A 50,526-nucleotide genomic window follows, 5' to 3' on the forward strand; every position below is an offset into this window, starting at 1 on the left:
ATCCAACATCCTGGTCGGCCCAGAGGCCGCCATCGGGGGCAAGTCGAATCGTCGCACCGCCCCTCCCACAATTGGATCACCGCAAGGCGTGATTACAGCGTAACCGGCGCTCTTTCGCAGAGGGTATTGAGCGCCGCCGCCCACTGCGGGTCATCGTTCAAGCACGGCACCAATATCAACTCCTCGCCTCCCGCCTCACGGAACTGTTCCAGCCCGCGATCACCGATTTCTTCCAGGGTCTCGATGCAATCGGCGACAAACGCGGGGCACATCACCAGCAGTTTTTTCACGCCTTGCTGCGCCAATGCCTCAAGACACGCCTCGGTGTAGGGTTCGATCCACTTGGCGCGGCCCAGGCGCGACTGGAACGCCACCGACCACTTGCCATCCGGCAGCCCCAACCGCTCGGCCACATCGCGGGCAACGCTGAAGCATTGCGCGCGATAACAGGTGGCAAGCACCTCAGGCGAGGCATTTTTGCAGCAATCGGCATCCTTGAAACAATGCTGGCCGGTCGGGTCGAGCTTGGTCAGGTGACGCTCGGGCAAGCCGTGGAAACTCAACAGCAGGTGATCGTAAGCCTGTTCCACATGCGGCCGTACACTGGCGGCCAGGGCATCGAGGTACTCAGGCTGGTCGTAGAACGGCTGCAGGATGGAGAATTGCACCTTCAGTTTCTTGTCACGCACCACGCGCCTGGCTTCTTCTATCACCGTGGTCACGGTGCTGTCGGCAAACTGCGGGTACAGCGGCGCCAACGTCACTTTCTGAATGCCCTGGGCGGCCAGGCGCGTCAGCACCGTGTCAAGGGATGGCTCGCCATAACGCATCGCCAGTTCTACCGGGCCCTGGGTCCATTGCGCGGTCATCTGCTGCTGCAGGCGACGGCTGAGGACCACCAGCGGCGAGCCTTCGTCCCACCAGATGGACGCATAGGCATGCGCCGACTGCTCGGGACGTTTGATCAGGATCAGCGACACCAGCAAGCGACGTACCGGCCACGGCAGGTCGATGACATAAGGGTCCATCAGGAACTGATTGAGGTAGCTGCGCACATCGGCCACCGAAGTGGACTTTGGCGAGCCCAGGTTGACCAGTAACAACGCGTGATCGGTCATGCAACATCCTATCTTTAGAGGCGGCTGGACAAGTCGTCCAGGGCCGCACGCAATTCAGTGAACTGGAAAGTGAAACCTGCGGCCAGCAGCCGCTCAGGCAGTGCCTTTTGCCCGCCAAGCAATAAACCCGACAACTCGCCCAATCCAACCTTCAGCGCAAAGGCCGGCATCGGCATGAACGCCGGGCGGTGCAGCACCTGGCCCAGCGTCTTGGCGAACTCGCGGTTGCGCACCGGGTGTGGCGCGCAGGCATTATAAGGACCACGGGCGTCAGCCTTGTGCAGAAGAAAATCAATCAGGGCGATTTGATCGCGGATATGCACCCATGGCATCCACTGGCGGCCATTGCCGATCGGCCCGCCCAGCGCCAGTTTGAACGGCAGCAACAGGCGCGACAAAAAGCCGCCCTCGGCCGCCAGCACCAGGCCGGTACGCACCAGCACCACGCGAATGCCCAAGGCCTCGGCACGCGCGGCGGTTTCTTCCCAGGCGATACACAACTGACTGGGAAAATCATCCTGCACCGGGCCGCTGTCTTCAGTCAGTTCGCGCTCGCCGCCGTCGCCATACCAGCCCACGGCGGAACCCGAGATCAGCACCGCCGGTTTCTGCTCCAGGCGTTCCAGCCACGCCAGCAGACTTTCGGTCAGGCTGATGCGACTGCTCCACAGCAATGCCTTGCGCTTGTGAGTCCAGGGACGGTCGGCAATCGGCGCACCGGCCAGGTTGACCACCGCGTCCACCGCGCCGATCACGTCCTGCAGGCGCCCAACGCCCAGCACCTGCGCGCCGCAAATACGCGCCACGGATTCAGGGGTACGACTCAACACGGTCAAGCGATGGCCCTGGGCAAGCCAGTGCCGGCACAGTTGACGGCCGATCAAGCCGGTACCGCCGGTCAGCAAAATATGCATGGGACTCTCCTCATGTAACGTTCGCGGCCGCTCACTGGTCTATTTTATAAGCAGGGATCGATTTGATATTCGAGCGTGACGATCGTTTAGCCTGTTGGCTTAACCATAGGTCACGCCACACAATCAGGCACGCCAAAACTTATACCAAAAAACAATATTGTACAGCTATTGGTGTCGGCGTAGTCTGTACCCAAAGGTAAACGAGGCCTCCCATGACTGTCCCCATCGCGATCATAGGTGCCGGCATTGCCGGTCTCTCCGCCGCCCGAGCGTTACGAGACGCGGGGCACGTTGTACACCTCTTCGATAAAAGCCGCGGCAGCGGCGGCCGTATGTCCAGCAAGCGCAGCGACGCCGGCGCGCTGGACATGGGCGCTCAATATTTCACCGCCCGCGACCGGCGCTTCGTCAACGAGGTGCAGCGCTGGCAAAGCCACGGCTGGGCCGAACAGTGGAAACCCCAGCTGTACAACTTCAAGGCCGGCCAGCTGACGCCCTCCCCCGATGAACAGATCCGCTGGGTGGGTACCCCGCGCATGAGCGCCATTACCCGCGCCCTGCTCGATGACCTGCCGGTGGAGTTCGGTTGCCGCATTACCGAAGTATTCCAGGGCACCCAGCACTGGAACCTGCTCGATGCCGATGGCGGCAGTCACGGCCCGTTCAGCCATGTGATCATTGCCACGCCGGCGCCCCAGGCCACCACCCTGCTGGCCGCCGCACCGAAGCTGGCGAGCGCCGTGGCCGGGGTGAAAATGGAGCCGACCTGGGCCATCGCCCTGGCCTTCGACACGCCTCTGGATACGCCGATGGAAGGCTGCTTCGTGCAAGACAGCGCCCTCGACTGGCTGGCGCGCAACCGCAGCAAACCCGGGCGTGACGTCAGCCTCGACACCTGGGTGCTGCATGCCACCAGCACCTGGAGCAAGGCGCACCTGGACCTGCCCAGGGAAGCCGTGATCGAACACCTGCACGGCGCCTTCGCCGAATTGCTGCACTGCGCCATGCCCGCGCCGTCATTCAGCCTGGCCCACCGCTGGCTCTACGCCAGGCCGTCCAGCAGTCATGAGTTCGGGGTGCTGGCCGATGCCGACCTGGGCCTGTTCGTCTGCGGCGACTGGTGCCTGTCCGGGCGCGTCGAAGGCGCCTGGCTCAGCGGCCAGGAGGCGGCGCGACGGTTGATCGAGCACCTGCAATGAACCGCTTGAATCCGGCCAAACTGCTGCTGTCGAAATGGACCGCGACCGCCCCGAAAAACAAGGAAAAACACTTCCTCGTCACCGAGCTGTTCCGTGACGAGGAAGGCACCGTGCTGGAAATCGAACTGCAAGCGGTGATGACCCGGCGCAGCGAACGCCTCCCATGGCAGGCCCTGCAGAACCCTGAACGCTGGAAAATGGGCTGGACGTAAATCCGGGCGAAAAATACCTATACAAAATTATTGACTTGTACAAGATCAAATCTATGATGAGATTTAGTTGTACAGGGATAAAAAACTGTACAGGAATTTCGCAGAGGTTTACCCATGCCCCATTCCGTGAAACCCAAAATCGGCATCAGCGCCTGCCTGCTGGGCGAAAACGTGCGTTTCAACGGCGGGCATAAGCAATCCCTCCTGTGCACCCAGACCCTGGCCGACTACTTCGACTACGTGCCGCTGTGCCCCGAAGTCGCCATCGGCCTGGGCATTCCCCGTGAAACCATTCGCCTGGTCGGCGACCCGGCCAACCCCCAGGCGGTCGGCACCGTGCACCGCGAACTCAACGTGACCCAGCCGCTGGATGAATACGGCCAGCAGATGGCGGCCGAGCACACCGACCTGTGCGGCTACATCTTTATGCAGAAGTCGCCCTCCTGTGGCCTGGAGCGGGTCAAGGTGTACCGTGAGAACGGCGCACCGGTGGATGGCGGCGGGCGCGGTATCTACGCCCAGGCGTTCTGCGCGCGCCACCCCAACCTGCCGGTGGAAGAGGACGGTCGCCTGAATGATCCGGTATTGCGTGAAAACTTCCTCACCCGCGTATTCGTCTACGCCAGCTGGCAACAATTGCTCGCCGAAGGCCTGACGCGTCACCGCCTGCTGGCCTTCCATTCGCGCTACAAATACTTGTTGATGGCCCACAGCCCGGCGCATTACAAAAGCCTCGGCCACCTGCTGGGCAGCATGACCAAGGACACCCACCTGGACGAATTGGCCAGTTGCTACTTCAGCGAACTGATGACCGGCCTGACCAAGTGCGCTACCCGTGGCACCCACACCAATGTGCTGCAACACATCAGCGGCTACCTCAAGCAGGCGATCAGCGCCGATGACAAACAGGAAATGCAAACCGTCATCAGCCAGTACCGCCAAGGCATCGTGCCGCTGGTGGTGCCGCTCACGTTGCTCAAGCATCACTTTCGTCAACACCCGGACCGCTACATTGCGCAGCAGGCCTACCTGCAACCGCACCCGGAAAACCTCAGCCTGCGCAATGCGATCTAGACCATGACAGTTGCCCTGCAAGACGAACCCGGCGAAGACATCGCCCAAGCCCTGCAAAATGGCTGGCTGCCGATCCGCGAGGTGGCGCGCCAGACCGGCGTCAATGCCGTGACCCTGCGCGCATGGGAGCGCCGTTACGGCCTGATCGTGCCCCAGCGCACGCCCAAGGGGCATCGCTTGTTCAGCGCCGACCACGTGCAACGCATCCATGCCATCCTCACCTGGCTCAATCGCGGCGTGCCGGTCAGCCAGGTAAAAGGCCTGATCGACTCCGCCCAAGCCTCCCCAGAACCGATGGAAAACGAATGGCACACCTTGCGCCAAACCTTGCTGACGGCCATCGCTGAGCTGGCCGAACGTCGGGTCGACGATGCATTCAATCAGGCCATGGCGCTCTATCCGCCACGCACCTTGTGCGAGCAATTGATGCTGCCACTGCTCGGCGAACTCGAACAGAAGTGGCAGGGTCAGTTCGGCGCACAGATGGAGCGGGTATTTTTCCTGTCCTGGTTGCGCAGCAAGTTCGGCGCGCGCATTTACCACAACAACCGGCAACTCCACGGCGCCCCGCTGCTGCTGGTCAACCACTCCGACTTGCTCCTGGAGCCGCACCTGTGGCTCAGCGCCTGGCTGGCCAGCAGCGCCGACTGCCCGGTGGAGGTGTTCGACTGGCCGCTGCCCCCCGGCGAACTGGCGCTGGCGGTGGAACACCTGCAACCGCGCGCCGTATTGCTGTATTCCAGCAAGGCGCTGCAGGTCGCGGCACTCACGAAACTGCTGGCGGGCATTGGTTGCCCGATATTGATTGCCGGACCGGCGGTCTGCATCCACCACGCCGAGTTGGCCGTACTAACCCGTGACATCCCCGAGTTGTTCGTCGCCGAAGACCCGTTGGCGGCCCACCAGATATTGATCCAGCGTGGAATCGTCTAAATGCACTTGATCTGGCTGCGCACCGACCTGCGCCTTCACGACAACACCGCCCTGACTGCCGCCAGCCAGCGAGGCCCGGTCGCGGCCATTTACCTGATCACCCCGCAACAATGGCTGGCCCACGATGATGCGCCGTGCAAGGTGGATTTCTGGCTGCGCAACCTGCAAGCGTTAGAGCAAGCGCTCGCAGACGTGAACATCCCGCTGCTGATCCGCCACGCCGACACCTGGGAGCAGGCGCCAGGCGTATTGAGCCAGCTATGCCGGGAGCTCAAGGTCGAGTCGGTGCACGTCAACGAGGAATACGGGATCCACGAGAGCCGTCGCGACAGCGCCGTGGCCCGGGCCCTGGAAGCAGACGGCGTGACCTTCCACAGCTACCTCGACCAGCTGTTCTTCCAGCCGGGCAGTGTGTTGACCAAGTCCGGCACCTACTTTCAAGTGTTCAGCCAGTTCCGCAAGGTCTGCTACACCCGTCTGCACAGCGCCTTGCCGCCTTTGGTGGCAAGCCCCAAGGCCCAGGCCGTGCTCGACCTGCAAAGCGATGCCATCCCCACCCGCGTTGAAGGTTTCGCGCCCCCCAGTGAAAGCTTGCGCGCCCTCTGGCCCGCCGGTGAAGACGAGGCGCGCCGGCGCCTCGACGCCTTCGCCGATGAGCAGATCAGTTACTACAAGGACGAGCGCGACTTTCCCGCCAAGCCCGGCACCAGCCAGCTGTCCGCCTACCTTGCCGCCGGGGTCGTGTCGCCGCGCCAGTGCCTGCACGCCGCGCTGCAGTCCAATCAGGGCGAGTTCGAAAGCGGTGACATCGGCACGATCACCTGGATCAACGAACTGCTGTGGCGCGAATTCTACAAACACATCCTCGTGGGCTACCCGCGCGTCTCCCGTCACCGTGCGTTCCGCCCCGAAACCGAGGCGGTGGCCTGGCGCGACGCCCCCGAGGACCTGGCCGCCTGGCAACAGGCACGCACCGGCTTGCCGATCATCGATGCGGCCATGCGCCAACTGCTGGAAACCGGCTGGATGCACAACCGTCTGCGCATGGTGGTGGCGATGTTCCTGACCAAGAACCTGCTGATCGACTGGCGCGAGGGCGAGCGCTTCTTCATGCGGCACTTGATCGACGGCGACCTGGCGGCCAACAACGGCGGCTGGCAGTGGAGCTCATCGACAGGCACCGACTCGGCGCCGTATTTCCGGATTTTCAGCCCACTGAGCCAGTCGGAAAAATTCGACAGCGAAGGGTTGTTCATCAAGCACTGGCTGCCGGAACTGGCCGCGCTGAATAAAAAAGAAGTACACAACCCCGAAGCCTCTGGCGGGCTGTTCGGCGTGGCCGACTACCCGCGCGCCATTGTCGACCTGAAGAAATCCCGCGAGCGCGCCCTCGCCGCCTTTCGCAGCCTGCCTTCGCGTCAGGAGATGGCCGACCATGAGTGACTTCCTGCGCCATTTCGGCCACACCTTTGCCACGCTGGACAAGCACAACCTGCACCTGCTCGACAGCCTGTACAGCGACGACATCGTGTTTGTCGACCCGCTGCATGAAGTCCACGGCCTGCCCGAGCTGCATCGCTACTTCGCGCAGCTGTACAGCAACGTCAACCAGCTGACCTTTGATTTCCACGGCTTCGACCAGACGGCCGAAGGCGAAGGCTACCTGCGCTGGACCATGAATTTCCGCCACCCGCGCCTGGCCGGCGGCGAACTGATCCAGGTGCAAGGCTGCTCCCACTTGATGTGGCGCGACAAGGTTTACCGACACCGCGACTACTTCGATGCCGGCGCGCTGCTTTACGAACACCTGCCGGTCCTCGGCGGCGTCATCAGTTGGCTGAAAAGGAGAATCGGATGAGCCTGACACCGCCCCGTCGTTATTGGTTGACCGGCGCCAGCAGTGGCATCGGTGCCGCGCTCGCCGTGGAGTTGCTCAACAGCGGCGCCCATGTGGCGCTCAGCTCGCGCACCAAGGGCCCGCTGGAGGCGCTCGCCCAGCGTTATCCGGGGCAAGTGCTGGTGGTGGCCGGCGACTTGACCAACAGCCAGACCGTACGCGAAATCGGTAAACGGATCAGCGAAGTCTGGGGCTCGCTGGATACGGTGATTCTCAACGCCGGCACCTGTGAATATGTCGACGCCCGGCAGTTCGATGCGTCGATCATCGAACACGTGGTGCGCACCAACCTGCTGGCCAGCAGTTATTGCATCGAAGCGGCACTGCCGTTGTTGCGTGCCGGGCGTACGCCGCACCTGGTGGGCGTGGCCAGCGCCGTGACCTACCTGCCCATGCCCCGCGCTGAAGCCTATGGCGCCTCCAAGGCGGGGCTGCGCTATTTGTTCGAGTCCCTGCGCATCGGCCTGTCGCCGGAGAATATCGACGTTACGGTGATCAGTCCGGGGTTTGTCGACACGCCACTGACCGAACGCAATGATTTCCCCATGCCCCTGAGCTGGCCCGCCGACAAGGCCGCCAGGCATATCTTCGCCAAGCTGGAAAAGCGCCCCCTGGAGATCGCCTTTCCGGCCTTGTTCATCGCTACCCTGTGGCCGTTGTCGAAGCTGCCTAACCGCGCACAGCTGATCATCGGCAAACGCATGTTGCGCAGCCCACCGCCGCAAAAGGACGACCTGTGAAGATCGCCATTATCGGCAGCGGCATCGCCGGGCTGACCAGCGCCTACCTGCTCAGCCGTCGTCACGACATCACGCTGTTCGAAGCCGGTGACTGCCTTGGCGGGCATACCCATACCGCCAACGTGACGGTCGACGGCAAAAGCTATGCGGTGGACACCGGTTTCATCGTGTTCAACGACTGGACCTACCCGAACTTTATCCGCCTGCTGGGGCAGATCGGGGTCACGTTCAAACCCACCGAAATGAGTTTTTCGGTGTGCGATGAAAGTACCGGATTCGAATACAACGGCAATAACCTCAACAGCCTGTTTGCCCAGCGCCGCAATATTTTGTCGCCGGGGTTCTGGGGCATGCTGCGCGATATTCTGCGCTTCAACCGCCAGGCGCCGCTGGATCTGCAAGAGCAGCGCATCAACGCCGACATGACCCTTGGCGAGTATCTCGAAGCCGGCGGCTACGGCCCGCGGTTTATCCGCCACTACATCGTGCCGATGGGCGCGGCGATCTGGTCGATGTCCCTGGCCGATATGCTCAAGTTCCCGCTGCAGTTCTTCGTGCGTTTCTTCAAGAACCACGGCCTGCTGTCGGTGAGCAACCGTCCGCAATGGTGCGTGATCGAAGGAGGCTCCAGCCGCTATATAGAGCCCTTGACCCGCAGCTTTCGCGAACAGGTACGCCTCAATTGTCCTGTGCATAAGGTGCAACGCACCGACGACGGCGTGGTTATCCACAGCCCGCTCGGCAGCGAGACATTCGACCGCGTGGTGTTCGCCTGCCACAGCGACCAGGCCCTGGCATTGCTCGCCGACCCGAGCGAGGCCGAACGACAGATCCTCGGCGCCCTGCCCTATGCCGACAACGACGTGGTGCTGCACACCGACACACGACTGCTGCCCGACCGCAAGCTGGCCTGGGCCAGTTGGAATTACCGGCTGGGCGGCAATCAACAGCAGCAGGCCGCCGTCACCTATGACATGAACATCCTGCAAGGCATCGACAGCGCCACCACCTTTTGCGTGAGTCTCAACCAGACATCGGTGATCAACCCGCTGAAGATCCTGGCGCGCTACACCTACGCCCATCCGCAATACAGCCTGGCGGCAGTGGCCGCACAGGCGCGCTGGGAAGAATTGCACGGCGCGCGCAACACGTTCTACTGCGGCGCCTATTGGGCCAATGGTTTCCATGAGGACGGCGTGGTCAGCGCCCTGCGCGTGGCCCAGGCGTTTGGGGAAACCCTGTGAACAGCGCCCTGTACAGCGGCTGGATCGCCCATCGCCGGTTTGCGCCCAAGGCCCATGCCTTTCGCTACCGCATCGGCCTGCTGTACCTGGACCTCAGCGAACAGGACGCCGTGCTCGGGCTCTCGCCCCTGGCAGGCAGCAGCCGCCTGGCGCCCTTCGGCTTTCGCCAGCAGGACTACCTGCGCGCGTTCACTCGCCACGGCATGTCCTTGAGCGATGCGGTGCGCCATGAAGTCGGCAAGGCGCTGGGACGCACGCCACAGGGTGCTATCTGTCTGCTGACCCAGGCGCGCAGCTGGGGCCTGGCATTCAATCCGGTGAGCTTCTTCTATTGCTTCGAAGCCGACGGGCAACTGGCGGCGATCCTGTGCGAAGTCACCAACACCCCGTGGCGCGAGCGCTATCACTACGTGCTGCCGGCCCAGGCACTGGGCGCCGATGAGCACCAGCACTTCGCCGTGGCCAAGGCGTTCCATGTGTCGCCGTTTCTGCCGCGCGACCTGGAATACCGCATGAGCTTCAGCCCGCCCGGCGCCAGGCTCGGCGTGCACATGGCCGATTGGCAGGGCGCGGATAAAGTCTTCGACGCCACCTTGAGCCTGCAAAAAGAAGCCCTGAACCGCGCCAGTCTGCATCGTTATCTATGGCGCTTTCCGTGGATGACCGCCAAGACCTGCCTGGCGATTTACTGGCAGGCCATGCGCCTGTTGCTCAAACGCACACCGATTTTTTCCCACCGGGCCGCCGATGGCGCCTCCAGCACCGCCGTCGGGTATACCAAGGATCGCCGCCATGAAATCCCCTAGCTTATCGGTCAAGACCCATCGCCTGAACGTCAATGGCATGACCGCTGCGCTGCTGCGCAAGGGCGTGTTGCGCCAACTCGGCCAATTGCGCCACGGCCAATTGGTGATCGTCGAGGACGGCGAGCGACACGTTTTCGGCGCACGGGAAGCGCATCTTTTGGGGGAAATCCAGATCCTCGACTCGGCGGTGTGGGGCCTGGTGGCCGCCAACGGTTCGATCGGCGCCGGCGAAGCGTTTATCCACGGCTACTGGAGCAGCCCGGACCTGACCGCCGTGGTGCGTGTGATGGTCAGCAACCTGGACGTGCTCGATGCCATGGAGGGCGGCCTGGCTCGCCTGGCGCGGCCGTTCACCCAGGGCCTGCACTGGCTCAACCGCAACACACGCAAGGGCTCGCGAAAGAACATCGAAGCCCATTACGACCTGGGCAACGACCTGTTCCAGGAGTTTCTCGACCCGACCATGATGTATTCGGCGGCGCAATTTCTCAGCGCCGACGACACCCTGGAACAGGCGCAACTGAACAAGCTGGAACGCATCTGCCAGAAACTGTCGCTCAAGCCTACCGACCATCTGCTGGAAATCGGCACCGGGTGGGGCAGCATGGCGCTGTACGCGGCGCAGCATTACGGTTGCAAGGTCACCACCACGACCCTGTCCAGGGAACAGTTCGCCTACACCGCGCAGCGCATCGAAGCGGCGGGCCTGCAAGAGCAGGTGACATTGTTGCTGCAGGACTACCGCGACCTGACCGGTAAGTACGACAAGCTGGTGTCCATCGAAATGATCGAAGCGGTGGGCCATCGCTTCCTGCCCACGTATTTCAAACAGTGCGCGCACTTGCTCAAACCCGACGGCCTGATGCTGCTGCAAGCCATCACCATCCGCGAACAACGTTATGAGCAGGCCAGGAACAGCGTCGACTTTATCCAGCGCTACATCTTTCCCGGTGGCGCCCTGCCCAGCGTGCAGAACATGCTGCAGATCGTCTGCCGCGACACCGACATGAACCTGCTGCACATGGAGGATTTCGGGCTGCACTACGCGCGCACCCTGCGCCTGTGGCATGACAACTTTCGCGGGGCCCATGGGCGCCTGGCGGAGCTTGGCTACGACGAGTACTTCCTGCGTTTGTGGGAGTTCTACCTGTGCTACTGCGAAGGCGGCTTCATGGAGCGTACGATCGGCACCGCGCAGTTGCTGCTGGCCAAGCCCGCAGCCATCAACCCGCCGTTGCTCGGGCGCTTTAATGCTTAAATCCCTGGCCAACGCCGCGCTGTTTCAATGCGGCTGGTTTGCCTGTGTGCTCGGCGGCGACAGCCCATGGTTGCTGGCAGGGTTGGCGGTGCTGCTCATCCATCTGCTGTGGATCAGCTCATTGACCGATGAAGGCGCGCTGATCATCGGCGTGACACTCGCCGGCACGTTGCTCGACACGCTGTTGCGCACCCTCGGGGTTTTCCACTTCAGCGAGCCGGGGCCGTTGATTCCCTTCTGGCTGATGCTGCTGTGGGCCTTGCTGGGCACCACCTTGCGCCATTGCCTGGCCTGGAGCGCCCGCCCCTGGTGGCGCGCCGCGCTATTGGGCGCAGTGGGCGGACCGCTGTCGTATTACGCCGGCAGCCAACTGGCTGGGGTGCAGTTCGGCTATGGCCTGGGCCCGACAATGGCCGGGCTGGCGGTGCTCTGGGCCGTGGTTTTCCCGCTGCTGGCAGCAGCAGCCACAAGCGGCGGACTTCCAACAACGCTTAAAAGATGAAGCCGGTCGGCTTCTGCTTGCAGCTTGCCGCTTAAAGCTTGAAGCTGCCGGCCTATGACCAACATCCCTCACACCCAAATCACTGAACCCGCCGTCACCTGCTCGACGTGCGCGGCCTGCTGCTGCCAGCTGGAAGTGATGCTGATCACCGACACCGGCGTGCCGCCGCGCTATATCGACACCGATGACTGGGGCGGCGAAGTGATGCTGCGCCTGGATGATGGCTGGTGTGCGGCGTTGGACCGGGACACGATGATGTGCACGATCTATGAGCTTCGGCCGTTGATATGCCGGGAATTCGAGATGGGGGCACCGGAGTGCCTTGAAGAGCGTGCAGGCATTGCCACGGTGTATCGCTGATACTCAAATGAGTACAGTAGCTGGCTGGCCAGCTCCAGATCCAAATGTGGGAGGGGGCTTGCCCCCGATTGCGGTGGGTCAGTTGTACATCTATTAGCTGACACTCTGCTATCGGGGGCAAGCCCCCTCCCACATTGGTTTTGCAGTGTGCTTTTACAACGGCATGGTGTAGTGCAGCGCGTAGCTCTCTACCCCATCGTTATTGCTGCTGATACCGGCGTTGGAATAGTGCGTGGCACGAATGCCCACTTCATGCCCGCCGGCAAACCGCAGGCCGAAACCCAGGCGGTCTTCGAACTGGAAGGACTGGCCGATGTTGTTGTCTTCCAGTTGGGTGCGGGAGAACAACGCCACCCCGATCCCGGCCTCGATGTAAGGTTTGACCGATTCCCCGGCAAACTCATACACAAACACCGGCGAGAACGACAGGCTGCTGGCGCCTGCACGATCATCACCTTCCCAATACGTATAAGCGCCGCTCCAGTAGCCCGTCAGGCGACCGACATTGCTCTGCATCCAGCTTTTGTCCCAATCGGAGGTCAGGCCCAGACGGTACGTCAGCGTTGAATCGCTGGTGCTGCCCAGGCCGAACTCCAGGCCGGCGGCCTGGGTGGTAATAGAGTGTCCCACCATCACAGCCGCAATAGCAGCCATACAGAACAAGCGCTTCATAGAAACTACCTTTGCGAACGAAGTTATTGATTATTTACAGGCCATCTCGCAATAGAAGCCAGCGTAGAGCCAGAAGTTCAGCGAGATTTCACGAAATTTTCACGAGGCGAAGCTTCGCACAACTCCAGGATATTTCCAAAGTGTCGGTAGGATATTTCTAAGGTGACTGACATCACCGCTGGTCCAGAACTGCGCAGGGCGAGGTGCACAGCCGGCCAGCAAGTCCCGCTCACCCAGTAGACGCTTGAGCTGGCGCGCGACGGCGGCGCCGGTGTCGATCAGGATGATGCTTGCGGGCAGCATCTGCGCCAGCAGTGGCTTGAGGAAGGGATAGTGGGTGCAGCCGAGGATGATGGTGTCGCAACCCGCGCTGAGCAGCGGTTCGACGTAGACCTGCAATAACTGGCGCAGGGCCGGGCTGTTCAGGTCGCCGGTTTCAATCAACTCCACCAAGCCCGGGCAGGGTTGGGTAATCACCCGCACGTCAGTGGCGAAGCGGTCGAGCAAGGCGGCGAACTTGGCGCTTTGCAGGGTGCCGGTGGTGGCCAGCACGCCGACCACGCCACTGCGCGTCGCGGCAGCCGCCGGTTTTACCGCAGGCTCCATGCCGACCAACGGCCAATCGGGGTAGTCCTGGCGCAAATCGGCAACGGCGGCAACCGTCGCAGTGTTACAGGCAATCACGAACGCCTTGGCGCCGTGCCCGCGAAAAAACTCGGCGACCCGCCGCGAACGCTCGCGGATGAAGGCCGGGGTTTTCTCGCCATAGGGGATATGCCCGCAATCGGCCACGTACAACAGTGACTCATGGGGCAATAACTGTTGGATTTCGTCCAGTACCGACAGGCCGCCGACCCCGGAATCGAACACACCGACGGGCGCGTCCTTAAGCATGGTGCGTCCCGCACACGCTGCAAGCCGGGTCGCGTTTGACCCGCAACTCACGAAACCGCGTGGTCAGCGCATCGATCAGCAACAAGCGCCCTACCAGCGGCTCACCAAAGCCGGCCAGCAGCTTCAAGGCTTCCAACGCTTGCAGGCTGCCGACCAGCCCCACCAGCGGGCCGACGACGCCGGCTTCGCTGCAGGTCAGTTCGGTGTCGCTGCCGTGCCCGTACAAGCAGTGGTAGCAGGGGCTTTCGGGGCGCCGTGGGTCGAAGACCGACAACTGCCCTTCAAGGCGAATCGCCGCGCCACTGACCAACGGTTTGCCGGCAATAACACAGGCAGCGTTGACCGCTTCGCGGGTGGAAAAATTGTCGCTGCAATCGAGTACCACATCCACCGCTGCAACGGCCGCGGTCAATGAGTCGGCATCCAGCGCGGCGCGATGGGCGACCAGTGTGACTTCGGGGTTGATCGCGCTCAGCCGACGCAGGGCCGAATCGACCTTGGTCTGCCCGACGCTGTCGGTGTCATGGATGATCTGGCGTTGCAGGTTGGTCAGGTCGACCGTGTCGAAATCCGCCAGATGCAGCTCGCCGACCCCGGCGGCGGCCAGGTACAGCGCGACCGGCGCACCCAGCCCTCCCAGGCCGACGATCAACGCGCGGCTGTTTTTCAGGCGCAACTGGCCGTCGATGTCGACCTGCTGCAACAGAATCTGCCGACTGTAGCGCAACAGCTCGTGGTCGCTCAGCACGGGCGGCGTCCCAGGGTGATGCGTTCATGGCCGCCGAGGTCGATACGGCTGTGCACCTGTTCAAAGCCTTCACTGAGCAACAGGTCACGCACGGCAGCGGCCTGGTCGTAGCCATGTTCCAGCAACAGACGGCCGCCGGCATTCAAGTGGGCCGGGGCCTGCTGGATGATCAGGCGCAGGTCGTCCAGCCCGTCATGGCCGGCCACCAGTGCGCTGGCCGGCTCGAAGCGCACGTCGCCTGCGGCCAGGTGCGGGTCGTTGGCGGCGATATACGGCGGGTTGCTGATGATCAGGTCATAGGTATGGCCTTGCAGCGCGTCGAACCAATGGCTGTTGAGCACCACCGCATTATTGAGGTGCAGCCGCTGGCGGTTGCGCTCGGCCAGGGCCACGGCTTCCAGCACGCGGTCGACCGCCGTGACCTGCCACATTGCACGCTCACTGGCCAGGGCCAGGGCGATGGCACCGCTGCCGGTGCCCAAGTCCAGGACCTTGGCGGGCAGGGCCGGCAATAATTCCAGGGCGGTTTCCACCAGCAGCTCGGTGTCCGGACGCGGGATCAGCGTGTGGGGCGCGACCTCCAGGTCCAGCTTCCAGAAGCCTTGCTGGCCGAGGATATAGGCCACCGGCTCACCGCCGCGACGGCGTTGCAGATAGTCGGCAAACGTCAGGGCGTGCTCGCTGCTGACGATCTTTTCCGGCCAGGTGTGCAAATAGCTGCGGGACTTGCCCAGGGCAGCGGCCAGCAACAGCTCGGCATCCAGGCGCGCGGAGGGCGAGTCGGGCAGGTCGGCGGCGCGCAACAGGCTGGCAATGATGGTCATTTATTCACCTATCGCCGCCAATTGATCGGCCTGGTATTCGGCGAGCAGCGGCTCGATCACCGCATCCACGCCACCGGCCAGGATTTCATCCAGGGAATACAGGGTGAGGTTGACCCGATGGTCGGTGACCCGGCCCTGGGCAAAGTTGTAGGTGCGGATGCGTTCGGAGCGATCGCCCGAGCCCACCAGCAGCTTGCGCTCGCTGGCAATCGCGTTGGCGGCGGCGCTGGTCTGCTGGTCATTCAACTTGGCCGACAGCCAGGACATCGCCCGCGCACGGTTCTTGTGCTGGGAACGTTCTTCCTGGCATTCCACCACAATGCCCGACGGCAAGTGGGTGATCCGAATCGCCGAGTCGGTCTTGTTGACGTGCTGGCCGCCTGCGCCCGACGAGCGGTAGGTATCGACGCGCAAGTCCGCCGGGTTGATCTCGATCGCTTCCTGCTCGTCCGGCTCGGGCAACACCGCCACGGTACAGGCCGACGTGTGGATACGGCCCTGGGACTCCGTCGCCGGGACGCGTTGCACACGGTGCGCGCCGGACTCGAACTTGAGCTTGCCGTAGACGTTATCGCCTTCAACCCGTGCGATGACTTCTTTATAGCCGCCGTGCTCACCTTCGTTCTCGGACAGGATTTCCACACGCCAGCCGCGACGCTCGGCGTAACGCGAGTACATGCGAAACAGGTCGCCGGAGAAAATCGCCGCCTCGTCGCCGCCGGTGCCGGCGCGGATTTCGAGGTACACGTTGCGTCCATCGTTAGGGTCTTTGGGCAGCAACATGCGTTGCAGGTCGCCTTCCAGTTCGGCGAGTTTTTCCTTGGCCTCGCGCACTTCTTCCACGGCCATTTCGCGCATGTCCGGGTCGTTGTCCTTGAGCAGCGCCTGGGCGCCCTCGAGGTCTGCCTGCACTTTCAGCAGGTCTTTGTAGGTGGTCACGACCGGTTCAACTTCGGCGTATTCCTTGGAATAAGCGCGAAATTTGCTTTGATCGGAGATGACCTCGCCATCGCCGAGCAAGGCGGTCAGTTCTTCGAAACGGTCCTGGAGCACGTCCAGTTTATTGAGCAGTGACGCTTTCATTGCGGTTTTTTATCCGAAGAGCTATCTGACGCGCCCTCACCGAGGGCAAAGAGTTCCTGGGCCATGGCCAGCGCATCGAGGCGGCCTTCGGCGGTAAGCTTTTTCAACTGTACGCTGGGCGCGTGGAGCAGCTTATTGGTCAGGCCACGGGCCAACTGCATCAGCACCTCCTCGGCGCTGCTGCCATTGGCCAACAGCCGCTGAGCCTTGATCAGTTCCTCATCGCGCAGGCGTTCGCCCTGCTGACGATACGCCTTGAGCACATCCACCGCCGCCAGCTCGCGCAGGCGCACCATGAAATCATCAGCGCCGATGCTGACCATTTCCTCGGCGGCCTGGGCAGCACCCTGGCGACTCTTGAGGTTTTCGGCGACCACTTCATGCAAATCATCGACGCTATAGAGGTAAACGTCGTCCAACTCGCCGACTTCAGGCTCGATATCCCGGGGAACGGCAATATCCACCATAAAGATCGGCTTGTGCTTGCGCAGCTTCAACGCGCTCTCGACCGCGCCTTTGCCCAGGATCGGCAACTGGCTGGCGGTGGAACTGATGACGATGTCGCTGCGCACCAGTTCGGCCGGGATGTCCGACAGCAACACGGCATGCGCGCCGAACTGCTCGGCGAGGATGCTCGCGCGCTCAAGCGTGCGGTTGGCCACCACGATACGCTTCACGCCCAGCTCATGCAGGTGGCGGGCGACCAGGGTAATGGTTTCGCCGGCACCAATCAGCAGCGCCTGGCTGCGCTGCAAGTCGCTGAAAATCTGCTTGGCCAGGCTGACGGCGGCAAACGCCACGGACACCGGGTTCTCGCCGATGGCCGTGTCGGTGCGCACTTGCTTGGCGGAATTGAAGGTGGCCTGGAACAGACGCCCCAGCAGCGGGCCGACGGTGCCGGCCTCGCGGGCCACGGCATAGGCTGACTTCATCTGGCCCAGAATCTGCGGCTCACCCAACACCAGCGAGTCGAGACCGGCCGCCACGCGCATCATGTGACGAACGGCCGCATCCTCTTCATGCACATAAGCGCTGGCGCGCAGGTCGTCGAGGTCCAAATGGTGATAATCGGCCAGCCAGCGCAGCACGACATCCGCCGAGAGATGCTCCTGCTCTATATAAAGCTCGCTGCGATTGCAGGTCGAAAGGATCGCAGCTTCGCGACTGTCGGTGAGCCGGCAGAGCTGCTGCAAGGCCTCAACCAACTGCTCCGGCGTAAACGCCACGCGCTCGCGCACGTCTACTGAGGCAGTCTTGTGGTTAATACCGAGTGCGAGGAAGGCCATTCAATATCGCTGATGATGTCGGGAAGCCGACAATTGTCCTACTTCGAAAGATCCAGAACAACCACCGTCGTCTATTGTCCCTATACCTTATGCCTATCAATGCCACTTTGCAGGAGCGAGCTTGCTCGCGAAAATCGTCAACGATAACGCGGGAAGCCTGGAGCTCAGCGGCGCTCTCAGGTTTTTCGCGAGCAAGCTCGCTCCTACAAAGGAAAGGCAAAAGGCAGCAATAGTCGTATTCCGAGTGCCCCGGTTATGTTTGGCCGAAGGCTTGTGTCATGATGATCCGACCGCAGGTTAGTCGTCCTCTTCCTATATGAATAGATCTTCCGCGTTGCTCCTTGCTTTTGTCTTCCTCAGCGGCTGCCAGGCCATGGCACCCGTGCCGCCGGACGCTGCACAGCCGGTGGAAGACAGCACCCCCGTCCCTGAAAAGCCCAAGGTTTATTCCTCGTTCAGCGAAGAAACGGTCTACAGCCTGCTGACCGCAGAACTGGCCGGCCAGCGTAATCGCTTCGATATTGCGCTGGACAACTACGTCACCCAGGCCATCAATACTCAGGACCCCGGTATCTCGGAGCGCGCGTTTCGCATCGCCGAGTACCTGGGGGCCGACCAGGCCGCGCTGGACGCCTCGTTGATCTGGGCGAAAAACGCCCAGGACGACTTGGAGGCTCAACGTGCAGCCGCCGTGCAGTTGGCACGCGCCGGGCGCTATGACGACTCCATGGTCTACATGGAAAAAGTCTTGCAGGGCAAGGGCGACACGCATTTCGACTTCCTGGCACTGTCGGCTGCCGATACCGACCCGGATACGCGCAATGGCCTGATGAAGAGTTTCGACCGCCTGCTGCAAAAGCATCCGAAGAACAGCCAGCTGATTTTCGGCAAAGCCCTGTTGCTGCAACAGGACGATGAAGCCGACGCCGCCCTCAAGCTGCTCGAGCAGAACCCGCCGGAAGACGGTGAAATCGCACCGATCCTGCTGCGTGCGCGCCTGCTGCAGAACCTCAACCGCGGCAAGGAAGCGATTCCGCTGCTGGAAAAAAGTATCAAGAAGTACCCGGACGACAAGCGCCTGCGCCTGACTTATGCGCGGATGCTGGTAGAGCAGGACCGCATGGAAGACGCCAAAGTGCAGTTCGCCAACCTGGTCCAGCAGTACCCGGACGACGACGAACTGCGCTACTCCCTCGCACTGGTGTGCCTGGAAGCCAAGGCCTGGGACGAGGCCAAGGGCTACCTGGAAGAGCTGGTCGCACGCGAAAGCCATGTGGATTCGGCGCACCTGAACCTGGGCCGCATCGCTGAAGAGCGCAACGACCCACAAGCGGCTCTGCTTGAGTACGCCCAGGTCGGCCCGGGCAATGACTACCTGCCGGCCCAGTTGCGCCAGGCCGATATCCTGATCAGCAACGGTCGTACGGATGAAGCGGAGAAACGCCTGGCCGCCGCCCGCGATGCCGAACCGGACTACGCGATCCAGCTGTACCTGATCCAGGCCGAAACCTTGTCGGCCAACAAACAGGGCGAACGCGCCTGGAAATTGCTGCAACAGGCGTTGCTGCAATACCCCGACGACCTGAACCTGCTCTACACCCGCGCCATGCAGGCGGAAAAACGCAATGACCTGGCGCAGATGGAAAAAGACCTGCGCCTGATCATCAAGCGCGACCCGGACAACGCCATGGCCCTCAACGCCCTGGGGTACACCTTGTCCGACCGCACCACGCGCTACGCCGAAGCCAAGGTGCTGATCGAACAGGCCCACAAGCTCAACCCGGAAGACCCGGCCGTGCTCGACAGCCTGGGCTGGGTCAATTATCGCCTGGGCAACCTCGACGAGGCCGAGCGCTTGCTGCGCCAGGCCCTGGAGCGCTTCCCCGACCATGAAGTCGCCGCTCACCTGGGCGAAGTGTTGTGGGCCAACGGCAAGCAACGCGAAGCGCGACAGATCTGGGAAAAATTCCTCAAGGAACAACCCGAAAGCCCTATCCTGCGCAGCACCATCAAGCGCCTGACCGGATCCGAGACCCTATAAGCTTATGTTTTTGCGCCACGTTATCGTTTTCAGTTTCATCGCCCTGCTCGCCGGTTGCGCGGGTTTTGGTTCCCGCGAATCCGTTGAAGGCCAGGGCAACCCGGCACAATGGCAACAGCACAAGGACCAGCTCAGCAGCATCGACGGCTGGCAGATCGAAGGCAAGGTCGGGGTACGCGCGCCGAAAGATTCCGGCAGCGGCACCTTGTTCTGGCTGCAGCGCCAGGATTACTACGATATTCGCCTCTCCGGCCCGCTGGGTCGCGGTGCGGCCCGCTTGACCGGACGCCCCGGGCAAGTGAGCCTTGAAGTGGCTAACCAGGGCCGCTACGAAGCGACCTCCCCGGAAGAACTGCTGGAGCAGCAGATCGGTTGGAAACTGCCGGTCTCGCACCTGGTGTGGTGGGTGCGCGGACTCCCGGCGCCGGACAGCAAAAGTCGCTTGAGCCTCAATGGCGACAGTCGCCTGGCCTCCCTGGAACAGGATGGCTGGCAGGTCGAGTACCTGAGCTACGTGCAACAGAACGGTTACTGGCTGCCCGAGCGCATCAAACTGCACGGCACCGACCTTGACGTCACGCTGGTGATCAAGGACTGGCAACCGCGCAAGCTGGGGCAATAACGTGACAGTCGCAAAACTCACGCTGCCCTCCCCCGCCAAACTCAATCTGATGCTGCACATCCTTGGTCGCCGTGAAGACGGCTACCACGAGTTGCAGACGCTGTTTCAATTTCTCGACTACGGCGATGAACTGACGTTCGCCGTGCGTGACGATGGCGTGATCAAGCTGCACACCGAATTTGCAGGCGTGCCCCACGACAGCAACCTGATCGTGAAAGCGGCGAAAAATCTTCAGCAGCAATCGGGCTGCCCACTCGGCATTGATATCTGGATCGATAAAATCCTGCCCATGGGCGGCGGCATCGGCGGCGGCAGCTCAAATGCCGCCACGACATTGCTCGGGCTCAACCACGTGTGGCAGCTGGGCTGGGACCAGGATCGCCTGGCCGCGCTGGGCCTGACGCTCGGTGCCGACGTCCCGGTTTTCGTGCGTGGGCATGCCGCATTTGCCGAGGGTGTAGGGGAGAAACTGACCCCTGTAGACCCCGAAGAGCCGTGGTATCTCGTGCTTGTGCCGCAAGTATCTGTAAGTACAGCAGAAATTTTTTCAGATCCGTTGTTGACACGTAACTCTTCTCCCATTAAAGTGCGCCCCGTTCCCAAGGGAAACAGTCGAAATGACTGCTTACCGGTTGTAGCAAGGCGTTATCCAGAGGTACGTAACGCTTTGAATTTGTTAGGTAAATTCACCGAAGCAAAATTAACCGGAACTGGAAGTTGTGTGTTTGGGGGCTTCCCAAGCAAAGCTGAAGCTGATAAAGTCTCGGCCCTTCTTACAGAGACCCTTACAGGGTTTGTAGCAAAGGGAAGCAACGTTTCGATGTTGCATCGCAAGCTGCAAAATCTGCTCTAAAAGGAATCGAGTGTTAGGCACTCGTTGCAACAGATACAGGGGCGTCGCCAAGCGGTAAGGCAGCAGGTTTTGATCCTGCCATGCGTTGGTTCGAATCCAGCCGCCCCTGCCATTTTCTAATACTCATCCAGGTTACCCTCAGCCTCTAGGTACTGCGCGTGTCCAAGATGATGGTCTTTACGGGGAATGCCAACCCCGATCTGGCTCGACGTGTCGTACGTCAGCTGCATATCCCTCTCGGTGACATCTCTGTCGGTAAATTCTCCGACGGCGAAATTACAGCCGAGATCAATGAAAATGTCCGCGGTAAAGACGTCTTCATTATCCAGCCGACCTGCGCTCCGACCAACGATAACCTGATGGAACTCGTCGTGATGGCTGATGCCTTCCGCCGCTCCTCAGCGACTCGAATCACAGCTGTAATCCCTTACTTTGGTTATGCCCGTCAGGATCGCCGTCCGCGTTCCGCACGTGTGGCCATCAGCGCGAAAGTCGTTGCTGACATGCTGACCGTGGTAGGTATCGACCGTGTGCTCACGGTTGACCTGCACGCTGACCAGATCCAGGGATTCTTCGATATTCCAGTAGATAACATCTACGGCTCCCCCGTTCTGGTGGATGACATCGAAGACCAGCGCTTTGAAAACCTGATGATCGTGTCCCCGGACATTGGTGGCGTCGTGCGTGCACGAGCAGTTGCCAAATCCCTGGGCGTGGACCTCGGTATCATCGACAAACGCCGTGAGAAAGCCAATCACTCTGAAGTGATGCATATCATCGGTGATGTCGAAGGGCGTACCTGTATTCTGGTTGATGACATGGTCGACACCGCCGGCACCCTGTGCCACGCGGCGAAAGCCTTGAAAGAGCACGGTGCCGCAAAAGTCTTCGCCTACTGCACACACCCTGTGCTGTCGGGCCGAGCGATCGAAAACATCGAGAACTCCATGCTGGACGAACTGGTGGTGACTAACACCATCCCGCTGTCCGCTGCAGCTCAAGCCTGTTCGCGTATCCGTCAACTGGATATCGCACCGGTAGTTGCCGAAGCGGTTCGCCGCATCAGTAACGAAGAATCGATCAGCGCGATGTTCCGATAAGGGTCAGACCTGCGGACCATCCACTGACGAAAAGCGCCCCGCCCCAGCATTCCGCTGGGGCGGGGCTTTTTTGCCCATATCGAGTTCGGCGCTGGTCGCAAACGCCCCTCGATGATGGCTATTTTGGAGATACAACATGAACGATTTTACTCTGAACGCCCAAGCGCGTACTGACCTGGGGAAAGGTGCGAGCCGCCGCCTGCGTCACGCCGCCAACATCCCAGCCGTTGTCTACGGTGGTAACAAGCCTGCTGAATCCGTGACCATTCTGGCCAAGGAAATCGCCAAGCTGTTCGAAAACGAAGCGGCCTACAGCCACGTTATCGAACTGAACGTCGATGGCGCCAAGCAGAACGTGATCGTTAAAGCGATGCAGCGTCACCCTTCCAAGCAGTTCATCATGCACGCTGACTTCGTTCGCGTTGTAGCTGGCCAGAAACTGACCGCTATCGTGCCTGTGCACTTTGTGGGTGAAGAAGCTCCGGTCAAGAAAGGCGGTGTTGTTTCCCACACCACCACCGAGATCGAAGTCAGCTGCCTGCCGAAAGACCTGCCTGAGTTCATCGAAGTCGACCTGTCGAACGCTGAAATCGGCACCATCATTCACCTCTCCGACCTCAAGGCGCCTAAAGGCGTTGAGTTCGTTGCACTGGCTCACAACGACGACAAGGCTGTTGCCAACGTCCACGCGCCACGTGTTGTAGCTGAAGATGAAGCTGAAGAACCCGCTGCAGAGTAATACGCTCTGTAACGAAGGAGCTTGAGGAAACATCGCGGACCGAAACGTAGCGAGAAAGCGGGCGATAACGCGGCGTTTACTCTTGAGTAAATGATGTAATGTTGTCCACTTTCGCCGCACGCTGGTCTGGCGATGTTATCCACAACTCCAAAGGAAGGGCCCCTGTCGTGACTGCCATTAAACTGATCGTTGGCCTGGGAAATCCAGGCGCCGAATACGAACAGACCCGGCATAACGCGGGGGCCCTTTTTGTTGAGCGTATCGCCCACGCCCAAGGCATCAATCTTGTGGCCGATCGCAAATATTTTGGCCTGACCGGGCGCTTTTCGCACCAGGGTCAGGATGTTCGTCTGCTGATTCCCACCACGTACATGAACCGCAGCGGCCAGGCCGTCGCGGCACTTGCGGGATTTTTCCGGATCAAGCCTGAGGAAATCCTGGTGGCCCATGACGAACTGGACCTGCCACCCGGCGTTGCCAAGCTCAAGTTGGGCGGCGGGCATGGCGGGCACAATGGTCTGCGCGACATCATCGCGCAGCTGGGTAATCAGAATAATTTCTACCGTCTGCGGCTCGGCATCGGCCACCCAGGCGTTGCCAGTATGGTTTCAAATTTCGTCCTGGGTCGTGCGCCACGCGCCGAACAGGAAAAACTCGATGCCAGCATCGATTTTGCCCTCGGCGTGCTGCCGGATATCTTCGCCGGTGAATGGAACCGTGCGATGAAAAACCTGCACAGCCAGAAGGCCTGACTTTTACCGAGGGGAAACACCATGGGATTCAATTGCGGCATCGTCGGCCTGCCCAACGTCGGCAAATCCACCCTGTTCAACGCCCTGACCAAGTCCGGTATTGCGGCGGAAAACTTTCCCTTCTGCACCATCGAGCCCAACAGCGGTATCGTGCCGATGCCGGACCCACGCCTGGACGCGCTGGCAGCGATCGTCAACCCAAAGCGCATCCTGCCGACCACCATGGAATTCGTCGACATCGCCGGCCTGGTCGCCGGCGCGTCGAAAGGTGAAGGCCTGGGCAACAAGTTTTTGGCCAACATTCGCGAAACCGATGCCATCGCCCATGTGGTCCGCTGCTTTGAAGACGAGAACGTGATTCACGTTTCCAACAGCGTCGACCCGAAACGCGACATCGAAATCATCGACCTGGAACTGATCTTCGCCGACCTCGACAGCTGCGAGAAGCAACTACAGAAAGTTGCGCGCAACGCCAAGGGCGGCGACAAGGATGCAGTGGTTCAGAAAGGCCTGCTGGAACAGCTGATCGCTCACTTCACCGAAGGCAAGCCTGCGCGCAGCCTGATGAAGAGCATGGGCACCGACGAGAAGGCCGTGATCAAGGGTTTCCACCTGCTGACCACCAAACCTGTGATGTACATCGCCAACGTCGCTGAAGACGGCTTCGAGAACAACCCGCTGCTCGACGTGGTCAAGGCCATCGCCGACGAAGAAGGTGCCATCGTGGTCCCGGTGTGCAACAAGATCGAAGCGGAAATCGCCGAACTCGATGACGGCGAAGAAAAGGACATGTTCCTTGAGGCCCTGGGCCTGGAAGAGCCTGGCCTGAACCGCGTGATCCGTGCCGGCTACGAGATGCTCAATCTGCAGACCTACTTCACTGCCGGTGTTGAAGAAGTCCGCGCCTGGACCGTCAAGGTCGGTGCCACGGCGCCACAGGCCGCCGGCGTGATTCACACCGATTTTGAGAAAGGCTTTATCCGTGCTGAAGTGATCGCTTACAACGACTTCATCCAGTACAAGGGCGAAGCAGGCGCCAAGGAAGCGGGTAAGTGGCGCTTGGAAGGCAAGGAATACATCGTTAAAGATGGCGATGTGATGCATTTCCGCTTCAACGTGTAAATGTTACCTGCGGTTTATACCGCACCTACAGCCGATGCATTGCATCGGCTTTTTTGTGGGCGACTGAATTTCGCTAACGATAAGATTAAAAATTCCATGAATGAGAAATTTGCTCATAAATTTTAAAAATCCAATTGAAACTATCCGATCACAAATCTTAGTGCAAAAACGCTTCTTTAAAATAATTCCCTGCAACGTTAAGCCTCGCCCTACACTTAAAGCGGCCAAACTCGCCCAGTAAGACTTGAACTTTTTTTATTACCTGCAACGTAGATCCCGCGCGCTATTCAACGTCCTAACTAGCTCATGACACTCCAAAAAAATCCTGTTTAACTGAGTTCATATGGAAAGAGCCCTCATTCTGCGGCCACCGCGTTGGAGAAAATCAATATGTCGACGCTCAATCAGAATAGTCTTATAGCAGACATCAACTTCTCTGATTACCCGAGCATCGAAACGACTGTAAGCAACACAGCCGCTCTCGATATAGATATTCTGCTGCTGGGAGAAACAGGGACTGGTAAAGATACGCTGGCGCAACATATTCATCACTTGTCCCATCGTAAGGGGAACTTCATTGCCGTTAACTGCGCCGCCATTCCGGAAAGCCTTGCCGAAAGCCAGTTGTTCGGCGTAAACAGCGGCGCTTATACGGGGGCCATGCAATCCCGGGCTGGATTCGTTGAAGCGGCCCATCTGGGCACCTTGTATCTCGATGAAATCGACAGCATGCCGCTGACGCTGCAAGCCAAGCTGTTACGCGTGTTGGAATCTCGTGGAGTCGAGCGTTTGGGCTCGACCCGGTTCATCCCAGTGGATATGCGCGTCATAGCATCTGCCCAACGCGCCCTGCATGAGATGGTCGAGCAAGGCACCTTTAGGCGCGACCTCTACTTTCGCTTGAATGTCGTCAGCATCCACCTCCCGTCCTTACGGGATCGGCGAGAGAGAATCATCCCTATGTTCCTCGACATGATTGAGCAAGAAGCTGATCACTTCAAACTCGTCTACCCTCCCTCTCCCAGCAGCCACTTGTTACAACAGTTGCTGTGTCACCCCTGGAACGGCAATGTCCGCGAGCTGCGATCTACGGCGAAGCGTTTTGTATTGGGCCTGCCGCCACTCTCAACGAACGTGACCAGCCGGCAGACAATAGAAATGAGCCTGAAAGCCCGCCTGCACCAGATGGAGAAGTCGCTGATCGAGCAGTCCCTTCGTCAAAACAGCCATTGTGTCGACAGTGTGGCGACAGAGTTGGGGGTGGCGAAAAGAACGCTCTATCACCGGATGAAACATTTGGGTGTATCGCTGAGCTGAGAGCACCCGTCGTGCGCCCGGTATAAAAAAGTTACATATTAAAAATCCACCGCTAAATGTGCATGGAACGTATAAATTTTTTGAACCACATAAATTATGGAACGGCTTTGGCGGGGTTCCGGACTACCCAGGCATCGCCGAGTTCAGTGAAACTAACGTTATGTACGGAGAAAAATATGACTTCCCCAATTAACCCCTATGGTTCCTCCTCGTTCGGCGGCTACGGCGGCGGACTATCTGACGCGGACGCACAAGCGGCCTTTAAGCAAATTGACGCTAAAAAGCGGAGGGATGGCATAGAAACCGCGATGGAAAAAGCAGAAGCGGAAAAGACCAACGGTAAAAAAGGCGTCACCGATACTATCCGACTGTCATAAAGTAATGCCTATACACTGTCCCGGCGCGCAGCATCGGGACAGTCACTTCAAACGCAATAACGTCATTGCCAACGACGAATAAGTTTACTCATAGCTTGGAGTAAGGGGAGTTGTATGATCGTAGAAAGCATACGCGACAAGGGTCTCGGTACACTTCAAACGACGCATGACACGCCCGACTTAAGCTCGGATGTAGATTTTTTTAACTCAATGATGCTCCCCTCACCAGTGGCGAGTACTCCCAGCCCTGCACATTCACAGAACCTGTTATCCGAGGCAACAGACACGCTGAACTCCTTGACCCATCGCATGAGCAGGAGCCTGCGCGCATTGGCTAGCAAAGATAAATCTATAGAGGCTCGAAAATACCCGCACCAACTTTCCAATGCAGTGCTGCTTCAGCATATGTTGACGAAGTGCGTTGGTAAAACCGCTCAGAGCATCGATAAAATCAGTAACCTCCAGTAGGTAAACATGAATCGCACGTTGCTTACTGTCTTAACACTGTCTTTCGCACTTCTACTGAGCGCCTGCAGCGACCGTGTCGAGCTTCACCGCCAATTAACGGAACAAGAGGCCAATGAAGTTATAGCGGAGCTGGCCGACAAACATATTCGTGCCACGAAGGTTCCCGCAAAAGATGGCGTTATCGTGGTCGTCAATGTCACCGATATTGCGCGCGCCGTACGAACGCTGGAGGCCGTGGGGCTCCCTCGAACAGCACGCGCTACGTTGGGCGACACCTTTCGTAAAGAAGGCGTGATCTCCACGCCGCTGGAAGAAAGAGCACGCTATATCTATGCCTTGTCCCAAGAACTGGAAACCACTTTATCGAACATTGATGGCGTTATCGTGGCCCGAGTACATGTAGTTCTACCCGAACGCGTTGCTCCAGGAGAACCTGTGCAACCCGCCTCCGCGTCGGTGTTCATCAAACATGATCCGCGGCTCGACCCCGACAACATCAGGGCACGTGTTCGCAGGATGGTTGCCAGTAGCATTCCGGGTATGGCCACGGCGGTCGATAACCCGCAAAAAATAACAGTTGTGTTCGTACCTGCGACAGCCTACCTGGAGCAACAACGTTTGGTTTACTTCGGGCCGTTTCTGGTTCCGGGGGATGACCTGGGTTTTTGGCAAACCAGTGTGACTGTCTCGTTGCTCGCTCTGGTATTCATAGTGTCGGCAGGCATGTTCTGGCAGAGGCGAAAGCAACGTATGACGCCGGCTCGTACACATGGGCCATCCCTTGACGCGTCTGTTCACTCAAGCAATGAGTAATCTCGCATGGACCCAGTGGTGGGCGGCCCCTTGGTTATATGCACATGACGACTGGAAAAGCACAGATATATATACAACGCTTGTAGAACTTCATCGCAGCGGGCTGGTAGTCACAGGCACGCATTACGGTGTCGCTCCCTGCCTGCCCCCCATGCCCGACCCAGCCTTACTTCAACTCGTAATTGCTCCAGCAGCCCAGCTGGACCTGGGGCTGGCACTGGTTGATGGGATCTGCCGTCCTGCCAGTGCAACGGCGTTGGATGAGCACCATCTCCTGTGGTGTAAAAGCCTGTCCAAGGCTCTGCCCCTGGATATCATGCAGGCTGATAATGACCCACTGCGGTTGCTACGCGCATGGATAACCGCTGCTACCTGGCAACGGATCAGACTGCGTTTCCCTCGCCAGCGTGTGCTTTTTTTGGAAGAAAAGCCCCTGATGCTCAATGGCTCGCGTAGCCGTCTCGATACCCTCTGGCATGCAGTGGTCTGGCGAATAGGTGCGCCAAGCCACAGCGACGGCGCTTACGAATCATGGACGCAAGGAGATTAACAATGTTATGTCGGCGCACAATCAACTCACCTGGCGGAGCGCCCCCCTTGGCGGGAAGCCTGATCTCCCGCGAAGCCCTGGCAAGTTATACCCAGGCCGGCGACGTGATAGAGCAGGCAAAGGCTGGGGCCAAACAATTGCTGAGAGAGGCACACGAACAACGCAAAAACCTGCTTGAAAAGGCGGGGCTTGAAATATGGCAGCGTGCCGATGCCCAGCTCAAGCGCTGGGAAGCCGAGCGCCAGGCCTTGTGTGACAACCTCGAACACTACGCCACTTCAATTGCCAACCAGACTATTCAGCTCTTGCTTGAAGAAACGCCCCACATACAACGGATTGGAGCCCTGATCAAGCAACTGCTGGCCTGCCATATTCCTGCGATTAAGGCGACACTGGTTTGTCATCCACATGAACTTGAGACAGTGAGGCAATACCTCGACAGCGGCGGTAATGTTCACTGGACGCTACGCGCGGATAATACGATCAAGCCTCAAACGCTGATATTGAATACCGACGAGGGGGATTTTCGTATTGACTGGATATCCATGGTCAACGCCGTCATGAAAAACGATGAAAGCCTCCCGGTAGAAAGCGGCAGGGACACATTTCATGACATATAAATAGCTACAAATGGAACCATTTCGAAATAAAAGCCATAAAGGAGTACACACCCACAAAGGCATTTCACATGAACTTTTTCGATGGCCTTAAAGACAAGCTTGTTAGAGACGCAAAATTCGTTGACAGGGAAGTAAACTATGCAGCCGAAAACTTTTCAGGTTCAGAAGAAGACACCGCTTTGTTTTACGAACTTATCGCAAAACAGCGTAAAACCGAATATCTCGTCAATGAGCAAACCCGCGTAAATTTCATGTTACTTAAGTCCGGCCTGGACAGCGCACAGTAAGTGAAAAAATCACTTGCGGAGTATTTGAAGAGTGGCTCCGGGGAACTCAGTTTATTCGAGAGCGATGACGAAATTATCTTACGTCACTGTTCCGACGCCATACTGCTAAGTGCTCAACTGACCCATCAAGCGCCGAATAAATCAACGCTGGCAACTTGGATGCGACAGGGAGCGATCAGCCTGGCTCACTATCAGGGTGCGCTCGCTCAATGCCCAGCCAGTGGTGAACTCTGGTTGATTCATTGCTTGTATAAGCCCTGCGACGAGCAGGATTTGCAGCGCAGTATCGAATCTCTGCTCAACCAACGCGATACCTGGCGTGCCACCTTTGCACGCCTGAACAAGCCGGCCCAGCCACTCAGACCTACTTCGCTACGTTCGTTGTTGCGTAATCAGGGAAACACCTATGTATAACAACATTTACAAGCACACCAGCTTGGGCCCCAACCTGTCTGAAACTTCATCCAGACGTCCGCAACTGGCATGCCTGCTCGCGCTCGCCTGCTTGCTCGCCCCGGTACAAAGTGCCTTTGCCGCCATCCCCGCCGAATGGAAAAACACCGCCTACGCCTACGAGGCCGAACACAAACCTCTGCGCGAGGTACTCGAAGACTTCGCCCAGACCTTTGGCACGCAACTGCAGATCGAGGGCCTGCTGGAGGGGGACGTCAACGGCAAGATCCGCGCTAACACCCCGCAATCCATGCTGGACAGGCTGGGCGTCGAGCACCGTTTTCAATGGTACCTCTACAACAACACCCTTTACATCAGCACCCTGGATCAACAGGAGTCCGCACGCCTGGAGGTCTCGTCAGAGACGATTTCAGATCTCAAGCAGGCGCTGACCGATATCGGCCTGCTCGATAGCCGTTTCGGCTGGGGAGAGCTGCCGGAGGACGGAGTGGTGCTGGTTTCCGGCCCCAAACGCTATATCGAACAGATCAAGCAGTTCAGCAGCCAACGCCGCTCGCCGGATGAAAAGCAGAGCGTGCTGAATTATCCGTTGAAGTTTGCCAATGCGGCGGACCGTCATGTGGATTACCGCGGCGAGAAGCTCATCGTCCCCGGGGTTGCCACGATTTTGCGGCAGCTATTGGAACCCCGGTCCACCTCGTCGCTCTCTGGACCGAGCCAACGCCCTACGTCCCAACCAACCCCTCTCACACCCAACGTACCTCGGTTGGCCAATCCGCTGCTGGGGCAAATGTTCGGCGCCAATGGCAATCCAGGGCAGTTGGACCCGGGGCCGACGTTGACCCCGCGCGCCCCGGTGTCCAACAGCCGTATACGCGTCGAAGCCGATGTACGTAATAACGCCGTGTTGATCTATGACTCGCCGGAACGCCAGGGCATGTACCGTGAGCTGATCACTCAGCTTGACGTTGCGCGCAAGCTGATCGAGATCGATGCAATCATTCTCGATATCGAGCGCACGCAGTTGCGCGAATTCGGCGTGAACTGGGGCTTCCAGAACAGCCGCTTTCGGGGCGGCGTGAACATGGCGCCGGGCAGCTCGTCGCAGCTGTCGATCGGAAACCGTGACCGTTTCTACGCTGATATCCGCGCACTGGAAGCCAAGGGGCTGGCGACCATGGTTTCGAACCCTTCGGTGCTGACGCTGGAAAACCAACCGGCGGTGATCGACTTCAACCGCACCCAATACCTCACCCCCGGCAGAGATTACGTAACCATCTTGCCCGTTACCGTGGGCACCAGTCTTCAGGTCGTGCCCAGGGTCACCACCAGCCGCGGCGTCAACCAGCTCCATCTGGCGGTGGATATAGAAGACGGTAATTTCGACGAGAGCAACCCTGACCGCAACCCTGACCACCTTGACGTACGCCGAGGCAAGGTCAGCACCCAGGCCGTGATACAGGAAAAGCGTTCGCTGGTTGTCGGCGGTTTCCATGTCACCGAGAGTGCCGACAAACAAAACAAGATCCCTGTGCTGGGGGATATTCCGCTGTTGGGCAAGGCGCTGTTTTCGTCGACCGAACGCAAGAACAACCGGCGTGAACGCTTGTTTATCCTCACACCGCGGGTCATCGGCGACCAGGACGACCCGTCGCGCTATCTGCCGCAGGCCGACCAGGCCGAATTGCAAGCCGCACTCACGCCACTGGCTAGGCGCTATTCCCCCCATGAGCCGGTGATCAAGCGCAGTGACATCATCAGTACCCTGGCACGCCTGGTCAGCGGGGAAGTGCCCAAGGCCTTCAAAGCAGCGCCGATGCCGCTGGGGCTCAACACCTTGTGCAGCACCCGTGACCTGCTGGCACTCAATACCGAACGCAGCCAGTGGTTCGCCGGCCCGGAGTACAACGTGGCGGTCGTGGTGCTGCGCAATCAGTTCAAACGCAATGTACGTATCGACGAAAAGGAATGCAGCAACTCGCAGACCCTGGCGGTCACCGTGTGGCCGCACGCCTGGCTCAAGCCGGGTGAAGAGGCCGAAGTCTTTATCGCCATGCGTCCCGTGGTGAAGGACGAACACCTCAGTGTGCCGCGCCCTTCCTTGATTACTCCTGCCCAGAAGGCTACGCCATGAAACTCAGACTCTTGTACATGACCCTGATCGGCGCAGCGATGCTCATCACCGGCTGCGTTCCCACCTGCAAAGGTGATTCATGCTCGCGCCCGCAATCGACCAAGGACAAGATGGTGATCTGGTGGCCACCGCAGATGCGTGTCGAGCCCGGCCCCGCCGGCGAGCGGTCGGATTACCAGACGGTATCGCTGGAACGCTGAGGCCTCAACCCATGCCCGACGATCAACGCCAGGTATTCCTGGACTCTCTGGTGAGCGGCAATGCCGCTCACTTGCCACTGGCGCCCGGGATCAAGGTCTGCGCGCTGCAGGTAGGAACGCGGCCGGGGCTGGCCCTGCAGGTGGCTTGCGAAGCCGTGCAGGCCGGGCAACTGCAGCGTGTGTTGGAGCGGCGTTTTGAGCAGGCACTGGCGTTCAATGGCTGTTTTGTCTACCTCGACGCTCAGGACGCCCTGGTAATCTGGCACGCGCTGCCCGCAACAAACAGCGCGCTCGACAGTATCCTCAGCCGGATGCTGTCACTGGCCAATCTGCAAGCCCTGGACAGGGTCTCAAACCGCTGATCAACGCCGCTCAAGCTCCGGCAACTCAAGGGTTTCACGCTTGGCGTCATCATCCAGCTCGCGCAGAGTACGGTAGATGAGTGCCACCGCCTGCAAGGTTTCGCGGGGGATGCTGGCCCCCAGCTTTTTCGTGTAAAGCGTGCGGGCCAGCCATACGCACTGGATCACCGGAACGTCGGCTGCCTTGGCGCGCAGGATCAGCTTGCGGGCTTCGGTATCCGTGCCCTTGCTGACCAGCAAGGGCAGCGGGGTTTTACCCGGGCGGTAATACAGGGCGACAGCGAAGTGTGTCGGGTTGACCACCAGCATGTCGGACTCCTCCAGCTTGGGCAGCTTGACCTTCGGCTCCTCCTGCGCCAGTTGATAAGCCAGCGAACGCCGCTGGCCCTTGACGTGAGGGTCGCCCTCCATGTCCTTGTACTCTTTTACGACCTCCACCTGGGTCATACGCATACGCTTGGCAAAAAAGTGCTTCACCAGCACCAGGTCGATGAGCGCCAGCACCAGCAACATGCCGAGGCACACATGCAGCAGGTGGCGGAATAACGCAATCAACGCCAGGATGTAACTCTGCAGATCACTGTTGGCCAGGTTGATCAACGTACCCAATGAAGGGCGGATCACCACATACAGGATCAGCGAAATGAAGCAGGCCTTGGCGACACTCATCAACAGGTTCATCAACTGCTGGGCAGAGAACATCTGCTTGACCTGGCTGAGCGGATTGAGTCGATTGAAATCCAACTTCAAGGCCTCGGGCGCAAACAGCATGCCGAACTGCATCCAACTGCTGACCAGCTTCGTGGTAATCGCAACGCCGATCATCAACAGGGCGAATGAGAAAAACACCACCAGGCCTTCGAACAGGACTTCTTCCAACGTTCGCGTAAAGGGCTGAGACAGGCGCGACATCGGCAGCAGGATCAATTGCTGGAAACGTTGCAGGCTGGTCTCGGCGGTGAATAGAGCAATCTCGCTGATGGCCGTCAGCACCAGCAACTTTGCAATATCCTGACTTTGCGCGACCTGGCCTTTCTTGCGTTGGTCGCGCAGCTTCTTGGCTGACGCCGGGTGTTTTTTTTCGCCCGAGTCGCTCATGACAACGGCACCTTGAACAAAAATCCGAGCGAGTGTTTAAGGTCGCCCAGCAGGCCCATGCGTCCGACGATCAGGTCCTGCAGCAGCGCAAAGTAGAGCAGCAGAACACCGACGCCTGCCAGGCATTTGACCGGTGGCGCCAACGTACTGACTTGTAACTGCTGACTGTAGACCCCCAAAAGCGCGATGCCGAATTCCAGCAACAGCAACACCGCGATAAAGGGGGCGGCATAGAGCATCATGTGCGTGAAGGTGTCGCCCAGCAGGTCGACAAACAGGCTCATGCCATTCGCCGCTGGCAGCGGGAACCACACGGTGGGAGGCCAGATAAGGTAGCTGTCCCAGATCAACTGGGTCAACGCGCCCAACCCCAGGGTAGTCATCAGCAGGAAGATCGCCAGTTGCTTGAACAAATGCCCCATCGGCGTGGCATCCGGCCCCAGCGAAGGGTTGAGTTGGCCACCGGCCAAAGCGCCGCGCTGGTTGTCCAGCAACGCTCCCACCGCCTCGAACAACCAGAACGGCATGGACAGCAGTACCCCCAGCAACAATCCCAGGGCAACTTCCTTGAGCACCAGCCCGCTCAATACCAACGCCGAGTAATCCCGCCCTTCCAACGCCGCATGGATACCCGGCGCCGGCAGCAGCGCCATGACCATCACAATGGTGGCCCGAAGCCTGCCGCGTATATGTTGAAAACAGAACGCGGCCACAAAGAGGGCGCAGGGATAAATACGCGCCATCCCGATGAGCAGGCTGGGCAGGTACTCAAGATACAACAGCACTGGCGATACCTCAGTTCAGGGCCGAGCGGCCGATCATGTCGAAGGTCAGATTAATCAGCTGGATCAGCTCCACGCCAATCCAGCGCCCGGTCATGATCAGCGTGATTCCCACCGCCACTAGCTTGATACCAAAAGGCAACGTCTGGTCCTGGATCTGCATCAGCGCCTGTACGAGCGACGTCATGACACCCACCACCACCGCCACAATCAATGGCGGCGCAGACAACACCACGACCAGCAACATGCCTTGCTTGAACAGTACGATCGGTTCCATAAGCCGCTCAGAGATAGGAAAGAAACAGGCTGTCCAGCAGGCGCGACCAACCGGACACCATAACGAACAACAGCAGTTTGAGCGGCAGTGAGATGGTCATCGGCGAGACCATTTGCATGCCAAGCGCGAGCAGCAGGTTGGAGACAATCAGGTCGATGACGATGAAGGGAATATAGATCAGGAAGCCGATCTCGAACCCCGCCTGCAGTTGCGACAGCACAAATGCCGGGATCACCAGGATCAGGTCTTCGCGCTGTACCTCTTGCGCCATTTTTGGAGGCCACAGGCGCGCCGTATTTTCCAGCAGATGCGTCAGCACGTCAGGGTCCACGTTACGCAGCATGAATGCGCGCAACGGCTGGATGGCCTCATGCCCTGTCTGTAGAAACATCGTCAGGCTGCTCGTGTCCAGAGGGGCGACCTTGACGGTCTCGGCGATGTCGAAACCGACCGGCGCCATGATGAACAGCGTGGCCGCCAGCGCGATGCCGTTGACGGCCATGCTCGGCGGCACCTGCTGAACGCCGATGGCATTGCGGGTGATCATCAACACAATGACGATCTTCAAGAACGATGTGCAGATGATCAACAGCATGGGCATCAGCGACAACGCGGCGACGAATACAGCCAGGACGAGGGGATCTATCCCCTGAAATGTCATCGCCCGAACATCACACGGGACAGCTGCAAACCCAGGCGCCCGTCGACTTCCACCAACTGGCCCTGGCCAATCGGCCGATCACCGTAATAGAGACCCGCCATCCCCGGCGCATAACCGGCAATGCCCAGCACCGCACCGGGCGCGAGGTTGCGCAACTCGCCCAGGGTCAGGTTCAGCGTGCCGCAGCGCACGTTCAGTGCCATGCTCAGCTCATCGAACGGTTCGTGGCCGAATACATCCACCACGGGCTCGCCCTCCTCGTCCCCAGGATAGTGGGGGGTTATGAATTCTTCGTCCACAGACGCGTCCTCGATTGAAGTAAGGGTCAGGCACAACGGCCCGCTGTTATCGTCGATGCATCCATGCAAACGCTGAGTACCCACCTGTAGGTAGCCATCTCCCTGGGCACGAAAAAACGTCTGCTCAAGCAGCACCACATCGCCGGCCCCCAGGCTGCGGGCTTGCTCAATGGGCAACTGCAAACGCCCGAGGGTCACCGCAATGACCAATGGAAACGCCGGCGGCAGCGGCCCGGCCGTGGTACGCCATGGCCCGGCGTCGCACAGCGCCAGGAAGCTTTCGGGGAGCAGCCACACATAGCCCTCGACCCGGGCCGCCCCCAGCGCCACAGTGAGTCGGCAGCCAAATGCCTTGGGCCGCGGGGCCTCCAGCAACCGCACATAGCCCAGCAGCGCTCTTATCTGAGGGCTCAGGTGATGCTGGAACAGCGCCCAGAACCAGGAGTCCGGATCATTGCCGGACGGGGCCAATGTCACCGGGCATTCACCCAACAGGCTGAGCAACGGCGCCGCTTCAGCGAGCGCCAGCACACCACACGAGGTTTCAAAGCACATGACTTCGCCCGTCGCGGGAGCACGGCCCGGTTCGAGCCTTAATTGCCCCCGTTGTCCGCCCACCTGAAACGGCAGGCAAAGGCCACGGCCCAGTTGATGACGCGCCGCCACCGTGTCGCTCTTGACCGAACGCAAACTCAGCGGCCGCATTATCATGCGCAGCCGACAGAGGACAGGTGCAGGCTGACCGGTTGCCCCAGCGCCGCTACGAGCTGATCTTCACAGGGTTTGCGCACGCCGCTGAGCCAACGCGCCGTCGCATCCTCCTGCGCCTCCAGGTCGATACTCCAGGCGCCCTGTTCGCGGCGCACGCGGGCGTTGATTCGTCCCAGACGAGGCAAATACAACGTGGCTTGAAGCGGCCACTGCGAGACGGCTTGCATACGAGGCGTCAGTTGTTCGGTGAGCGCCTCGATCATGGCCGCACTGCCTGAACTCTGCGGCGCCGACAGTGAGGCCTTCGCACCAGAACCCTCACCGTCACCTGCATCAGTCCACAGCTGAGCAAACAACCGCGTCAACTCCGCAGGCGCCACGCCTACGGTTCCCGACTCACGATCCTCTCGTGTTTCACGCAGGCGTGGACGTTCAGCGGGTTTATCAGAAACCTGGGTCATGTCGGCTCCTGCGCCAGTAAAAGGGATAATTCCTGGAGCTTTTCAACCTGCCGCAGGCATTCAGTGACCTGTTTCTGGGCACTGCCGACGCTGGCTTGCTTTTCTTCGCGCTGCCCCCTCAATGCCTCTAGCTGCCCCATTTCGCGCTGGGTATTGGCAGACAATGAACGCTCCTGTCTTCCCCAGGATTTCAGGGCCTGCAAGGTAATAACCTGCCCCTGGTGCTGGTTGAGCAATTGAGCACTCTGCTGCGCCTCCTCCTGCCGGGTTCGCTCAAGCGCATCCTGAGCCTGCTGGATATGCGCAAGTAGAGCCTGCTGGGCCCGCTTCGCTTCACGCAGCGCACGCTCGGCCCGGTCAGCCCGGTGTCGGCGCAGGCGACGCAGCGTCTCGACTTCACCGAGCAGCACGTCAGAATGGGACATCGGCTGTCAGCTCCTTGAGGTGTCTCAGCGTGGTTTCCATCGGTGCGGGCTCACGCAAGTCCTGGCGCAAAAAACCATCGACAGCCTGGCGACTGTCCACGGCGAGGTCAGTCAGCGCATCGCTGCCAGGCTGGTATTCGCCCAGCTTGAGCATCAGTTCGATCTGCTGATAGGCCGACAGCAACCGTCGCAACGCCGTACCCGCCTGGATATCCGCCGGCTCGGCGACGTTGCTCAGGATTCGCGAAAGGCTGGCCAGTACATCCACCGCCGGATAGTGCCCACGCTCGGCCAACTTACGGGACAGTACGATATGCCCGTCGAGGAGCGAGCGAACTTCGTCGGCTACCGGATCGTTCATGGAGTCCTGCTCGATCAGTACGGTATAAATCGCAGTGATCACACCCTCGCGGGTCAACCCGGCGCGCTCTACAAGGCGCGGCAACAGACTGTACACCGACGGCGGCAGGCCGCCGCGCCCGAGGGGTTCGCCGGCGGCCAGGCCGATTTCACGCTGGGCGCGGGCGAAACGGGTCAGGGAGTCAATCAGCAGTAATACCCGTTTGCCCTTGCGCCGAAAACCTTCAGCCAACGCGGTGGCCGTAAAGGCTGCACGTGCCCGCTCCATGCTGGAACGATCGGACGTTGCACACACCAGTACCGCTTTGGCGCGCAGTTGCTCGTCGAGTTCATGATCGAGGAATTCACGCAGCTCCCGGCCCCGCTCGCCAATCAGGCCGAACACGATGACATCGCAATCAACGTTACGGGCGATCTCAGCCAATAGTGTGGTCTTGCCGCAGCCTGCCCCGGCGAACAGGCCTACACGCTGGCCTTCGCCCAGCGTCAGCAAGCCGTCGATCGAACGCACCCCGGTGGCGAGCGCACGGTTGACGCGTGGTCGCTCGGTGGGCAACGGTGCCTCGCACAACACTGCGCTTGAGTCAGACACGTGCGTCTGGACAAACGCACTGACACCTTCTCCCGTGATCGGCCGGCCGAAACCATCCAGCACCTGTCCCAGCAATGCCGCGCTGACCTGCACCCGATGCGAGACCCCAAGACGCTCCACGCCGGCCCCCACCTGCACGCCTTCAAGGTTGCCCAAGGCACTGAGCACGGCGTCCTGTTGATCGAACCCGATGATCTCCGCCAGCATGTAGTCGCCTGGGTTCTTTTCCACCTGACACAAATCACCGATGCGCGCCTGAGGCAGCCGGCATTGCAGCAACATGCCGTTTACGCGCTGGATTCGGCCCCGCATTGTTACAGGCGAGAAACTGGCCAACGAGCGCGCCTGGCGTTCCTGCCAGGCGTCGAGGCGCGCTTGCAACTGCGCGTTCACCAGCGCACCTCATAACGCTGTACGCCATCGAAGACCACCTTGCTGTTGTCGATCAGCACCAGGCGCAAGCCGTCCACTTCATCACCGACAAAAAGTCGGCTGCCCTCCTCCAGAACCACGTGACCATTGGGCCCGCCCACGATCTGCACGATTTTGAAGGGCAGGGCTCCATCCCGCACGCGCACACGACTGATCACCGGTACTGCGCTATCGAACTGCTCGCCAAAACGGCTGAGCATGCGCGCGACCAGATCCACATCGTCCTGTGAAACGTCCCCACTGAGCGCAACTTGCCCATTGATCACTTGCAAAGTGATCCGCTGGCTTAATTCCCGATCGTTGAGCATCTTCAACAACTGCTGGCGCACCTCGAACGGCGAGGCCAGTTCAGGCTTTTGAATCACTGGCGGCATCAGCGATGCCTGAGCATTGCGCTCTCCACTGAAAATAATGCCGACCGCCGCCATGAGCACGGCAAACGCGAGGGCCAGGCTGAGCAAACGCTTTTGTTGGGACGATGGAATCGATGACAGTTTCAACGCCAGCGGGGCCTGCCCCCCAGGCTCGGAAGACGGCGGTACAGCCACGGGCGCCGGAGGCCAGGGCTGATCGGCAAGGCTGACACACAAGCGAACGGAGCCGATCAAGAAGACCGTGTTCAGCGCCAGCTCGCCGATCTGCGCCAACACCTGCCCATCGCTGTCTTTGATGAGTCCGGCTTCGGCCTGCACCGACCAACGATCATTGGCCAAGCGCAAACGTGCGTGATGCTCGACGACCTCGGGATCGCTCAACAACAGATCAGCGTCCGGGTTGGCGCCCAGGCTCCACTGCTCGCCAAATAACGGCAGCGCGGCGCCCTGGTGCAAGCCATCCAGCACTCGCAGCTCGAACATCATGGGGCGACCCTCGGCGGGCATATCAATAAAGGGTTCATGCCACGGCCCCGCGCAGCAGCTCGTCCTGACCCAGGTCGAATCGGCCCAGGACCTTTACCTTGGAATTGCTCCCCAGCTCGGCGAATGACATCACCGGCACATGGTTGAATTCATCCAACAACAGCGCGCGCAAGGGACTGCGCAGGTCCTGGGCCACGAGCAGCACACTTTTAGTTTTCGGCCGCAGTGCAAACGCCTGGTTGAGCAGGCCGACCAGGGCAGCACTGCTGTCGTTATCGAGGGCGAAAAACACGCCGCTCTGGGTTTGACGCAAGGCTTCGCGCAGGATGTTCTCGGTGTGCGGCGACAGCAGCCACGCGTGCAGGCCATCGGCTTCGCTGTACTGGTGAAAGATCTGCGACTTGAGCGCGATACGGGCGTAATCGGCCAGGGCATCCGGTTCGCGCTCATGCTGGCCGTACTCGATCAGCGATTCGACGATCAACCGTACGGCACGCAATGGCACGCCCTCGGCCGCCAGGCGCTGCAGCACTGAAGAAAAACGTGAAAGCGGCATGATGCGTTGCAGTTCCTGCACCAGTTCCGGCTGGTTGTGTTCAAGCCAGCTGAGGATCGACTTGCTTTCCTGGATGCCAAGAAACCGCGGCCCGCTGAGCAACATCGCCCGCTTCATGCGTTCGATGACCAGGCTGTGGGCACTGAAACGCTCGACCTGCGGATCGTCGAGCAACGGATCATCAGGGCTGAGCCACAGCCAATCGGCTTCATCCCGTTCAGGCAGCCCTCTTTCGCCCCGGTCCGGAGGCTGCGCGAGGGTGGCGTACTCGACCGCAACACGGTCACTGAAAGTGGCCGTCACGACCGGAACTTCATGCACGCAAAAGCGCATCTCATCGACAGCCAGTGAGTCACTGAACTCGGCTTCGAACGGCGGCAGGGTCAAGCCGATATTGGCAACCAGCGCATTTCGGGCCTGACGAATTTTTTGCACGATGTCGATGACCTCCGGGGCCCCGAACATCTGACTGTTGAATTGCAGCAGATACGGCCGTGACGGGTCGAAGCCACGCAAGTCTTCACTGCCGTTCTCTTCCGGACGCACCGCTTTCTCGTCCGCAGCAGCAGGGGCCTCCTCGCGCTGACGCTGGCGCATGAGGTAGTAGCCCAGGGCACCGGTCATCATCGAAATCAGAATGAACACCACGGTGGGCATGCCGGGGAGCGTGGCAAAGGCCAGCATGCCCACCGACGCGATCATCCAGCTCTTGGGCTCGCTGGTCATTTGCCGGGCAATTTCGGCGCCCATGTTGCTGACGCCCTTGCGCCCGTCCGGCGCCACTCGGGTGATGATCATGCCGGCCGTGAGGGAGATCAGCAGCGCGGGAATCTGCGCGATCAGGCCGTCACCGATGGTCAGGACCGAATACAGCGCCATCGACTCGCCTGCGCTCATGCCGTGCTGGAACATCCCGGTCGAGAAGCCCCCGAGCAGGTTGATGACCACGATGATCAAACCGGCAATGGCGTCGCCCTTGACGAACTTCATGGCCCCGTCCATGGCCCCGAACAACTGGCTTTCGCGCGATAGCTGCTCACGTTTGTCCCGCGCCTGTGCACCGTCGATCAGCCCGGCGCGCAGGTCACTGTCGATCGACATCTGCTTGCCCGGCATCGCATCCAGGCTGAAGCGGGCGGCCACTTCAGCGACCCGCTCCGACCCCTTGGTGATCACCAGAAAGTTGACGATGGTCAGGATCATGAAGATCACCAGGCCCACCGCCAGATTGCCGCCCACCACGAAATTACCGAACGCTTCCACAATGTCACCCGCGTCCTGCTCCAGCAGGATCAAGCGCGTGGTGGCAATCGATAACGCCAGGCGAAACATGGTGGTCAGCAGCAGGATCGATGGGAACGACGAGAACGCCAACGGCCCCGGCAGGTAGAGCGCCAGTACGATCAACAGGCAGGAAATACAGATATTCAACGCGATCAGGATGTCCACCAGCCAGGTGGGCAACGGCACAATGAAGATAAACACGATGGCCATGACCACCACCGCGCCGAGCACTTCGGCGCGCCGCGCCACCTTGAGCAGCACGCCATTGATCGATGACAGCAGTGTCACCCGTACGTCCTCGTCTCGCCGGGGAATTTCAGGGGACCGCGTTCTTCGCGGGCCCACTCAAGCATCACGTCCTTGAAGGCTTTCACGGCGCTGGCCTGGGATTGAGCATCAAGCCACCAGGCCAGGGGCAGGGCCTTTATCTCCCTGGACAATTCGTTGAGCGAACGCAGCCGGGCACCAAGCAGCGTGCCGCCAAATTCACTGGCCAGCCTTTGCACCTCGGCCGAATCGATGCCGGTACTGGCGTAGCCCAGAAAACGCTGCAACAGATCCACCGCATTCTGTTCAACGTTAAGGCGCTGGATCAACGCCTCGCAGTTGCCCAGCACCGAGCGCAACTCGCGACACTCGCCCAACCCTTTGAGCAGGAGGCGCAATTTTTCCGTGGGCACAGACTGTGTGTGGGCTGCGATATCACCGTTCAGCGCCTGAGTCATCAGGCCGACGCCCCTGGAAAACTCCGTCGGGCCGTACATTTTCAACAGCGTTTGCAGCATCAACGCCAAGGATTGGCGCACGACCACAGAGGCGTAATAGAGCGCACGCACGTCCTGACGCTCCTGCGGGTCGGCGCTGGCTTGTTTCAACGCCAGGGCGATATTCAGACCTGCCTGGATCGGGCCGCCGAAATCACGCTTGAGCTCTCTGAGCGCGCCGCGTGCCAAGTCCTCTTCGATCCTCAATCCATTGGTCTTCGCTTCGCTGGCGATAAGCCCAAGCACCACGAAGGCACGAGCGGGATCACTGCCGGCAAGGCTGACCAGTTTTTCGACCGTGGGCTTGCGCAGCAACTCGAACCGAAGCCGGCGAACAATGGTTTCCAGCGTGGTTTGGCCAGGGTGACCCAGTTGCTCATACAGATGCACGAACTCCGCCACAGGCGAAACTTTCGCGCCAATGGATCGCAGGCCCAGGGCTTGCGCATTAAGTGTCACTTCTTCGGCGAAAATCTGCGCAATGTCATCCAGGGCCAGCGAACGGCTTGGCGCTTCGACAGTGCTGACACTGGGCTTGTCCAGGGGTTGGATCTGCTGCACATCGTTGAAGGATTCGACTTTCATGGGCGGGCCAGAATGGGAAGTTTGTGTCCCTATGTGGCAAGCCGCTGCGGTCCAGTTCCATCAAAACGTTTCAAGCCAATGGGCATGAAAATACTTGCACATCCACATCGAACCTTTTGCAAGTTACGGCACAAACAGCTGTACGATCAAGAATATATATTTATATAAATCAACTAGTTATGTGTTTTTCCCGTTTGGCACAGCCAGTGCAAAAGGGGTTCCTATCGAAACCATTTCGATCGAGCCTTTCCGGAGGAAAAACAACATGAAAATACCTATTGGTGATCTCGCTCACCTCGTCGGCAGTTCGCCTCAGTTCATGGTTCAACTGACGGACGACCAGCAAAAGAAACTGCGACGCTTCATTCATAAGCGCGTGCTCAACCCCGAAGACGCGGACGACCTGCTGCAACTGACCTACCTGGAAGCATGGCGCAACAGAGAGCGTTTCAGCGGCCAGGCCACGCTCAGTACCTGGATGTGCGGGATCGCTCAGAATTTGATCCGCAACCACTTCAGGCGCATGTATGCCAAACCCGTGCATTGCGAGTTCGATGAATCGTTGTGGCATGGTCAGGAGGAACGCAACAGCCTGGATTGGGAATTTGAAGTCAACCGACGCCTGGAAAAAACCCTGAACGCCATCGACCACCTGCCGGTGGAAATGCGCAAGACGCTATACGCTTCGCTCGAAACCGATGGTAGCTATCAGGACACCGCCGATGCGCTGGACATTCCCATCGGCACCGTACGCTCACGCTTGTCACGGGCGCGCGAACAACTTAAACGCGTGACCCACAACCCGCCGCAGCCGTAAGCCCCCGCTATAAAAAAACGTTGGGCGAAAAGGATATCTGCCCAACTCGACCGACGCTTTACGTAAGCGGCGGCCAAAGACCGCAGCCTGAAAAGCCCCCCGCCATTCACCCCGCCACTCGTCGCCATTTAGCCTGTTTTTCGTTAAACAGTTGAAAGCGTAGAAAAAAACTTAACAAAAGCCCTTGACGCATTCCCCTTCTACGCGAATAATGCGCGCCACTTGGCTACATAGCTCAGTTGGTTAGAGCATAGCATTCATAATGCTGGGGTCCGGGGTTCAAGTCCCTGTGTAGCCACCAAGTACCGATCCATAGATGTCTACAGCAGTCTATGAATCACCTCAAGAAGCCCGCCTAGTGCGGGCTTTCTTGTTTCTGGCTGTCCACCTCTATCTACCCCTATCCTTCCCCTCCGTGTATGCCCACGTGTATGCTTCATAAATAATTGAACTGAAGGCATACAAGGATGAAACGCACAGATATCAAGCGACGCCCTCTCGCTGACACGACACTTTCCAGCCTGGAGCCTGAGGGCGGGGCATACCGCGAACTAGACAGCCCAGGGCTGTATTTCAGGGTCAAGCCAAACGGCCAGAAATCTTGGGAGTTACGCTACAAAAAGCCGGACGGCAAATGGTCATGGCTTGGTCTTGGCGGCTACCCGGAAGTGGGTGGCGCTTTCGCTCGACAGAAAGCGGCTGATCTACGCTCCGACGCATCGGAAGGTAAGAACCCGATCACCTCCAAGAAAGCTCGCCAAGCCGCCGAGATCGACGCGGCCAACGACACCTTTGAAGCATTGGCAAGGGAGTGGCACACGTCTCGCCTAAGCGGCTGGGATGCTGGTACGGCCAAAAGGATACTTGGCGCACTCGAACGCCATGTATTCCCCTCGCTCGGTAAACGCCCCTACACCTCAATTATGTCGATGGAGTGGATGGAGCTATTGAGAGGGCTTGAGCGTCAGGGGATTCTGGAACAGATGAGCCGTGTGAGGGCCTACTGCAAAGATATCTATGACCTGGCTCGCGTAACAGGCAGAGCCGTCAACAATCCGTTGGAGGGTGTGCATAAATTTCTGTCCTCGGGAAAGGCAGAGAACTACGCCCACGTCTCCCCCGATGAGCTCCCGGGGTTACTTCGAGCGATACGCTCCTACCCCCACGCCAAAGATGTTCAGCTTGGCCTAAGAATGTTGACCCTGATGGCTGTACGCCCTAGCGAACTCCGAGAAGCTCATTGGGTAGAGTTCGATTTCGACAAGAGGCTGTGGACCGTTCCAGTCGAGCGCAAGGGTCGCAAGAAAGGTCGTGAGCATCTGGTGCCACTATGCACTCAAGCAGTGGAAGTACTATTAGAGCTTCGACAAATAACCGGCGCCTACCCACTCCTGTTTCCAGGTAGAAGCGACCGCACTAAACCCCGCAGCGATACCGTATTCCTAATGGCACTCAGACGCCTTGGTTACGAGGGCCGCCAGACCGGCCATGGCTTCCGCCACATCGCCAGCACGATCCTTAACGAACACGGATATCCAGCTGACCATATCGAGGCCCAACTCAGTCACAAAGCACAAGGTGTTCGAGGGATTTACAACAAGGCTCAGTACCTTGAGCAACGCACACAGATGATGCAGTGGTACGCCGATCATCTCGATTCCCTAGAGGCCGGGAATGTAGTGCAGGGTCAATTTGGGAAGGCAGTGTGAGAGCACTTACCCTGCCCCCCTCTAAATCCGGTGTAACGCGTGTTACTCGTGTAACGCCAGTCGCCAAGTGCCCGGATTCATTGGCTTTCAGGTTCGTTACACAGTTCAGCAGCTTAGCGTACATCCGATGTAACGCTGCCCATGCGTGTAACGCCATAGCCCGCGCACGACTGCTGAGGGCAAGCGTTCTGCACCTATGCCTACAAAGCGGCTTTCGCTGGTTACCCGCTTTGAATCCAGGGCGTGGGACTCTCCGTTACACGGTACCGATGACACTTCGCGATGACTGATCAACATCCCATTTTGCATTTGGCGTTAAGCCGGGGCCTGCTCAGTTATCTCTGCGCGCAACCGCTCTATGGCCTCTGCCGTGAGCAGGTCGCTGACGCCTGCCGCTTGATCGACCAATGCTGTCTGCGCATTCATGGTGACGATATCAACAAAGATTTAGCCAGCATGTACATTCAGACGACGATCCATGAGGAGACGATTTTTCAATATGCCTCCACCGATACCAAGGCACGCCTCGCGCATTGGGTCCGCATGTACAGCAATTGCTACTCGGCGTCAGAGCGCGATGCTCATTCTGCATACATCATGGCTTGTGCCGTAAAAGCGCTGGAAACGTTAGCCGACTGGATGGCGACAGCTGATCAAGAGGCTTGGTCTCATGTCTTTGAACCTCCAACCGACTGGCCCAGGGATCTCTACTGCCAGTTCGTCGAGATGCAGATAGATCCGGATGAGCGCATTCACACACTTGATGATTACGCCCTCTATCTGAAACCGATCACATCCCTACCCTGCCTGGCCGACGATGAACTAAGACCCATCGCCGAACGAGCGATTAGAAATGCCATCCGCAAAAAAGGCGGCCTCATCAGCGGTATGGAGCGTAACGAGGAAATTAGCGCTCGAGACGCCGCGATAGTTGAACAGGGGCTTCACTACCGCGCAGCGGGGATGTCCAAACGCAACGTTGCAACGAAGGTGCATGCCTGGCTACAAGGTGAGGTAGCAAAACCTCCAAAACTACGGCCTGAGTGGATTGCGCTTGAGACCGAAAAAGCCCTCACTCGCAAAAGAGTTGAGGCCATCCTCAAACGCTATTTCGTGCTGTAAGCCAGAAATTTCAATCGAATTTCAATTGGAAGTGAACTGCTCACCACCGACCTGCACCTAGATCATTGCTCTCAGTCCTAACCAGTCGAGAGCAAGACCTATGAAAGCCCCTATCACCGAAATTCCCCGCCTTAACCCAACCACTCCAAGCCCAATCTTTGACGCATCCTCGACATTGATCCGTATGCCCGAGGTCGAGCGGATCGTGGGCATGAAGCGCTCCACCATCTACAAACTCATGCAGCGCACAGATAGCGGCTTTCCCCTGCCCGTCAAATTGAGCAACAGCAACGCCCGCGGTGCGCCCGTTGCTTGGGTTTTATCTGAAATCCAAACATGGGCACGAAGCCGCATAGAGGCTCGCGACCAGGTGGCAGCATGAAAAATCGAGTCACCAACAGGGCCATCTTGCAGCCCTTTTCTGTACTCAGAACAGTCGGATTTACGCCTCGGTGGATGCAACGCTTCGAACGCTATCGCAAAGAGCAAAAACGCCTAAATCGGGACGTGATGGTGATGCGATGGGCAGACGGCATCTGGTGCGCATTGTCAGTTCCCTGCCAAGCCCCCCGAGCAATCATCGTCGACGAAGGCCAACAGATAGACGCTTACGAAGATGCACGCGCTTGCCTCGATAGCGACTTCTTGCCCTTTGTTTCCCTGAGCTGGGAAATCCATGCCTGAAACGAAAACGCCCCCGGCGGCAACCGGAGGCGTTGAGGTAAATCTACATGCCTGATCAATTTATGCCGCATCGAAAAAATCCGCAAGAGATCGGCACAGTTGCACTTTCAAAAAACCGACGTTACTCTCTGGCCGTCGCTGCAAATTCAGCGATCGGGCTTGGTCGCCCGAAAAGCAAAAGGCGCATAGGCGCCCCCATTACAATTGCAGGCGCTTTTTTTGCGTCCGCAGTTCCGTGTTATGGCGGCTGTGTGTGGGAGGCCTTCGGGCCTGCTGGGTTCCTTTTGCCCCGGTCGACCAACCCGCGCACAGCTGCCACCCTAACTCGCTTGGTCGCGAACGGTGGTAGCTCCCCAGCAAAAGGAGCTCCACATGCACGCCCTCAATCCGTCCAAAACTCGCGCCGCTGCTCATCGAGCAATGGCTCTCGCCGCTTTACACGCCAACTCCAGCCTCGCTACACGCCTCGCCCGTTACAACGCCCATATGTCCAAAGCGCGAGCTCTGGAAGCCGTAGGGGGTGCCCAATGAGCATGCTCACAGGCTTTGCATTACCCGAGGATCTCCTCTGCGTCAGCCAAGAGGCCGAAGCCGGTTTGCCTATCGACGCCATCACCTGTGCGCTCGACCGTGCCGACTCAGTTCTCATGCTGTTGGAAGACCACTTAGACGGGGATAAACCCTTGCTCTCCAACCGCGTGCTGTCGTCTGTTATTTGGGACGTGCGTGGCACCTTGGGCTTGATCAAAACACTGACCATGTACGGTGATGCCTCCTCTGTGCCGATGGGCCAGAAAGGCGGTGCGCTGTGACCCACTCCTGCACGCTTGGACGCTCCGAGTTTTCCCCTGCCAACGGTAACGGCCAAAACCTGTTTCGAGTGAATGCCGGTATCCCGTTGGAAGACGCACTTGAAGCCGTCCCCCAGATTCTGCACCACGCCAACCAACTGATCCTAGACGCGGCCATCAGCGATGCGGGCGAGCGTTTTAGTTGGCCTGCGTTCTACCTCGGCGAGATGGCCAAGGCGCTGATCGACGACGTGAACGAGGCGTTGCTTGAGTCGAGGACCGCACCATGACTCAGCGCACCGGCAACATCCCAAAACGCCCCAGCTTTGCCGACGTAAAAAGCGCTGCCCTGAAGAACATCGACCGCGTTCTTACTCACTGGCTGCCGAACGGCAAACGCGTCGACGGCGGCAAGGAATACACAGCACCAAACCCGACGCGCACGGACAAACGTGCAGGCTCGCTCAAGGTCAATTTGAGCAAAGGCACCTGGGCGGATTTTGCCACCGGCGATAAGGGCGGCGACCTGATCGACCTGGTGCGTTATATCGATGGCGGCACGGACGTTGAGGCCTGCAAAAAACTGGCGGATCTGCTCAGCGTTTCCGCAGGTTCAGCGACAACCAAAAGCGCACCGACCAAGAACGCAACGCCGGAGTGGATCGCGATTCAGCCGATCCCGGTCGAGGCCATGAACAAATGTCCTGCCAAGCACCGGCAACACGGTGTTCCGTCCAAGGTGTGGATCTATCGCGATGCTCAGGGCCAGCCAGTCATGGCGCTGTATCGCTTCGACCTGGGCCCAGATGAAGACGGCAAACCGAGGAAGGTCTTTGCACCGCTAACCTGGTGCAAGCGCTCCGATGGGCAAACCACACAATGGCGCTGGCAAGGCTTGCCGGAACCTCGGCCATTGCTGCGCCTAGATGAGCTGGCACAGCGTACCGACGTGCCTGTGGTGCTGTGTGAAGGCGAAAAGGCTGCTGACGCCGCTGCTGAACTGATGCAGGAGTATGTAGCCACGTGCTGGCCGAACGGCTCCAACTCTTGGCACAAGGCCGATCTGACGCCACTCAAAGGGCGCACGGTGGTGCTGTGGCCGGATAACGATGCCAGCGGCAAGGCCTGCATGGACGCCATCGAACTCAAGTTGATTGAGCTGGGCGCCGCGTCAATACAACGAGTCTCACTCGACGTGTTCAAGCTCAAGCCCAGCAGCAAAGGCGGAAAACCAACGCTCATCAAAGGCGGAAAATGGGAGGATGGTGACGATGCAGCGGACGCCTTAGCCAAAGGCTGGACCGCTGGCCATGTCGCCGAACTGGTGCGCAACGGCGAGTTTTTCGGCAGTGTTACTGAGCCCACTGAGCCTCAACAAACCAAGGCTAAGGAGCACGCCAAACGCCCTGCGAAATCGAAAAATGACCTGTTGCCGGGCGGCTTTCGCCTGACGCCTGAAGGGGTTTTTTATTCCGGCGACGATGGCGAGGCGCGCCCCGTCTGTTCGCCTCTGGAAATCATCGCCCGCACTCGCGACGACAAGGGCCACAACTGGGGTTTGTTGGTCGAGTTCGACGACCCGGACGGTGCCAAAAAACGCTGGAACATTCCGGCCCGAACCATGACCGGCGACTTCGGTAAGGACGTACTCGGCCCGCTGGTAGACATGGGCTTGCGCCTTGCTGGAAGCCGATCAGGGCGCAACGCACGCAATGACCTGCAGAGTTACCTTGGCGGCTTCGATAGCGCCCAGCGAGCACGTTTGGTGACACGCTTGGGCTGGCACGACAATGCGTTCCTATTGCCCGAAGAACAGATCGGCTCGCACGCCGAACACCTGCACTTTTATGAGGCCGGTGCGCAGTTGCCGCCGATCAGCGAGGCAGGTTCTCTGGAGCAATGGCAGCAGCAAATCGGCGCGCTGTGCGTTGGTAACCACCGCTTGGCGTTTGTCGTTTCTGTGGCCTTTGCAGGGCCTCTGTTGAACATGCTCGGTCATGAGTCGGGCGGCTTCCACCTGTATGGCGACAGTTCCGGGGGCAAAACCACTCACTTGCAGGTCGCGGCCTCGGTTTATGGCGGGCCGCGTCTGGTGCGCTCATGGCGCTCGACGGATAACGCACTGGAGTCAATCGCCGCCGCACATTCGGACGGCCTACTGGTGCTGGATGAAATCGGCATGTGCGATCCGCGCATTATCGGCGAGACGGTGTACATGCTAGGCAATGGCACCGGTAAGGCTCGTGCGAATGATCGAGGACAAGCGGGCCGACAGGTGCAGGAGTGGCGCTTGCTGTTTCTCTCGACGGGCGAAAAGACGTTGGCGCAGCACATGGCGGATGCCAACAAGGAGCTGAAAGCGGGCATGGAGGTGCGCATGCTCGCCGTGCCTGCGGATGCCAGCAAAGGCCTCGGGATGTTCGATGTGCTTAACGGTTTTGAGGACGCTGCCGCCCTCTCCGATGCCCTCAAGGCCCGTGTAGCCAAATACTACGGCACGCCCCTCACCGCCTTCCTGCACGCACTATGCGCGCCAGGAGAAATGCTCAGGTGGTCGGTGATCGTTCGCCGCACGGTGGAGCAGTTCATCAACCAAAACCTACCCGCATCGGCCAGTGGTCAAGCCCAACGTGCCGCCCTTCGCTTTGGCCTCGCAGCAGCGGCCGGAGAGTTGGCCACCGCCTTCGGCGTCACCGGTTGGCCTGATGGCACGGCCACGAC

At 59.5% G+C, this 50,526-nt stretch carries 56 protein-coding genes and 2 tRNA genes; 39 read left to right on the top strand and 19 right to left on the bottom strand.

What is annotated here, in order from left to right; translation table 11 throughout:
• Nucleotides 1-92: 92 nt before the first annotated feature.
• Both hemH and BFP90_RS09370 read right to left on the bottom strand, forming a co-directional pair.
• Entirely contained in the window at nt 93-1,118 is a 1,026-nt protein-coding gene (hemH, locus tag BFP90_RS09365) for a ferrochelatase (RefSeq protein ID WP_065896512.1), read from the bottom strand.
• Between the two features lie 14 nt (nt 1,119-1,132).
• Nucleotides 1,133-2,032 carry a TIGR01777 family oxidoreductase gene (locus tag BFP90_RS09370; protein WP_065891704.1) on the bottom strand — a complete coding sequence of 300 codons (900 nt, stop codon included), beginning with the start codon at nt 2,030-2,032 and terminating at the stop codon, nt 1,133-1,135.
• Nucleotides 2,033-2,244: 212 nt separating this feature from the next.
• Here BFP90_RS09370 and BFP90_RS09375 point away from each other — a divergent pair, with 212 nt between their 5' ends.
• From BFP90_RS09375 to BFP90_RS09430, 12 genes are all read left to right on the top strand, one after another.
• Entirely contained in the window at nt 2,245-3,231 is a 987-nt protein-coding gene (locus BFP90_RS09375) for an NAD(P)/FAD-dependent oxidoreductase (protein ID WP_065891705.1), read from the top strand.
• Nucleotides 3,228-3,443, top strand: coding sequence for a TIGR02450 family Trp-rich protein (locus BFP90_RS09380; protein WP_065891706.1), 216 nt, complete (start codon nt 3,228-3,230; stop codon nt 3,441-3,443). Before BFP90_RS09375 ends, BFP90_RS09380 begins: the two co-directional genes overlap by 4 nt.
• Nucleotides 3,444-3,557: 114 nt before the next feature.
• Nucleotides 3,558-4,517, top strand: a complete 960-nt coding sequence (locus tag BFP90_RS09385; protein WP_065891707.1) for a YbgA family protein — start codon at nt 3,558-3,560, stop codon at nt 4,515-4,517.
• A 3-nt stretch (nt 4,518-4,520) separates the two neighbouring features.
• Complete coding sequence (locus tag BFP90_RS09390; protein ID WP_065896513.1) at nt 4,521-5,450, top strand: MerR family transcriptional regulator; 930 nt, start codon at nt 4,521-4,523, stop codon at nt 5,448-5,450.
• Complete coding sequence (gene phrB, locus BFP90_RS09395; RefSeq protein ID WP_065896514.1) at nt 5,451-6,893, top strand: deoxyribodipyrimidine photo-lyase; 1,443 nt, start codon at nt 5,451-5,453, stop codon at nt 6,891-6,893.
• The gene (locus BFP90_RS09400) at nt 6,886-7,308 is read left to right on the top strand and encodes a nuclear transport factor 2 family protein (RefSeq protein WP_065896515.1); all 423 of its coding nucleotides are present in this window, start codon (nt 6,886-6,888) and stop codon (nt 7,306-7,308) included. The genes phrB and BFP90_RS09400 overlap by 8 nt, the downstream gene beginning before the upstream one ends.
• Nucleotides 7,305-8,087, top strand: a complete 783-nt coding sequence (locus BFP90_RS09405) for an SDR family NAD(P)-dependent oxidoreductase (RefSeq protein WP_065891711.1) — start codon at nt 7,305-7,307, stop codon at nt 8,085-8,087. Before BFP90_RS09400 ends, BFP90_RS09405 begins: the two co-directional genes overlap by 4 nt.
• Complete coding sequence (locus BFP90_RS09410) at nt 8,084-9,331, top strand: NAD(P)/FAD-dependent oxidoreductase (RefSeq protein WP_065891712.1); 1,248 nt, start codon at nt 8,084-8,086, stop codon at nt 9,329-9,331. The genes BFP90_RS09405 and BFP90_RS09410 overlap by 4 nt, the downstream gene beginning before the upstream one ends.
• Entirely contained in the window at nt 9,328-10,137 is an 810-nt protein-coding gene (locus BFP90_RS09415; RefSeq protein WP_065896516.1) for a DUF1365 domain-containing protein, read from the top strand. Before BFP90_RS09410 ends, BFP90_RS09415 begins: the two co-directional genes overlap by 4 nt.
• Nucleotides 10,124-11,395 carry an SAM-dependent methyltransferase gene (locus BFP90_RS09420; RefSeq protein WP_065896517.1) on the top strand — a complete coding sequence of 424 codons (1,272 nt, stop codon included), beginning with the start codon at nt 10,124-10,126 and terminating at the stop codon, nt 11,393-11,395. Before BFP90_RS09415 ends, BFP90_RS09420 begins: the two co-directional genes overlap by 14 nt.
• A complete protein-coding gene (locus BFP90_RS09425; RefSeq protein WP_065896518.1) occupies nt 11,388-11,897 on the top strand; it encodes a DUF2878 domain-containing protein in 510 nt (169 codons plus the stop codon). Before BFP90_RS09420 ends, BFP90_RS09425 begins: the two co-directional genes overlap by 8 nt.
• 54 nt (nt 11,898-11,951) lie before the next feature.
• Complete coding sequence (locus BFP90_RS09430) at nt 11,952-12,257, top strand: YkgJ family cysteine cluster protein (protein WP_065891716.1); 306 nt, start codon at nt 11,952-11,954, stop codon at nt 12,255-12,257.
• Nucleotides 12,258-12,410: 153 nt separating this feature from the next.
• Here the strand turns inward: BFP90_RS09430 and BFP90_RS09435 are convergent, their stop codons facing one another.
• From BFP90_RS09435 to hemA, 6 genes are all read right to left on the bottom strand, one after another.
• On the bottom strand, nt 12,411-12,929 hold the full coding sequence (locus BFP90_RS09435; protein ID WP_065891717.1) for an acyloxyacyl hydrolase: 519 nt from the start codon (nt 12,927-12,929) through the stop codon (nt 12,411-12,413).
• A 99-nt stretch (nt 12,930-13,028) separates the two neighbouring features.
• On the bottom strand, nt 13,029-13,823 hold the full coding sequence (gene murI / locus BFP90_RS09440; protein ID WP_065896519.1) for a glutamate racemase: 795 nt from the start codon (nt 13,821-13,823) through the stop codon (nt 13,029-13,031).
• On the bottom strand, nt 13,816-14,571 hold the full coding sequence (locus BFP90_RS09445; RefSeq protein ID WP_065896520.1) for a molybdopterin-synthase adenylyltransferase MoeB: 756 nt from the start codon (nt 14,569-14,571) through the stop codon (nt 13,816-13,818). Before BFP90_RS09445 ends, murI begins: the two co-directional genes overlap by 8 nt.
• Nucleotides 14,565-15,395 (bottom strand): peptide chain release factor N(5)-glutamine methyltransferase, encoded by an 831-nt coding sequence (gene prmC / locus BFP90_RS09450; protein WP_065896521.1) that lies wholly within the window; start codon nt 15,393-15,395, stop codon nt 14,565-14,567. The genes BFP90_RS09445 and prmC overlap by 7 nt, the downstream gene beginning before the upstream one ends.
• Nucleotides 15,396-16,478 (bottom strand): peptide chain release factor 1, encoded by a 1,083-nt coding sequence (gene prfA / locus BFP90_RS09455; protein ID WP_065891721.1) that lies wholly within the window; start codon nt 16,476-16,478, stop codon nt 15,396-15,398.
• The gene (gene hemA / locus BFP90_RS09460; protein WP_065888037.1) at nt 16,475-17,764 is read right to left on the bottom strand and encodes a glutamyl-tRNA reductase; all 1,290 of its coding nucleotides are present in this window, start codon (nt 17,762-17,764) and stop codon (nt 16,475-16,477) included. The genes prfA and hemA overlap by 4 nt, the downstream gene beginning before the upstream one ends.
• 316 nt (nt 17,765-18,080) lie before the next feature.
• Between hemA and BFP90_RS09465 the strand changes: the two genes are divergently transcribed.
• The 18 genes from BFP90_RS09465 to BFP90_RS09550 all read left to right on the top strand — a co-directional run bounded on the left by BFP90_RS09465 (nt 18,081) and on the right by BFP90_RS09550 (nt 32,535).
• Complete coding sequence (locus BFP90_RS09465) at nt 18,081-19,805, top strand: tetratricopeptide repeat protein (protein WP_065896522.1); 1,725 nt, start codon at nt 18,081-18,083, stop codon at nt 19,803-19,805.
• 4 nt (nt 19,806-19,809) lie between these two features.
• Complete coding sequence (gene lolB / locus BFP90_RS09470) at nt 19,810-20,427, top strand: lipoprotein insertase outer membrane protein LolB (protein WP_065891723.1); 618 nt, start codon at nt 19,810-19,812, stop codon at nt 20,425-20,427.
• A gap of 49 nt (nt 20,428-20,476) precedes the next feature.
• A complete protein-coding gene (gene ispE / locus BFP90_RS09475) occupies nt 20,477-21,280 on the top strand; it encodes a 4-(cytidine 5'-diphospho)-2-C-methyl-D-erythritol kinase (protein WP_240997008.1) in 804 nt (267 codons plus the stop codon).
• Between the two features lie 37 nt (nt 21,281-21,317).
• A tRNA-Gln gene (locus BFP90_RS09480) sits at nt 21,318-21,392 on the top strand.
• Between the two features lie 46 nt (nt 21,393-21,438).
• Nucleotides 21,439-22,380, top strand: a complete 942-nt coding sequence (locus BFP90_RS09485; protein WP_003208392.1) for a ribose-phosphate pyrophosphokinase — start codon at nt 21,439-21,441, stop codon at nt 22,378-22,380.
• Between the two features lie 136 nt (nt 22,381-22,516).
• Nucleotides 22,517-23,119 carry a 50S ribosomal protein L25/general stress protein Ctc gene (locus tag BFP90_RS09490; protein WP_065888041.1) on the top strand — a complete coding sequence of 201 codons (603 nt, stop codon included), beginning with the start codon at nt 22,517-22,519 and terminating at the stop codon, nt 23,117-23,119.
• A 167-nt stretch (nt 23,120-23,286) separates the two neighbouring features.
• A complete protein-coding gene (gene pth / locus BFP90_RS09495; protein WP_003188350.1) occupies nt 23,287-23,871 on the top strand; it encodes an aminoacyl-tRNA hydrolase in 585 nt (194 codons plus the stop codon).
• 21 nt (nt 23,872-23,892) lie between these two features.
• Complete coding sequence (ychF, locus tag BFP90_RS09500; protein WP_065891725.1) at nt 23,893-24,993, top strand: redox-regulated ATPase YchF; 1,101 nt, start codon at nt 23,893-23,895, stop codon at nt 24,991-24,993.
• A 390-nt stretch (nt 24,994-25,383) separates the two neighbouring features.
• Nucleotides 25,384-26,310: a sigma 54-interacting transcriptional regulator gene (locus BFP90_RS09505; protein ID WP_065891726.1), complete on the top strand. Its 927-nt coding sequence runs from the start codon at nt 25,384-25,386 to the stop codon at nt 26,308-26,310.
• 176 nt (nt 26,311-26,486) lie between these two features.
• Entirely contained in the window at nt 26,487-26,687 is a 201-nt protein-coding gene (locus BFP90_RS09510) for a hypothetical protein (RefSeq protein WP_065888045.1), read from the top strand.
• A gap of 114 nt (nt 26,688-26,801) precedes the next feature.
• A complete protein-coding gene (locus BFP90_RS29540) occupies nt 26,802-27,155 on the top strand; it encodes an EscI/YscI/HrpB family type III secretion system inner rod protein (RefSeq protein WP_122462764.1) in 354 nt (117 codons plus the stop codon).
• Nucleotides 27,156-27,161: 6 nt separating this feature from the next.
• Nucleotides 27,162-27,968, top strand: coding sequence for a type III secretion system inner membrane ring lipoprotein SctJ (sctJ, locus tag BFP90_RS09520; RefSeq protein ID WP_065891728.1), 807 nt, complete (start codon nt 27,162-27,164; stop codon nt 27,966-27,968).
• 552 nt (nt 27,969-28,520) lie between these two features.
• Nucleotides 28,521-29,138, top strand: a complete 618-nt coding sequence (sctL, locus tag BFP90_RS09530; RefSeq protein WP_065896523.1) for a type III secretion system stator protein SctL — start codon at nt 28,521-28,523, stop codon at nt 29,136-29,138.
• Between the two features lie 68 nt (nt 29,139-29,206).
• A complete protein-coding gene (locus BFP90_RS09535) occupies nt 29,207-29,425 on the top strand; it encodes a hypothetical protein (RefSeq protein ID WP_065888049.1) in 219 nt (72 codons plus the stop codon).
• Nucleotides 29,426-29,839, top strand: coding sequence for a hypothetical protein (locus tag BFP90_RS27220; RefSeq protein ID WP_083203197.1), 414 nt, complete (start codon nt 29,426-29,428; stop codon nt 29,837-29,839).
• Nucleotides 29,832-31,973: a type III secretion system outer membrane ring subunit SctC gene (gene sctC, locus BFP90_RS09540; RefSeq protein ID WP_065896524.1), complete on the top strand. Its 2,142-nt coding sequence runs from the start codon at nt 29,832-29,834 to the stop codon at nt 31,971-31,973. The genes BFP90_RS27220 and sctC overlap by 8 nt, the downstream gene beginning before the upstream one ends.
• The gene (gene hrpT / locus BFP90_RS09545) at nt 31,970-32,173 is read left to right on the top strand and encodes an HrpT family type III secretion system protein (protein ID WP_065888051.1); all 204 of its coding nucleotides are present in this window, start codon (nt 31,970-31,972) and stop codon (nt 32,171-32,173) included. The genes sctC and hrpT overlap by 4 nt, the downstream gene beginning before the upstream one ends.
• 11 nt (nt 32,174-32,184) lie before the next feature.
• Nucleotides 32,185-32,535, top strand: coding sequence for a transcriptional regulator (locus BFP90_RS09550; protein ID WP_065891733.1), 351 nt, complete (start codon nt 32,185-32,187; stop codon nt 32,533-32,535).
• Here the strand turns inward: BFP90_RS09550 and sctU are convergent, their stop codons facing one another.
• From sctU to BFP90_RS09605, 11 genes are read right to left on the bottom strand one after another with little or no spacing between them, the layout of a single operon-like run.
• Nucleotides 32,536-33,633, bottom strand: coding sequence for a type III secretion system export apparatus subunit SctU (gene sctU / locus BFP90_RS09555; protein ID WP_065891734.1), 1,098 nt, complete (start codon nt 33,631-33,633; stop codon nt 32,536-32,538).
• Complete coding sequence (gene sctT / locus BFP90_RS09560; RefSeq protein ID WP_065896525.1) at nt 33,630-34,418, bottom strand: type III secretion system export apparatus subunit SctT; 789 nt, start codon at nt 34,416-34,418, stop codon at nt 33,630-33,632. Before sctT ends, sctU begins: the two co-directional genes overlap by 4 nt.
• Before the next feature lie 10 nt (nt 34,419-34,428).
• Nucleotides 34,429-34,692 carry a type III secretion system export apparatus subunit SctS gene (sctS, locus tag BFP90_RS09565; RefSeq protein WP_065891736.1) on the bottom strand — a complete coding sequence of 88 codons (264 nt, stop codon included), beginning with the start codon at nt 34,690-34,692 and terminating at the stop codon, nt 34,429-34,431.
• 7 nt (nt 34,693-34,699) lie between these two features.
• Nucleotides 34,700-35,353 carry a type III secretion system export apparatus subunit SctR gene (sctR, locus tag BFP90_RS09570; RefSeq protein WP_065896526.1) on the bottom strand — a complete coding sequence of 218 codons (654 nt, stop codon included), beginning with the start codon at nt 35,351-35,353 and terminating at the stop codon, nt 34,700-34,702.
• Nucleotides 35,350-36,363 carry a FliM/FliN family flagellar motor switch protein gene (locus tag BFP90_RS09575; protein WP_065891738.1) on the bottom strand — a complete coding sequence of 338 codons (1,014 nt, stop codon included), beginning with the start codon at nt 36,361-36,363 and terminating at the stop codon, nt 35,350-35,352. Before BFP90_RS09575 ends, sctR begins: the two co-directional genes overlap by 4 nt.
• Complete coding sequence (locus tag BFP90_RS09580; protein WP_065896527.1) at nt 36,360-36,824, bottom strand: type III secretion system HrpP C-terminal domain-containing protein; 465 nt, start codon at nt 36,822-36,824, stop codon at nt 36,360-36,362. Before BFP90_RS09580 ends, BFP90_RS09575 begins: the two co-directional genes overlap by 4 nt.
• Nucleotides 36,821-37,249 carry a type III secretion system stalk subunit SctO gene (locus tag BFP90_RS09585; protein WP_065891740.1) on the bottom strand — a complete coding sequence of 143 codons (429 nt, stop codon included), beginning with the start codon at nt 37,247-37,249 and terminating at the stop codon, nt 36,821-36,823. Before BFP90_RS09585 ends, BFP90_RS09580 begins: the two co-directional genes overlap by 4 nt.
• Nucleotides 37,236-38,594: a FliI/YscN family ATPase gene (locus BFP90_RS09590; protein ID WP_065896528.1), complete on the bottom strand. Its 1,359-nt coding sequence runs from the start codon at nt 38,592-38,594 to the stop codon at nt 37,236-37,238. The genes BFP90_RS09585 and BFP90_RS09590 overlap by 14 nt, the downstream gene beginning before the upstream one ends.
• Nucleotides 38,591-39,490 (bottom strand): FHA domain-containing protein, encoded by a 900-nt coding sequence (locus BFP90_RS09595; protein WP_170827525.1) that lies wholly within the window; start codon nt 39,488-39,490, stop codon nt 38,591-38,593. The genes BFP90_RS09590 and BFP90_RS09595 overlap by 4 nt, the downstream gene beginning before the upstream one ends.
• Nucleotides 39,491-39,527: 37 nt before the next feature.
• Nucleotides 39,528-41,621: a type III secretion system export apparatus subunit SctV gene (sctV, locus tag BFP90_RS09600; RefSeq protein ID WP_065896530.1), complete on the bottom strand. Its 2,094-nt coding sequence runs from the start codon at nt 41,619-41,621 to the stop codon at nt 39,528-39,530.
• Nucleotides 41,618-42,682 carry an HrpJ domain-containing protein gene (locus BFP90_RS09605; protein ID WP_065896531.1) on the bottom strand — a complete coding sequence of 355 codons (1,065 nt, stop codon included), beginning with the start codon at nt 42,680-42,682 and terminating at the stop codon, nt 41,618-41,620. The genes sctV and BFP90_RS09605 overlap by 4 nt, the downstream gene beginning before the upstream one ends.
• A gap of 265 nt (nt 42,683-42,947) precedes the next feature.
• Here BFP90_RS09605 and BFP90_RS09610 point away from each other — a divergent pair, with 265 nt between their 5' ends.
• The 9 genes from BFP90_RS09610 to BFP90_RS09645 all read left to right on the top strand — a co-directional run.
• Entirely contained in the window at nt 42,948-43,499 is a 552-nt protein-coding gene (locus BFP90_RS09610) for an RNA polymerase sigma factor (protein WP_065888063.1), read from the top strand.
• Nucleotides 43,500-43,723: 224 nt separating this feature from the next.
• Nucleotides 43,724-43,800, top strand: a tRNA-Met gene (locus BFP90_RS09615).
• A 166-nt stretch (nt 43,801-43,966) separates the two neighbouring features.
• Complete coding sequence (locus tag BFP90_RS09620; protein ID WP_065896532.1) at nt 43,967-45,208, top strand: tyrosine-type recombinase/integrase; 1,242 nt, start codon at nt 43,967-43,969, stop codon at nt 45,206-45,208.
• Nucleotides 45,209-45,490: 282 nt separating this feature from the next.
• A complete protein-coding gene (locus BFP90_RS29090) occupies nt 45,491-46,330 on the top strand; it encodes a hypothetical protein (RefSeq protein ID WP_065896533.1) in 840 nt (279 codons plus the stop codon).
• 100 nt (nt 46,331-46,430) lie between these two features.
• Entirely contained in the window at nt 46,431-46,712 is a 282-nt protein-coding gene (locus BFP90_RS27230; RefSeq protein ID WP_083203198.1) for a helix-turn-helix transcriptional regulator, read from the top strand.
• Nucleotides 46,709-47,014: a hypothetical protein gene (locus tag BFP90_RS09630; RefSeq protein WP_065896534.1), complete on the top strand. Its 306-nt coding sequence runs from the start codon at nt 46,709-46,711 to the stop codon at nt 47,012-47,014. Before BFP90_RS27230 ends, BFP90_RS09630 begins: the two co-directional genes overlap by 4 nt.
• A gap of 527 nt (nt 47,015-47,541) precedes the next feature.
• Nucleotides 47,542-47,826, top strand: coding sequence for a hypothetical protein (locus BFP90_RS09635; protein WP_065895903.1), 285 nt, complete (start codon nt 47,542-47,544; stop codon nt 47,824-47,826).
• On the top strand, nt 47,823-48,095 hold the full coding sequence (locus BFP90_RS09640; protein WP_065895904.1) for a DUF3077 domain-containing protein: 273 nt from the start codon (nt 47,823-47,825) through the stop codon (nt 48,093-48,095). The genes BFP90_RS09635 and BFP90_RS09640 overlap by 4 nt, the downstream gene beginning before the upstream one ends.
• Nucleotides 48,092-50,526, top strand: a 2,435-nt coding sequence (locus tag BFP90_RS09645) for a DUF927 domain-containing protein (protein ID WP_065895905.1), incomplete at its 3' end; no start/stop codon positions are given. The genes BFP90_RS09640 and BFP90_RS09645, both read left to right, overlap by 4 nt.

It is taken from the genome of Pseudomonas sp. 24 E 13, assembly GCF_900004715.1.
Lineage (GTDB): Bacteria > Pseudomonadota > Gammaproteobacteria > Pseudomonadales > Pseudomonadaceae > Aquipseudomonas > Aquipseudomonas orientalis_A.

Excerpts from the sequence above, each read along its gene's own strand:
- BFP90_RS09595 (WP_170827525.1), bottom strand. The coding sequence starts at position 39,490 with ATGTTCGAGCTGCGAGTGCTGGATGGCTTGCACCAGGGCGCCGCGCTG.
- BFP90_RS09430 (WP_065891716.1), top strand. The coding sequence starts at position 11,952 with ATGACCAACATCCCTCACACCCAAATCACTGAACCCGCCGTCACCTGC.
- BFP90_RS09605 (WP_065896531.1), bottom strand. The coding sequence starts at position 42,682 with ATGAAAGTCGAATCCTTCAACGATGTGCAGCAGATCCAACCCCTGGAC.
- BFP90_RS09465 (WP_065896522.1), top strand. The coding sequence starts at position 18,081 with ATGAATAGATCTTCCGCGTTGCTCCTTGCTTTTGTCTTCCTCAGCGGC.
- BFP90_RS09425 (WP_065896518.1), top strand. The coding sequence starts at position 11,388 with ATGCTTAAATCCCTGGCCAACGCCGCGCTGTTTCAATGCGGCTGGTTT.
- BFP90_RS09375 (WP_065891705.1), top strand. The coding sequence starts at position 2,245 with ATGACTGTCCCCATCGCGATCATAGGTGCCGGCATTGCCGGTCTCTCC.
- hemH (WP_065896512.1), bottom strand. The coding sequence starts at position 1,118 with ATGACCGATCACGCGTTGTTACTGGTCAACCTGGGCTCGCCAAAGTCC.
- lolB (WP_065891723.1), top strand. The coding sequence starts at position 19,810 with ATGTTTTTGCGCCACGTTATCGTTTTCAGTTTCATCGCCCTGCTCGCC.
- hrpT (WP_065888051.1), top strand. The coding sequence starts at position 31,970 with ATGAAACTCAGACTCTTGTACATGACCCTGATCGGCGCAGCGATGCTC.
- BFP90_RS09510 (WP_065888045.1), top strand. The coding sequence starts at position 26,487 with ATGACTTCCCCAATTAACCCCTATGGTTCCTCCTCGTTCGGCGGCTAC.
- phrB (WP_065896514.1), top strand. The coding sequence starts at position 5,451 with ATGCACTTGATCTGGCTGCGCACCGACCTGCGCCTTCACGACAACACC.
- BFP90_RS29090 (WP_065896533.1), top strand. The coding sequence starts at position 45,491 with ATGACTGATCAACATCCCATTTTGCATTTGGCGTTAAGCCGGGGCCTG.
- ispE (WP_240997008.1), top strand. The coding sequence starts at position 20,477 with ATGCTGCACATCCTTGGTCGCCGTGAAGACGGCTACCACGAGTTGCAG.
- sctL (WP_065896523.1), top strand. The coding sequence starts at position 28,521 with ATGTTATGTCGGCGCACAATCAACTCACCTGGCGGAGCGCCCCCCTTG.
- BFP90_RS09400 (WP_065896515.1), top strand. The coding sequence starts at position 6,886 with ATGAGTGACTTCCTGCGCCATTTCGGCCACACCTTTGCCACGCTGGAC.
- BFP90_RS09620 (WP_065896532.1), top strand. The coding sequence starts at position 43,967 with ATGAAACGCACAGATATCAAGCGACGCCCTCTCGCTGACACGACACTT.
- sctR (WP_065896526.1), bottom strand. The coding sequence starts at position 35,353 with ATGACATTTCAGGGGATAGATCCCCTCGTCCTGGCTGTATTCGTCGCC.
- BFP90_RS09585 (WP_065891740.1), bottom strand. The coding sequence starts at position 37,249 with ATGTCCCATTCTGACGTGCTGCTCGGTGAAGTCGAGACGCTGCGTCGC.
- sctC (WP_065896524.1), top strand. The coding sequence starts at position 29,832 with ATGTATAACAACATTTACAAGCACACCAGCTTGGGCCCCAACCTGTCT.
- BFP90_RS09405 (WP_065891711.1), top strand. The coding sequence starts at position 7,305 with ATGAGCCTGACACCGCCCCGTCGTTATTGGTTGACCGGCGCCAGCAGT.
- BFP90_RS09550 (WP_065891733.1), top strand. The coding sequence starts at position 32,185 with ATGCCCGACGATCAACGCCAGGTATTCCTGGACTCTCTGGTGAGCGGC.
- BFP90_RS09610 (WP_065888063.1), top strand. The coding sequence starts at position 42,948 with ATGAAAATACCTATTGGTGATCTCGCTCACCTCGTCGGCAGTTCGCCT.
- sctJ (WP_065891728.1), top strand. The coding sequence starts at position 27,162 with ATGAATCGCACGTTGCTTACTGTCTTAACACTGTCTTTCGCACTTCTA.
- BFP90_RS09635 (WP_065895903.1), top strand. The coding sequence starts at position 47,542 with ATGAGCATGCTCACAGGCTTTGCATTACCCGAGGATCTCCTCTGCGTC.
- BFP90_RS09385 (WP_065891707.1), top strand. The coding sequence starts at position 3,558 with ATGCCCCATTCCGTGAAACCCAAAATCGGCATCAGCGCCTGCCTGCTG.
- BFP90_RS09535 (WP_065888049.1), top strand. The coding sequence starts at position 29,207 with ATGAACTTTTTCGATGGCCTTAAAGACAAGCTTGTTAGAGACGCAAAA.
- BFP90_RS27230 (WP_083203198.1), top strand. The coding sequence starts at position 46,431 with ATGAAAGCCCCTATCACCGAAATTCCCCGCCTTAACCCAACCACTCCA.
- prfA (WP_065891721.1), bottom strand. The coding sequence starts at position 16,478 with ATGAAAGCGTCACTGCTCAATAAACTGGACGTGCTCCAGGACCGTTTC.
- BFP90_RS09575 (WP_065891738.1), bottom strand. The coding sequence starts at position 36,363 with ATGATAATGCGGCCGCTGAGTTTGCGTTCGGTCAAGAGCGACACGGTG.
- sctU (WP_065891734.1), bottom strand. The coding sequence starts at position 33,633 with ATGAGCGACTCGGGCGAAAAAAAACACCCGGCGTCAGCCAAGAAGCTG.
- BFP90_RS09370 (WP_065891704.1), bottom strand. The coding sequence starts at position 2,032 with ATGCATATTTTGCTGACCGGCGGTACCGGCTTGATCGGCCGTCAACTG.
- ychF (WP_065891725.1), top strand. The coding sequence starts at position 23,893 with ATGGGATTCAATTGCGGCATCGTCGGCCTGCCCAACGTCGGCAAATCC.
- BFP90_RS29540 (WP_122462764.1), top strand. The coding sequence starts at position 26,802 with ATGATCGTAGAAAGCATACGCGACAAGGGTCTCGGTACACTTCAAACG.
- hemA (WP_065888037.1), bottom strand. The coding sequence starts at position 17,764 with ATGGCCTTCCTCGCACTCGGTATTAACCACAAGACTGCCTCAGTAGAC.
- BFP90_RS09435 (WP_065891717.1), bottom strand. The coding sequence starts at position 12,929 with ATGAAGCGCTTGTTCTGTATGGCTGCTATTGCGGCTGTGATGGTGGGA.
- BFP90_RS09505 (WP_065891726.1), top strand. The coding sequence starts at position 25,384 with ATGTCGACGCTCAATCAGAATAGTCTTATAGCAGACATCAACTTCTCT.
- BFP90_RS09380 (WP_065891706.1), top strand. The coding sequence starts at position 3,228 with ATGAACCGCTTGAATCCGGCCAAACTGCTGCTGTCGAAATGGACCGCG.
- prmC (WP_065896521.1), bottom strand. The coding sequence starts at position 15,395 with ATGACCATCATTGCCAGCCTGTTGCGCGCCGCCGACCTGCCCGACTCG.
- BFP90_RS09630 (WP_065896534.1), top strand. The coding sequence starts at position 46,709 with ATGAAAAATCGAGTCACCAACAGGGCCATCTTGCAGCCCTTTTCTGTA.
- murI (WP_065896519.1), bottom strand. The coding sequence starts at position 13,823 with ATGCTTAAGGACGCGCCCGTCGGTGTGTTCGATTCCGGGGTCGGCGGC.
- BFP90_RS09580 (WP_065896527.1), bottom strand. The coding sequence starts at position 36,824 with ATGACCCAGGTTTCTGATAAACCCGCTGAACGTCCACGCCTGCGTGAA.
- BFP90_RS09420 (WP_065896517.1), top strand. The coding sequence starts at position 10,124 with ATGAAATCCCCTAGCTTATCGGTCAAGACCCATCGCCTGAACGTCAAT.
- sctS (WP_065891736.1), bottom strand. The coding sequence starts at position 34,692 with ATGGAACCGATCGTACTGTTCAAGCAAGGCATGTTGCTGGTCGTGGTG.
- BFP90_RS09490 (WP_065888041.1), top strand. The coding sequence starts at position 22,517 with ATGAACGATTTTACTCTGAACGCCCAAGCGCGTACTGACCTGGGGAAA.
- BFP90_RS09390 (WP_065896513.1), top strand. The coding sequence starts at position 4,521 with ATGACAGTTGCCCTGCAAGACGAACCCGGCGAAGACATCGCCCAAGCC.